Annotated in this window: 48 protein-coding genes and 2 pseudogenes (1 of these 50 running past the window's edge); 23 read left to right on the top strand and 27 right to left on the bottom strand. The window is 68.6% G+C overall.

Translation table 11 applies throughout. The annotated features are described in order from the left end of the window. Window positions 1-135: 135 nt before the first annotated feature. Window positions 136-1560: a PLP-dependent aminotransferase family protein gene (locus J8I33_RS30040; RefSeq protein ID WP_209939654.1), complete on the bottom strand. Its 1425-nt coding sequence runs from the start codon at window positions 1558-1560 to the stop codon at window positions 136-138. A 510-nt stretch (window positions 1561-2070) separates the two neighbouring features. Between J8I33_RS30040 and J8I33_RS30045 the strand changes: the two are divergent. Further along, window positions 2071-2427: pseudogene (locus J8I33_RS30045) on the top strand (ABC transporter substrate-binding protein); the annotation flags it as partial. Window positions 2428-2457: 30 nt separating this feature from the next. On the opposite strand, the gene J8I33_RS30050 reads toward J8I33_RS30045, so the two are convergent. The 9 genes and pseudogenes from J8I33_RS30050 to J8I33_RS30090 all read right to left on the bottom strand — a co-directional run bounded on the left by J8I33_RS30050 (window position 2458) and on the right by J8I33_RS30090 (window position 14258). Next, on the bottom strand, window positions 2458-3378 hold the full coding sequence (locus tag J8I33_RS30050; RefSeq protein WP_209939655.1) for a hypothetical protein: 921 nt from the start codon (window positions 3376-3378) through the stop codon (window positions 2458-2460). Window positions 3379-3455: 77 nt separating this feature from the next. Continuing rightward, window positions 3456-3548 (bottom strand): annotated as a pseudogene (locus J8I33_RS34895) (competence protein TfoX); the annotation flags it as partial. A 56-nt stretch (window positions 3549-3604) separates the two neighbouring features. After that, window positions 3605-5341: a site-specific integrase gene (locus J8I33_RS30060; protein ID WP_209939656.1), complete on the bottom strand. Its 1737-nt coding sequence runs from the start codon at window positions 5339-5341 to the stop codon at window positions 3605-3607. Between the two features lie 129 nt (window positions 5342-5470). Beyond that, complete coding sequence (locus J8I33_RS30065) at window positions 5471-6739, bottom strand: nitrate/nitrite transporter (protein ID WP_050014166.1); 1269 nt, start codon at window positions 6737-6739, stop codon at window positions 5471-5473. A 15-nt stretch (window positions 6740-6754) separates the two neighbouring features. Continuing rightward, window positions 6755-7543, bottom strand: a complete 789-nt coding sequence (locus J8I33_RS30070; protein WP_050014165.1) for a peptidylprolyl isomerase — start codon at window positions 7541-7543, stop codon at window positions 6755-6757. Window positions 7544-7555: 12 nt separating this feature from the next. Beyond that, window positions 7556-8239: a respiratory nitrate reductase subunit gamma gene (gene narI, locus J8I33_RS30075; RefSeq protein WP_050014164.1), complete on the bottom strand. Its 684-nt coding sequence runs from the start codon at window positions 8237-8239 to the stop codon at window positions 7556-7558. A gap of 24 nt (window positions 8240-8263) precedes the next feature. Continuing rightward, entirely contained in the window at window positions 8264-8965 is a 702-nt protein-coding gene (gene narJ, locus J8I33_RS30080) for a nitrate reductase molybdenum cofactor assembly chaperone (RefSeq protein ID WP_209928381.1), read from the bottom strand. After that, the gene (narH, locus tag J8I33_RS30085; RefSeq protein WP_089490303.1) at window positions 8962-10497 is read right to left on the bottom strand and encodes a nitrate reductase subunit beta; all 1536 of its coding nucleotides are present in this window, start codon (window positions 10495-10497) and stop codon (window positions 8962-8964) included. The genes narJ and narH overlap by 4 nt, the downstream gene beginning before the upstream one ends. Further along, the gene (locus J8I33_RS30090; protein ID WP_209939657.1) at window positions 10494-14258 is read right to left on the bottom strand and encodes a nitrate reductase subunit alpha; all 3765 of its coding nucleotides are present in this window, start codon (window positions 14256-14258) and stop codon (window positions 10494-10496) included. Before J8I33_RS30090 ends, narH begins: the two co-directional genes overlap by 4 nt. Window positions 14259-14820: 562 nt before the next feature. Between J8I33_RS30090 and J8I33_RS30095 the strand changes: the two genes are divergently transcribed. Further along, window positions 14821-15876: a tetratricopeptide repeat protein gene (locus tag J8I33_RS30095; RefSeq protein WP_348636034.1), complete on the top strand. Its 1056-nt coding sequence runs from the start codon at window positions 14821-14823 to the stop codon at window positions 15874-15876. A gap of 82 nt (window positions 15877-15958) precedes the next feature. Here J8I33_RS30095 and J8I33_RS30100 read toward each other — a convergent pair whose 3' ends face one another. After that, on the bottom strand, window positions 15959-16150 hold the full coding sequence (locus tag J8I33_RS30100) for a DUF2964 family protein (protein ID WP_027786097.1): 192 nt from the start codon (window positions 16148-16150) through the stop codon (window positions 15959-15961). Window positions 16151-16163: 13 nt separating this feature from the next. After that, a complete protein-coding gene (locus J8I33_RS30105; RefSeq protein WP_209928371.1) occupies window positions 16164-16643 on the bottom strand; it encodes a universal stress protein in 480 nt (159 codons plus the stop codon). 298 nt (window positions 16644-16941) lie between these two features. Between J8I33_RS30105 and J8I33_RS30110 the strand changes: the two genes are divergently transcribed. Continuing rightward, window positions 16942-17703, top strand: a complete 762-nt coding sequence (locus J8I33_RS30110; RefSeq protein WP_209928367.1) for a fumarylacetoacetate hydrolase family protein — start codon at window positions 16942-16944, stop codon at window positions 17701-17703. A gap of 31 nt (window positions 17704-17734) precedes the next feature. Next, window positions 17735-19147 carry a 3-deoxy-D-arabino-heptulosonate 7-phosphate synthase gene (locus tag J8I33_RS30115; protein WP_209928365.1) on the top strand — a complete coding sequence of 471 codons (1413 nt, stop codon included), beginning with the start codon at window positions 17735-17737 and terminating at the stop codon, window positions 19145-19147. 46 nt (window positions 19148-19193) lie between these two features. Here the strand turns inward: J8I33_RS30115 and J8I33_RS30120 are convergent, their stop codons facing one another. The 3 genes from J8I33_RS30120 to J8I33_RS30130 all read right to left on the bottom strand — a co-directional run bounded on the left by J8I33_RS30120 (window position 19194) and on the right by J8I33_RS30130 (window position 22259). Beyond that, window positions 19194-20246 carry an AraC family transcriptional regulator gene (locus J8I33_RS30120; protein ID WP_209939659.1) on the bottom strand — a complete coding sequence of 351 codons (1053 nt, stop codon included), beginning with the start codon at window positions 20244-20246 and terminating at the stop codon, window positions 19194-19196. A gap of 148 nt (window positions 20247-20394) precedes the next feature. After that, window positions 20395-20721 (bottom strand): hypothetical protein, encoded by a 327-nt coding sequence (locus J8I33_RS30125; protein WP_124557104.1) that lies wholly within the window; start codon window positions 20719-20721, stop codon window positions 20395-20397. Window positions 20722-20753: 32 nt separating this feature from the next. Continuing rightward, on the bottom strand, window positions 20754-22259 hold the full coding sequence (locus J8I33_RS30130) for a hypothetical protein (RefSeq protein WP_204384602.1): 1506 nt from the start codon (window positions 22257-22259) through the stop codon (window positions 20754-20756). Window positions 22260-22710: 451 nt separating this feature from the next. Between J8I33_RS30130 and J8I33_RS30135 the strand changes: the two genes are divergently transcribed. Both J8I33_RS30135 and J8I33_RS30140 read left to right on the top strand, forming a co-directional pair. Further along, window positions 22711-24879 (top strand): hypothetical protein, encoded by a 2169-nt coding sequence (locus tag J8I33_RS30135; RefSeq protein WP_209939660.1) that lies wholly within the window; start codon window positions 22711-22713, stop codon window positions 24877-24879. A 7-nt stretch (window positions 24880-24886) separates the two neighbouring features. Next, complete coding sequence (locus J8I33_RS30140) at window positions 24887-25594, top strand: DUF3142 domain-containing protein (RefSeq protein WP_050014153.1); 708 nt, start codon at window positions 24887-24889, stop codon at window positions 25592-25594. Between the two features lie 95 nt (window positions 25595-25689). On the opposite strand, the gene J8I33_RS30145 is transcribed toward J8I33_RS30140, so the two are convergent. Beyond that, window positions 25690-26526, bottom strand: coding sequence for an alpha/beta hydrolase (locus J8I33_RS30145; protein ID WP_050014152.1), 837 nt, complete (start codon window positions 26524-26526; stop codon window positions 25690-25692). A 133-nt stretch (window positions 26527-26659) separates the two neighbouring features. Next, window positions 26660-27493, bottom strand: coding sequence for an oxidoreductase (locus J8I33_RS30150; protein ID WP_124595365.1), 834 nt, complete (start codon window positions 27491-27493; stop codon window positions 26660-26662). A gap of 94 nt (window positions 27494-27587) precedes the next feature. On the opposite strand from J8I33_RS30150, the gene J8I33_RS30155 reads away from it, so the two are divergent. After that, window positions 27588-28559 (top strand): AraC family transcriptional regulator, encoded by a 972-nt coding sequence (locus J8I33_RS30155; protein WP_050014150.1) that lies wholly within the window; start codon window positions 27588-27590, stop codon window positions 28557-28559. 41 nt (window positions 28560-28600) lie between these two features. On the opposite strand, the gene J8I33_RS30160 is transcribed toward J8I33_RS30155, so the two are convergent. After that, complete coding sequence (locus tag J8I33_RS30160; protein ID WP_245170479.1) at window positions 28601-29251, bottom strand: CoA pyrophosphatase; 651 nt, start codon at window positions 29249-29251, stop codon at window positions 28601-28603. Window positions 29252-29491: 240 nt separating this feature from the next. On the opposite strand from J8I33_RS30160, the gene J8I33_RS30165 reads away from it, so the two are divergent. Next, complete coding sequence (locus tag J8I33_RS30165; RefSeq protein ID WP_209928349.1) at window positions 29492-30352, top strand: PhzF family phenazine biosynthesis protein; 861 nt, start codon at window positions 29492-29494, stop codon at window positions 30350-30352. A gap of 33 nt (window positions 30353-30385) precedes the next feature. Here the strand turns inward: J8I33_RS30165 and J8I33_RS30170 are convergent, their stop codons facing one another. Together J8I33_RS30170 and J8I33_RS30175 are read right to left on the bottom strand one after the other, a co-directional pair. Then, window positions 30386-31549, bottom strand: coding sequence for an aldose epimerase family protein (locus J8I33_RS30170; protein WP_209928344.1), 1164 nt, complete (start codon window positions 31547-31549; stop codon window positions 30386-30388). 104 nt (window positions 31550-31653) lie between these two features. After that, window positions 31654-32559, bottom strand: coding sequence for an AraC family transcriptional regulator (locus J8I33_RS30175; RefSeq protein ID WP_050014147.1), 906 nt, complete (start codon window positions 32557-32559; stop codon window positions 31654-31656). Between the two features lie 118 nt (window positions 32560-32677). Between J8I33_RS30175 and J8I33_RS30180 the strand changes: the two genes are divergently transcribed. Beyond that, window positions 32678-33586: a LysR family transcriptional regulator gene (locus tag J8I33_RS30180; RefSeq protein ID WP_089471125.1), complete on the top strand. Its 909-nt coding sequence runs from the start codon at window positions 32678-32680 to the stop codon at window positions 33584-33586. 172 nt (window positions 33587-33758) lie between these two features. On the opposite strand, the gene J8I33_RS30185 is transcribed toward J8I33_RS30180, so the two are convergent. The 5 genes from J8I33_RS30185 to J8I33_RS30205 form a co-directional block, all read right to left on the bottom strand. Beyond that, window positions 33759-35246, bottom strand: a complete 1488-nt coding sequence (locus tag J8I33_RS30185; protein WP_209939661.1) for a mechanosensitive ion channel family protein — start codon at window positions 35244-35246, stop codon at window positions 33759-33761. Between the two features lie 111 nt (window positions 35247-35357). Then, window positions 35358-35777 (bottom strand): DoxX family protein, encoded by a 420-nt coding sequence (locus J8I33_RS30190; RefSeq protein WP_050014144.1) that lies wholly within the window; start codon window positions 35775-35777, stop codon window positions 35358-35360. Between the two features lie 232 nt (window positions 35778-36009). Next, window positions 36010-37815, bottom strand: a complete 1806-nt coding sequence (locus J8I33_RS30195) for a winged helix-turn-helix domain-containing protein (protein WP_209939662.1) — start codon at window positions 37813-37815, stop codon at window positions 36010-36012. A 407-nt stretch (window positions 37816-38222) separates the two neighbouring features. Then, window positions 38223-39044 (bottom strand): alpha/beta hydrolase, encoded by an 822-nt coding sequence (locus J8I33_RS30200; RefSeq protein ID WP_050014142.1) that lies wholly within the window; start codon window positions 39042-39044, stop codon window positions 38223-38225. 58 nt (window positions 39045-39102) lie between these two features. Beyond that, window positions 39103-39534 carry a DUF3331 domain-containing protein gene (locus J8I33_RS30205; RefSeq protein WP_050014141.1) on the bottom strand — a complete coding sequence of 144 codons (432 nt, stop codon included), beginning with the start codon at window positions 39532-39534 and terminating at the stop codon, window positions 39103-39105. A 526-nt stretch (window positions 39535-40060) separates the two neighbouring features. On the opposite strand from J8I33_RS30205, the gene J8I33_RS30210 reads away from it, so the two are divergent. Next, window positions 40061-40882 carry an alpha/beta hydrolase gene (locus J8I33_RS30210; protein ID WP_175978571.1) on the top strand — a complete coding sequence of 274 codons (822 nt, stop codon included), beginning with the start codon at window positions 40061-40063 and terminating at the stop codon, window positions 40880-40882. A gap of 100 nt (window positions 40883-40982) precedes the next feature. On the opposite strand, the gene J8I33_RS30215 is transcribed toward J8I33_RS30210, so the two are convergent. Beyond that, entirely contained in the window at window positions 40983-42563 is a 1581-nt protein-coding gene (locus J8I33_RS30215; protein ID WP_050014139.1) for an MFS transporter, read from the bottom strand. A gap of 83 nt (window positions 42564-42646) precedes the next feature. Between J8I33_RS30215 and J8I33_RS30220 the strand changes: the two genes are divergently transcribed. Further along, window positions 42647-43675, top strand: coding sequence for an HlyD family secretion protein (locus J8I33_RS30220; RefSeq protein ID WP_209939663.1), 1029 nt, complete (start codon window positions 42647-42649; stop codon window positions 43673-43675). Continuing rightward, window positions 43672-45108: an efflux transporter outer membrane subunit gene (locus J8I33_RS30225; RefSeq protein ID WP_209939664.1), complete on the top strand. Its 1437-nt coding sequence runs from the start codon at window positions 43672-43674 to the stop codon at window positions 45106-45108. The genes J8I33_RS30220 and J8I33_RS30225 overlap by 4 nt, the downstream gene beginning before the upstream one ends. Before the next feature lie 25 nt (window positions 45109-45133). Here the strand turns inward: J8I33_RS30225 and J8I33_RS30230 are convergent, their stop codons facing one another. Further along, the gene (locus J8I33_RS30230; RefSeq protein ID WP_050014136.1) at window positions 45134-46405 is read right to left on the bottom strand and encodes an NAD(P)/FAD-dependent oxidoreductase; all 1272 of its coding nucleotides are present in this window, start codon (window positions 46403-46405) and stop codon (window positions 45134-45136) included. A 221-nt stretch (window positions 46406-46626) separates the two neighbouring features. Between J8I33_RS30230 and J8I33_RS30235 the strand changes: the two genes are divergently transcribed. The 11 genes from J8I33_RS30235 to J8I33_RS30285 all read left to right on the top strand — a co-directional run. Beyond that, window positions 46627-46899 (top strand): UBP-type zinc finger domain-containing protein, encoded by a 273-nt coding sequence (locus J8I33_RS30235; protein WP_089490291.1) that lies wholly within the window; start codon window positions 46627-46629, stop codon window positions 46897-46899. Window positions 46900-47055: 156 nt separating this feature from the next. Next, the gene (locus J8I33_RS30240) at window positions 47056-47535 is read left to right on the top strand and encodes a VOC family protein (RefSeq protein WP_050014134.1); all 480 of its coding nucleotides are present in this window, start codon (window positions 47056-47058) and stop codon (window positions 47533-47535) included. A gap of 1 nt (window position 47536) precedes the next feature. Continuing rightward, complete coding sequence (locus J8I33_RS30245; RefSeq protein WP_209939665.1) at window positions 47537-48760, top strand: FAD binding domain-containing protein; 1224 nt, start codon at window positions 47537-47539, stop codon at window positions 48758-48760. Between the two features lie 73 nt (window positions 48761-48833). Then, complete coding sequence (locus J8I33_RS30250; RefSeq protein WP_204384610.1) at window positions 48834-49193, top strand: DUF485 domain-containing protein; 360 nt, start codon at window positions 48834-48836, stop codon at window positions 49191-49193. Then, on the top strand, window positions 49190-50875 hold the full coding sequence (actP, locus tag J8I33_RS30255; protein WP_209928329.1) for a cation/acetate symporter ActP: 1686 nt from the start codon (window positions 49190-49192) through the stop codon (window positions 50873-50875). Before J8I33_RS30250 ends, actP begins: the two co-directional genes overlap by 4 nt. Continuing rightward, window positions 50872-52002, top strand: a complete 1131-nt coding sequence (locus J8I33_RS30260; RefSeq protein ID WP_209928326.1) for an amidohydrolase family protein — start codon at window positions 50872-50874, stop codon at window positions 52000-52002. Before actP ends, J8I33_RS30260 begins: the two co-directional genes overlap by 4 nt. Before the next feature lie 272 nt (window positions 52003-52274). After that, window positions 52275-53561 (top strand): cytochrome c, encoded by a 1287-nt coding sequence (locus J8I33_RS30265; protein WP_209939666.1) that lies wholly within the window; start codon window positions 52275-52277, stop codon window positions 53559-53561. Beyond that, entirely contained in the window at window positions 53558-54058 is a 501-nt protein-coding gene (locus J8I33_RS30270) for a (2Fe-2S)-binding protein (protein WP_050014128.1), read from the top strand. The genes J8I33_RS30265 and J8I33_RS30270 overlap by 4 nt, the downstream gene beginning before the upstream one ends. After that, window positions 54058-56319, top strand: a complete 2262-nt coding sequence (locus J8I33_RS30275; protein WP_209939667.1) for a molybdopterin cofactor-binding domain-containing protein — start codon at window positions 54058-54060, stop codon at window positions 56317-56319. The genes J8I33_RS30270 and J8I33_RS30275 overlap by 1 nt, the downstream gene beginning before the upstream one ends. A 103-nt stretch (window positions 56320-56422) precedes the next feature. Next, window positions 56423-57340: a LysR family transcriptional regulator gene (locus tag J8I33_RS30280; protein ID WP_050014126.1), complete on the top strand. Its 918-nt coding sequence runs from the start codon at window positions 56423-56425 to the stop codon at window positions 57338-57340. 181 nt (window positions 57341-57521) lie between these two features. Continuing rightward, window positions 57522-57671: the beginning of an MFS transporter gene (locus J8I33_RS30285; RefSeq protein WP_209939668.1), read on the top strand. It continues 1068 nt past the right edge of the window; 150 of the gene's 1218 nt are visible here — the first part of the coding sequence; its start codon is at window positions 57522-57524; the stop codon falls past the right edge of the window.

Below are 57671 nucleotides of genomic sequence, written 5' to 3' on the forward strand. Positions count from 1 at the left end.
TGGCTAACACTTCCCCTTGCCGGGCGTGTAGAGGACTTTCACCTCCAAGTGAGTGCGCCCTGCCGGGCGCACCAAAAACAAAGCCGGCACGAGGCCGGCTTCTTGATCGAAACACAACGTACCACAAACGCCCCTTCACCGCATGCACGCCACGGCCAGCTTCCCGACCGTGATCACCGCCTGCTCGATCTCCGGCGACCACGGGCTGCTGTAGTTCAAGCGGATGAAGTTTCGATAGGTGTCCGCGATCGAAAACATGTAGCCGGGGCCGATCGTGATCCCCTGCTCCAGTGCAAGCTGGTACAACCGCATCGCATCGACCTGCGCGGGCAGCTCGACCCACAGCACGTACCCGCCCGCCGGGCTCGACATGCGCGTGCCTTCCGGAAAGAACCGCGACACCATCGCGCGCATCAGGTTCGCCTGCTGCGCATACGCCTTGCGAATCCGCCGCAGGTGATGTTCGTAGCCGTCGCGTTCGAGAAACTCCGCGATCGCCAGCTGCGGCAACGACGGCGTCGCGAGCGTATTCAGGAACTTCAGCTTCTCGACCTGATCGCGGTAGCGGCCCGGCAGCGCCCAGCCGATCCGGTACGCGGCCGTCAGGCTCTTCGAGAACGACGAGCAATGCAGCACGATCCCGGTCCGGTCGTAGGATTTCAATGAACTCGGATGCGTATCGCCGAAATACAGTTCGTTGTACACGCCGTTCTCGATGATCGGCATCCCGGCTTTCGTTGCGAACTCAACCAGTTCGCGTTTGCGCTCGTCCGGCATCTGGAAACCCAGCGGATTCTGGAAGTTCGGCATCACCATGCACGCGGCGATCGGCTGCGACTTCGCGATCGCGGCCAGCGCCGCGATGTCGATTCCGTATTCCGGATGCGTGGCCACCTCGATCGCCTTCATCCCCATCCGCTCGATCGCGTGCAGCATTGCGTAGAACGTCGGCGATTCCACCGCGATCGTGTCGCCCGGCTTCGCGACCGCCTGCAGGCACAGGTTGATCGCCTCCGTCGCGCCGACCGTCACGATGATCTCGTTCGGGTCCACCGACATCCCGTTCTCCAGGTAGCGGCGCGCAATCTGCCGGATCAGCCGCGGATGGCCGGGCGGCAGCCCGTCGGTCACGCCCCACAGCGACTTGTCGCGGCCGGCCGCATACGCGTAGCGGTTCAGTTTCTCGAACGGGAACAGGCTCGGGTCCGGATACGGCGAGCCGAGCGGCACCGCGTCGTCCGTGCCGATCGAGCGCAGCGTCGACAGCACGAGCCGGCTCACGTCGACCGACGACGAGATCGCGATCGGCTTCGACGGCCGCAGTTCGCGCACCGGCGCGTGCCCGTCGTCGCGCCGCAGGTTCACGAAATAGCCCGACTGCGGCCGGCTTTCGAGCAGCCCGCGGCTTTCCAGCAGCAGATACGCATGCAGCACCGTCGTGATGCTGATCCGGTGCTGCTGGCTCGCCTGCCGCACCGACGGAATCCGGTCGCCATGCCGGTACACGCCCTGGCGGATCAGGCGCTCGATATCGTCCGCGAGTTTTTCATAGAGTTTCATCGTGCGCCTCCCGCCGACGCGCCCGGCCGCGCCGTCAGGCCGTGTGAACCCGACACGCACATGTTTCGCCCGCCGAGCGGGCCATCGTGATTCCTGATCTTCCCCTCCGGTTTTGCCTTTTCCATCGCGCTGGCTCTCTCTTGAAGATGCGCCGGCAGGATTCCGGAACAGCTGGATCTGCGGCACTGTGCACTTGATGATTGGATCTTAAGAGAAGAACAGTTGGCGGCAAGTACACACCTCGGACGCGCGAACAAGAGTACAGTTCGGCGCGCATTACGCATGATGGGAAAACTGTACGTCTTAAGAAATGGCCGGACGGTCGGTTAGCCTGCACGAGGCCGCCGGATCGGCCTGGACGCCGCCGTACCGGCGAGGCAATTGGGAGGCACTACTGCAGGGTTTTCGTTGGGAGAGCCACACGATGCGGTCCACGATCGAACACGTAGCCGCGCGTAGCCGCACGTGCCAGATTGATGCGCACGCCGAGCCCGAGTTCCGCGCGGTCGACACGCGGGCGAAGGCACGCAGGATCTGGAGCCCGGCCCCGCGCTCGACAAGCTGCCGTCGGCCGTCGCGTTCGCGCAGCGCTACAAGCACTACAAGGCGCGCTTCAACCAGGACGTCGAGCTGTATGCGCCGTTCGCGTACGACGCGGCGCTCGCGATGATCGCGGCGGTTCGCAAGGCCGACTCGCCCGATCGCCGCAAGATCGTCGCGAGCCTGCCCGGCGTGTCGGTCACCGGCGTGACCGGCAAGATCTCGTTCGACGAGCGCGGCGACCTGATCAAGCCGCCGTACACGCTGTTCCGCGTCGAACAGGGGCAGTGGCACAGCATTCGCACGGTCGGCGGCGCGTCGAACTGATCGACGCCGAGCACCAGGCGGCAGGCGGCGTCATCGCGCCGCCTGCTGCCGCTGCACCTCCTGCGCTTTCATCTGCAGATACGCGCCCCGCTCCACTTCGTGCAGTTGCTGCGGATACTGCTCGGTCGCGTCGAACCAGCGCGCGAGGCGCTGGTCGATCGGCTTGTCGAGCGTCGCGAGATACGTGTCGATCGCGAGGTAGTAGCGCATCGTGTTGCGCTCCAGCAGCCCGCGCACGCCGCCGACGTACTGCGGCTGCCCGGCCGATGCGGCGCCGACGGTCGTGAACCCGACCTTGTCGCTGCCGACCGTCGCGAGATAGGTCTTCATCGCCATCCGGCCGACCGTACCGAAACCATACGAATACGTGAGATGCAGGAACGTGCGCGACGCGCCGACCGGCACGGCCTCGAGCGCGATCCGGTAATCCTTCGTGCCCATCGGGCCGCTGTCGGCGGTCAGGTCGACCTGGAAATAATCGGGCGTCGCGGCCGCCACGCGATAGCGGAACTGCACGCGATAGGTGTCCGACAGCTTTTGCTCGATCTTGCGGCCGAGGTTCACGTCGAGCACCGGGCCGTTGCCGCCGCTCGACGCATGACAGTACTTGGTGTTCAGGTGCAGGATCAGCACCGCGCACCAGTTCGCGGGGCCTTGCGCGGGATCGTTGAGCTGGCCGTTCACGGCCGCGAACGGATAATCGACGACCGCGTAGATGTCGCCCTTCAGCGACGACGACGCCTCCGACGATTCGAGCACCACGGGCCGGTGAAACGCGTTGTCCTTCAGTTGGGGCCCGAGGCTGCGGTAGCGGTCGAGCAGCGCGGCCGCGCCGCTCGCGCCTTCCGCGCCGAACGACAGCGCGCTCCAGCCGACACACAGGGTCACGACGAGCACATGCCATGCGCGGCGCGCCGGGCGCGTGCCGCGCGTCAATGCGGATGTCTCCATGTTGGTACTCCCTGGCGCACGATGGTCGCGTGCATGTGTCACAGAATACGCCTGGCCGCCGCGCGGCGTGGCGCGGCGCCGTATTCGCCGAACATCTTGCGGGCCGATACCGTACCGGCCGCCGCGATCTGCTCGACGATGAAATCGACCGTGCGCTGGCTCGACGCCATACGAACCCCCGGGATCGAAACATCGTCTGACCGGCGCCGATGCCGCGCCGTTCCACTCATTTGTCGATGCCGAACGCGCTCGACATCTGCCGCGCCCGCTTCACGTCGTCGCCATGCAGATAGATCGACGTCGTCGAGATCGACGCATGCCGCAGGTTGTCGCGCACCGTCGTCAGCTCCGCGCCGCGCGCCAGCGCGTGCGTCGCATGCGTATGGCGCATCCAGTGCGGGCTCGCCTGGCGCAGCTTGTGCGCGAGCGCCGGGTGGTCGGCTTCGACGGCGTCGGCCGTCTGCGCGAAGAAACGCTGCATCACCTTCCACAGCCGCACGCTGGTGATCGCGGCTGCGTCGTCTTCCGCCAGGCTCGGAATCAGCGGCGTATCGGGCCGCCAGCGCGCCGGCGTAACCGGCAACCGGCGCGCGACCAGATAGCGGTCGAGCGCGGTGCGCGCGAGCGGCGGCAGCGCGACGCGCGCGGCCTTGCTGCCCTTGCCGATCACCTTCAGCCACGCGTCGCCGTGCGCGTCCGTCTCGATGTCGCCGAGCGTCGCGCCGACCAGTTCGCTCGCGCGCAGCCCGGTCGCATAGCCGAAATCGAGAATGAAACGCAGCCGTTGCGCGGCGGCCGGCGTCCAGCCCGACTGCGGCGCACCGTCGCCCGCGCGCTGGCCGAACTCGAGCCCGTCGGCGATCGTGCGGACCAGCAGCCACTCGCCTTCGGTGAACGCGTGCGACGTATCGAGCGCGGTCGCGCCGCGCGTGTCGCGCACCTTCACGCCCGCGAACGGATTCGCGAGCAGGTAGCGCTGCTCGATCAGCCAGCGGAACAGCGCACTGAGCACCGACAGCGTGTACGCCGCCGAGCGCGCGGACAGCGCGCCCGAGAACGGCCGCCAGTCGGGCGCGCCGCGCGGCCGCACGGGCCCGACCCAGCGCTCGTGCGGCGTCGGCCGCCGGATGAACGCGCGATACGCGAGCGCGTCCTCGGTCGTCAGCGACGACAGCGCGCGGCCGCGCTCGACGATCGCCCACAGGATCAGCCGCTCGGCCTCCTTCCGGTACGCGCGCCGCGTCGCGGCCGATTCGTGCAGCGACAGCCACGCGTGCACGGCCGCGTAATCGTTGTCCGCGTCGAGCGTGCTGGTCGCGCGCGGCGCGCGGAACGTGCCGGCCGAGCCGTCGACTTCGTGCGGCAGCTTCAGGTGTTCCCACGGCACGATGCTGCCGCGCGGCGTCGCGGCGATCAGCGCGCGCGCCCGTTCGGTCAGGTCCGGATGCGCGGCGAAGAACGCGTCGATGCGCCGCGCGCTGGCCATGCCGAGGCCCGCGATCGCCCGCCACCACTGGCGCCGGCGCGGAATCCGCACCGTCAGGTCGGCGAGCGTCGCGATCCCGTGCGCACGCAGTGCCACGACCGCGCGCGCCGGCAGCCACAGGCCGACGTCGTCGCTGATCTGCGGTGCCGGCGCGCGTGCATGGCGCAGTTGGGCGATCGCGTCGGTGGCCGCTTTCGCCTCCCGCAAACGCTCACCGTCCGCATGGCCGAGCCGTTCCGCGAGATCGGGGCGGCCAACCTGCCGCGCGACGCGCACGAGGCGACGGCGGATCGCGCCGATCACGCCGCGCGCCGAGCGCCCCGCGCCGAGCCGGTCGGGCAGGTAGCGTTCGACGGCCTGACGCACGGTCATGCCCGCGTACCACGCGCGCAGCGCGGCCAGTTCGTCGGCGTCGGGAAAGCCTGCGGGCGCAGGCGCGGAATCGGCGGAATGCGATGAAGCGAGGCGCGGTTTCATGGGCGCCAGTTTGACAGAAGCGCGCGCGGCCGGATACGTCGCGCGCGCCCTTCCGAACGGGACGATGCGCTGGCGCGACCCGGGCTCCCTCGGGCATCGCACCGGCGCATCGGATCGATCGAAAGGAGGTCAGCCCGTGACGACGGGTGTGCGCCGCACTTCCGACAGGTAAATGAGGATCAGCGACACCCACACGATTCCGTACAGGAACATGAAGCACGTCGTGCGCACGCGCAGCAGGTCGAGCAGCATGCCGAACAGGATCGGCAGCAGGAAGCCGCCGAGCCCGCCCGCGAGCCCGACGATGCCAGTCACGACGCCCATGTTGTCCGCGAAATCGTCGGCGACGTACTTGAAGGTCGACGCCATCCCGAGCGCGAACACCGCGCCGAGCACGAAGGTCAGCGCGACGAAGCCGGCCACCGGCATCGCGACGTTCAGCGTCGCGGTTCCGTCGATCGTGTGAATCACGAAATCGGTCGCCGGGTACGACAGCAGGAACAGCGCGATCCACGCGACCCACAGCCCCCACCACGTGACCGCGTGCGCGCCGAAGCGGTCGGACAGCGCGCCGCCGAGCGCGCGCAGCACGGAGCCCGGCAGCGAGAAGCCGGCCGCGAACGCGGACGCCATCACCAGCGACATCCCGTATTCGCTCTTCAGGTACTGCGGAATCCACAGCGACAGCGCGGTGAAGCCGCCGAACGTGATCGAATAGTACTGGCAGAGCCGCCACACGCGCGGGTCGCGCAGCACCTTGAACGAATCGAGCATCGATCCGCCGCGCTTGCCCGCCCCTGGATCGGGCGCCGACGCGAACCAGAAGATCAGCGCGGTGACGAGCAGCGCGACCGCATAGATGCGCGGCACGAAACGCCAGCCATACGCGTCGAGCAGCAGCGGCGTGACGAACAGGTTGACGGCCGCGCCGCACGTGCCCGCGCCGAACACGCCCATCGCGAGCCCGCGTCGCTGCGGCGGGAAAAACCGCGCGACATACGGCGTGCCGACCGCGAACGACGCGCCGACGCAGCCGAGGAACAGCCCGATCAGCAGGAACTGCCACAGCTGCGTCGCGTAGCTGACGACGTAGACGGGCACCGCGCACACGACGAGCAGCACCGTCATCACGATGCGACCGCCGAAGCGGTCGGTCCACGTGCCGAGCGGCAAGCGCATCAGCGCGCCGGTCAGCACCGGCGTCGACGTGAGCAGCCCGAACTCCGTGCTGTTCAGCCCGAGATCGGTGCGCAACTGCACGCCGAGCACGCCGAACATCATCCACACGACGAAACACACCATGAACGCGAGCGTGCTCGCGGCCAGCACCGACCACGCACGCAGCGGAACGGCCGGTGCGTTCACCACCCGCCCGGCATTACCTTGTTGAGTTGCCATACGCCAAACCCCGTTTCATTGAACCAGCGGCCCGTTCGCACCGTCGAATTCGACGCCTTCGACGCGTGCGCCGCCCGCGAGAATCGCCACGTACTGCCGGATCGCCTGCCGCCGCACGCGCGCCGCGAGGTACGCGGCGATCTGGTCGGCGGCTTCGTCGAACGGCACCGTGTCGCCCGGCACGCGGCGCTCGATGCGCACGATGTGGAAGCCGAAGCGCGTGTTGACGAGTTTGGGCAGCACGCCGGTGCCGTCGGTATCGAACAGCGCGGCCTCGAATTCCGGCACCGTGTCGCCGCGCAGCAGTTGCCCGAGGCTGCCGCCGACTTCCGCCGACGGGCAGTTCGACGACGCGCGCGCGACCGCTTCGAACGTATCGGGCGCGGCCACCACGTCGGCGAGCACCTGTTCCGCGCGCTGCCGCAGCGGCGCGAGCGGCACGCGGTCCGTCATCGCGAACAGCACGTGGCTCGCATGGACGATGTCGTCGCGGCGAAAGCGCGCCGGGTGCTGCGCGTAATAACGCTCGCAAGCCGCGCGATCGGGTTCGGGCACATGCGTGAGTTCGCGTTCGAGCAGCGCGTCGACGGCCGCGTCGTCGAGCGGCGCGCCTTCGTCGAGCAGCGCCAGCGACACCGCGCGCTGCCGCAGCAGCTCGCGCACCGCGAGCGTGCGCCGCGCCGCGTCGAGCGGATCGGCTGCATCGTGGTAGTGCTCGGCTTCCGCCGAGATCGACGCAGCGTCGATCTCGATGCCGTTGACGATCAGCGGCATCGTCGCGACTTCGGAAAGAACCTCGTTCATGCTTTTTCCTCCTCAGCGCTTGCGTACGAGCTGGTACGGACGGATCAGGTACGCGATCGACGCGATCCCGCTCCAGATGTGCACCATCCGCGTGAACGGCGACACGAGGAAGATCGTGAAGCCGAGCAGGATGTGCAGCCGGTACGTGAGCGGCACGCCGACGAGCAGGCTCGCGATGTCCGGCCGGAACGTGACGACGCCCTTCACGTAGTCGGTGAGTTGCTCGAACATCACGCCGTCCATGTGGCGCGTCGACAGTACGACCGTGCCGAGCCCGAGCGCGAGCTGCGCCCACAGCATCAGCACGATCACGATGTCGGACGTGCGGCTGTTCTTGCGGATGCGCGCATCGCCCAGGCGGCGCCAGATCAGGATCGTCAGCCCGACGATCGACGCGACGCCGGCCGCGCCGCCCGCCACCATCGCGACCAACTGGTGCCCGGACGCCGACAGGAACGGCGACACGAGCCAGTGCGGCGCCAGGAAGCCCGCGAAGTGCCCGAGCACGACGACCAGCACGCCCCAGTGAAACAGGTTGCTGCCGAGCCGCAGCATCCCGTGGCGCAGCAGCTGCGACGAATCGCTTTTCCACGTGTACTGCTCGCGGTCGAAGCGGATCAGACTGCCGACCAGTAGCACCGCGAGACAGATGTACGGGTAGATCCCGAACAGGAACTGATGCAGGTAAGCGTTCATGTGTTTCCCCAGTTGGGCCCGCGCTTACGCGCCGCGGGCCGGCCGCTTGTCGTGGAACCGCACCGTCTGCTCCGCGGTCGCCGGTGTTGCAGCGCCGACGAAGCGCACGGCTTCGTCCGCATACGACGCGTCGAGCGCGCGGTAGTCGTCGGCGCTCGGCCGCTCGGCGGCGACGTCGTCGTCCGCGGCGGCCGGTGCGTCGACCGGTGCGAGGCCCGCCATCGGCAACAGCGCGCCGACGACGAAGCTGTAATGACTGCCGCGCTGCGCGAGCTGGCCGGCCACCGCGCGCAGTATCTCGCCGGTTTCAGCGAGCAGGCTGCGCGCATCGGGCGCCGGCAGCCGCGACAGGTATTCGAGGAACACGGGCAGATAGTCGGGCAGTTCGCCCGGGTTCAGGAACAGCCCGTGCCGCTCGTACATCTGCAGCAGGTCGACCATCGCCTGTCCGCGGTCGCGCGATTCGCCGTGCACGTGCTCGAACAGGTGCAGCGACGTCGCGCGGCCGCGATCGAACAGCGCGACGTAGTTCTCCTGCAGCGTCAGCAGGTCGCGCTCGCGCATGTACGCAAAGAACCGTTCGAACCCGGCGCGTACCGTCCTCGGCAAACGCGCCGCTTCGCGCAGGTGCGTTTCGACCGAATCGAGCACGTCGACGAGCGCGTCGTCCGGATAGTCGAGCAGCGCGGCGAACGCCGCATAGGTCGGATCGGGTGCGGTGCTCATCGGGAGACCTCGCGGATCGGAATGGTCCGTGTGCCCTTCTCCTTCTTCGCGCTGAACAGGCTCGCCGACGACCGGCCGTCCGAACAGCCGTTGCCGAACGAGAAGCCGCACGACGCGCGCAGGTCGTACGCGTTCTCCGCATACTCGCGATGTGTGGTCGGGATCACGAAGCGATCCTCGTAGTTCGCGATCGCGAGATAGCGGTACATCTCCTCGACCTGCGCGAGCGACAGCCCGACCTGGTCGAGCACGGCGCGCGCGTCGATGCCGTCGACGTGGCGCGCGCGCATGAACGCGCGCATCGCGAGCAGCCGTTCGAGCGCGAGCTTCACGGGCGCTTCGTCGCCGGCCGTCAGCAGGTTCGCCAGATAGCGCAGCGGAATGCGCAGCGATTCGACGTCCGGCAGGTAGCCGTTCATGCCGAGATCGCCACTGTTGGCGGCCGCGTTGATCGGCGACAGCGGCGGCACGTACCAGACCATCGGCAGCGTCCGGTATTCCGGATGAAGCGGGAACGCGATCTTCCAGTCGATTGCCATCTTGTAGGTCGGCGAACGCCGCGCGGCGTCGATCCACGCGGCCGGCACGCCGTCGCGCTCCGCCTGCGCGATCACGGCCGGGTCTTCCGGATCGAGGAACAGCGACAGCTGCGCTTCGTACAGATCCTTCTCGTTCTCCGCGCTGGCCGCCTCGCTGATCCGGTCCGCGTCGTACAGCAGCACGCCAAGATAGCGAATGCGGCCCACGCAGGTTTCCGAACACACGGTCGGCTGGCCGGCCTCGATACGCGGATAGCAGAAGATGCACTTCTCGGCCTTGCCGCTCTGCCAGTTGTAGTAGATCTTCTTGTACGGGCAGCCGGACACGCACATGCGCCAGCCGCGGCACTTGTCCTGGTCGATCAGCACGATGCCGTCTTCCTCGCGCTTGTAGATCGAGCCCGACGGGCACGCCGCGACGCACGCGGGGTTCAGGCAGTGCTCGCACAGGCGCGGCAGGTACATCATGAAGGTGTTCTCGAACTGCCCGTAGATGTCCTTCTGCACGTTCTCGAAGTTGGTGTCCTTCGCGCGCTTCTCGAATTCGCCGCCGAGAATTTCCTCCCAGTTCGGCCCCCACTCGATCTTCTCGAGCCGCTGGCCGCTGATCAGCGAGCGCGGCCGCGCGACCGGCATCGCACGCGTGTTGCCGGCTTCCTGAAGATGCGCGTAGTCGAACGTGAACGGCTCGTAGTAGTCGTCGATCTCGGGCAAATGCGGGTTCGCGAAGATCTGCGCGAGCAACCGCCACTTGCCGCCGAGTCGCGGCTCGATCCTGCCGTCCGCGCGTCGCTGCCACCCGCCACGCCAGCGGTCCTGGTTCTCCCAGTCCTTCGGATAGCCGATGCCCGGTTTCGTCTCGACGTTGTTGAACCACGCGTATTCCATCCCTTCGCGGCTCGTCCACACGTTCTTGCAGGTCACCGAGCACGTATGGCACCCGATGCACTTGTCGAGGTTCAGCACCATCGCGATCTGTGCGCGTATCTTCATGACGTTTCTCCGGTGCGGACGTTCGACGTATCGGTCGCGGCTTCTTCGCCGTCGAGCCAGTCGACCCTGTTCATCCTGCGCACGATCAGGAATTCGTCGCGATTCGAGCCGACCGTGCCGTAGTAGTTGAACCCGTACGCGAGCTGCGCGTAGCCGCCGATCATATGAGTCGGCTTCAGCGCAATGCGCGTGACCGAGTTGTGGATGCCGCCGCGCGTGCCGGTGATCTCGGAGCCCGGCGTATTCACGATCTTCTCCTGCGCGTGATACATCATCACCATCCCGGACGGAATCCGCTGGCTCACCACCGCCCGCGCGCACAATGCGCCGTTCGCGTTGTAGCACTCGATCCAGTCGTTATCGACCGCGCCGATCGCCTTCGCGTCGTCCTCCGACATCCACACGATCGGCCCGCCGCGCGACAGCGTCAGCATCAGCAGGTTGTCCGTGTACGTGCTGTGGATGCCCCACTTCTGATGCGGCGTCAGGAAGTTCAGCACACGTTCGGGGTTGCCGTTCGAGCGCGTGCCGACCATGTGTTCGTAGCTGCCCGTATCGACCGGCGGCTTGTACGCGCACAGCGATTCGCCGAATGCACGCATCCACGCGTGATCCTGATAGAGCTGCTGGCGGCCGCTCATCGTGCGCCACGGCACGAGTTCATGCACGTTCACGTAGCCGGCGTTGTACGACACGTGCTCGGATTCGATCCCGCTCCACGTCGGCGATGAAATGATCTTGCGCGGTTGCGCCTGGATGTCGCGGAAACGAATCTTCTCGTCCGCGCGCGCGGCGGCCAGGTGCGTGTGATCGATGCCGGTGATGCCGGACAGCGCGCACCATGCCTTCACCGCCACTTCGCCGTTGGTTTCAGGTGCGAGCGCGAGGATCACCTCGGCCGCATCGAGTGCGGTGTCGATCCGCGGGCGCCCTTGCGCGGCGCCGTGAGCGACCTTGTAGTTCAGTTCGCCGAGCAGCTTCACTTCGTCTTTCGTATCCCAGCCGATGCCCTTTCCGGCGTTGCCGAGCTTGTCCATCAGCGGGCCGAGCGACGTGAAGCGCGCATACGTGTTCGGATAATCGCGTTCGACCGCGACCACCGCCGGCATCGTGCGGCCCGGCACCGGTTCGCATTCGTCGCGCTTCCAGTCCTGCACGTCGAACGGTTGCGCGAGTTCGCCCGGCGTATCGTGCGCGATCGGCGCGAGCACGACGTCGCGCTCGACGCCGAGATGCCCGTCGCACAGCTCGGAGAAGCGCTTCGCGATCCCCTTGAAGATCTCCCAGTCGCTCTTCGATTCCCACGCGGGATCGACCGCCGCCGACAACGGATGGATGAACGGGTGCATGTCGGACGTGTTCATGTCGTCCTTCTCGTACCACGTCGCGGTCGGCAGCACGACATCCGAGTACATGCAGGTCGTCGACATGCGGAAGTCGAGCGTCACGAGCAGATCGAGCTTGCCGCGCGGCGCTTCGTCGTGCCACGTCACCTCCTCGGGACGCCGGCCGCCGGTCGCGCCGAGGTCCTCGCCCTGCACGCCGTGAGTGGTGCCGAGCAGGTGCTTCAGGAAGTACTCGTGGCCTTTGCCCGACGAGCCGAGCAGGTTCGAGCGCCATACGAACAGGTTGCGCGGGAAGTTGTCCGGTGCGTCCGGGTCCTCGCACGCCATCCGCAGCGCGCCGGCCTGTAACTGCCGCGCGACGTCCGCACCCGCCTGCGACGGGTCGCCCAGGCTCGCGCCGACCTTCAGTGGATTCACCGACAACTGCGGCGCGGACGGCAGCCAGCCCATCCGCTCCGCGCGCACGTTGTAGTCGATCGGCGCGCCGTGGAACCGCGACTTGTCCGCAAGCGGCGACAGCAGCGCGGCCGGATCCATCGGGTCGTAGCGCCACTGGTCGGTATGTGCGTAGAAGAACGACGTCGCATTCATCTGGCGCGGCGGGCGGTTCCAGTCGAGCGCAAATGCGAGCGCGGTCCACCCCGTCTGCGGCCGCAGCTTCTCCTGGCCCACGTAGTGCGACCAGCCGCCGCCGGGCTTGCCGATGCAGCCGCACATGATCAACATGTTGATGATCGCGCGGTACGACATGTCCATGTGGAACCAGTGGTTGATCCCCGCGCCGATGATCACCATCGACTTGCCCTGCGTCTTGTGCGCGTTCTCCGCGAACTGCCGCGCGACCGAGATCACGTCCGCGCGCTTCACGCCGGTGATCGCTTCCTGCCACGCCGGCGTGTACGGCAGATCGTCGTCGTAGCTCGCGGCCACGTCGCGCCCGCCGAGCCCCTGGTCGAGCCCGTAGTTCGCGACGAACAGGTCATAGACGGTCGCGACCAGCATGTCGCCGTTGCGCGTCGCGATGCGCCGCACGCCGATCCGGCGCGACAGCACGGACGCATGCTGCGTCGAGTTGAAGTGCGCGTGCGGCTGGTTGCCGAAATACGGGAACAGCACGTCGACCACGTCGTCGTGCGCGGCCGTGCACGACAACCGCGGCGACAGCGCCGCGCCCTTCGACGTCTCGCCGCGCAGGTTCCACTTGCCCTTGTCGGCGTCCGCCTGTTGACCCCAGCGGAAGCCGATCGAGCCGACCGGCACGACGAACTCGCCGTTCGCGTCGTCGATCATCACGGTCTTCCACTGCGGATGCGCGGCTTCGTCGAGCGCGTCGTCGAAGTCGGATGCGCGCACGAGGCGCTCGGGCACGTAGCCGTCGCCGTGCGGCACGAGCCGCACGAGGCACGGCATGTCGGTGTAGCGCTTGCAGTAGTCGGCGAAATAATCGCTCTTCCCTGCAAGATGAAATTCCTTCAGGATCACGTGGCCCATCGCGAGCGCGAGCGCCGCGTCGGTGCCCTGCTTCGGGTGCAGCCACAGGTCGCCGAACTTCGCGCCTTCCGAGTAGTCGGGAAACACCGACACGACCTTGGTGCCGCGATACCGCGCCTCGACGAGGAAGTGCGCGTCGGGCGTGCGCGTCTGCGGGACATTGGAGCCCCACATCATGATGAACGTGGAGTTGTACCAGTCGGCCGATTCCGGCACGTCGGTCTGCTCGCCCCAGGTCTGCGGCGACGCGGGCGGCAGGTCGCAATACCAGTCGTAGAAGCTCAGGCACACGCCGCCGATCAGCGACAGGTAGCGCGAGCCCGCTGCGTACGACACCATCGACATCGCCGGAATCGGCGAGAAGCCGACCACGCGATCGGGACCGTAGCGCGCCACCGTGTAGACGTTTGCGGCCGCAACGATCTCGTTGACCTCGTCCCAGCTCGCGCGCACGAAGCCGCCGAGCCCGCGCCGGCTCTGGTACGAGCGCCGTGCTTCATCGTCGTCGACGATCGAGCGCCATGCGTCGACGGGCGCGAGCGTGCGGCGGCGTTCGCGCCACAGCTTCACGAGCGCGCTGCGCACCATCGGATGCTTCAGGCGGTTCGCGCTGTACAGGTACCACGAGTACGACGCGCCGCGCGAGCAGCCGCGCGGCTCGTGGTTCGGCATGTCGGGACGCGTGCGCGGATAGTCGGTCTGCTGGGTTTCCCAGGTGACGATCCCGCCTTTCACATAGACCTTCCACGAGCAGGAACCCGTGCAATTCACGCCGTGGGTCGAGCGCACGATCTTGTCGTGCTGCCAGCGCATCCGGTAACCGTCTTCCCACTTGCGGTCTTCGTCGGTGACGGCGCCGTGCCCGTCTGAAAAGCGTGGCCTCGTGGTGGAGAAATAACGCAATCTATCCAGGAAATGGCTCATGGGGATCTCGTTTTTCCGGTCTTTGGCAGACCCTGATTATTTAAGGAGGGGAAATACTGGTTGTAAAGGACGGTCGGATTGGAATCAGTCCGCCTTCTGCATCCTTTTCGTCCGGCTCGGATGAATTGTCTTTCGGATCGACGTATCACAACTTGATACAAATCACGGCATCGTTCATCGAGCTGCAACGTCCAGAAATAGGGACTGATAGTGTCGCCTGCTATGCTTCGCACGGCAGTGCCGCGTCCTGCCGGTTCGTTTTCCGTTGAATCGGGACATCGGACTCAACCGCATCGAATGGCATTGAACGAACGACGGTGTCATGCGGAATCGCCGGCCGGCAGCGGGCCGTTCATGGAAGACCGCGCAATGCGTTCGACCGTTTTACCGGCCGTCGGCCAATGACATCGCCACCAATAAGAACCGCATTTTCATGACATCACGCCTTTCCACTGCCTGTGTCGCAGCAGCGATCGGGTGCGCCGCCCTGCCCGCCGCCCACGCCCGCACCTACGTCCCGCCGACGGCGTCGTTCGGCAACGGGGCTTACGTTCATCGATTCGTGTTGCGCGACCCGGTCACGCAACGACCGCTGCCGAATGCGCGCTATCGGCTGTTCCGGCCGGACCAGGCCATCGCGGGGCCGCCCGGCAAATCGGCCGAGCACGACAACGTGATCTTCGGCACGACGGACGCGGCCGGCCGCACGGCCAGGATCCGGCTGCCGAAGTTCCATCCGGAGCAGCAGTGGGTGTTCAACCCGATCATCGGCGAAGGCGAGATGGGTCAATCGTTCCGCCTGGTCGATTCGTCCAGCGACGCGCCGCTCGGCGGCGTGCCGTACGTGCTGGACGTCCAGGACGAATATCTCGCGTGCGGCTATTCGGATGCCCGTGGCAATACCTACTACGCGCAATCGCGTACGCGTCGGAACATCAATCTCTCCACCAGCGTGCTGATCGCCCCCGACGACACCGACTGGTGCGCGGGCCCGGGCGCGGCCATCGCGAACGGCACGAACGCGCCCGGCACGCCGGACCTGTACACGCAATATCTCGGCAGCCTGATCGCCAACGGCAACCGGGTCGGCGGCGAATTACGGCAGCAGATCGTCGCCAAGCTGCTGTCGCTGGCCATCTCGGAACGCGACACGGCGCGTATCGCCGCCGTGCTCGACCTCGGCGACATTTCCGACGATCACCTGAACGACGTCGGCTATCGGCTCGTCGACGCAGGCGTGGAAGTCGAGCGCGGGCTCGCGATGATCGACGCGTATCTCGCGAAGCAACCGGCGGATGCGTATGCGCTCGACAGCAAGGGTTGGGCGCTGTATCGCGTCGGCCGCCACGACGAAGCGCTCATGTGGTTCGACCGCTCGATAGCGACCTTCGCGGCGGACGGCGACGAAGCAAGCGCTGCACGCGAAGCGCATGCGACCGCGCTGGCGCACAAGGGCGAAGTGCTGTGGAAGCTGGGGCGCCAGGATGAGGCGCGCGACGCGTTCGCGCAGGCAGGGAAGATTCAGCCGGAGAGCACCGAGCTGGCGCAAACGTTGAAGCGGCTGATGATTGGGAACGGGCAGGACGACACGAACGCGCCGTCGATGACAAGCGACTAGGCGACATCGCGGCGGCGTAACGGCTGTCGCCAGTCGTCGCGGAACCGTCGACGAACGTGCGCCGCCGCCCCGCCCGTGCGGGTCACTCCTCGCCTTTCGGCCCCGGGTTCAGCATCACGACGAAGCCGGCGACGCCGACGATCAACGCGAGCGCGCCGCCGCGCAGCGCCGTCGCGGCATCGAACAGCAGGCCCGTCACGACGGCCATCATGCCGGCGAGCGACACGAACACTGCGATCGCCGCGACGACGATCCGGTACTGGCGGCGTATCATCGCGCGCGCCGCGTCATGCCGCGGCCGCGGCGGCCGCCGCGTCGGCGTCGTCGCCGCGAATCAGCAGCACCGGGCACTTCGAGCCGCGCACGAAACGCTCGGCGACGCTGCCGAGCAGCACGCGCCGGATGCCGCGCCGCCCGTGCGTACCGACCACCGCGAGATCGATCCCGTGCTCGTTCACGTAGCGTTGCAGGCGTTCCGCGACGTCCTCGCCGATGCTCTCGGTCTCGACGAGTTCGGCTTCGCCCTTCGCGCCGGCCAGCGCGATGATCTGTTCGGCTTCGCGCAGCACCTTGCGCCCGTCGTCGCGGATTTCCTCGACGAGCGCGTGCGGATCGAGACGGCCCGCATACGTAAACAGCACCGACTTGTCGACCACATACACCGCGTTGACGTGCGTGTCGCCCGCCAGCGCCACCTTCACGGCTTCGGCGAGCGCCTGTTTCGACGAAGCGCTGCCGTCGACGGCCACCATGATTTTCTCGTACATGCGAACCTCGCTGGGGTGAGTTGCCGCACGCGCTGTCGCGTGCGGCCATGCCACCATCATCGGCCGGCGGCGGGTCCGGATGTTGACGGCGGTCAAGCGCCGGCGCTACCGCCGCATGCGGCAAAGCGACGCGACGGGAAGCGGCCGGCTTGCGTTGTCGCTCAGCCCCCGAACCGGGCAGGCGATGCGGACGCCGCTGCCCTTTCGAGCGCCCATCGCGCCGAAGGCGCTATCATCGACTATGCGACTTTCGTCCGGCCCTTTTTTGCCGGCCCCACTTTCAACTCGCTCAACCGACATGACAACGACTACCGAACGCGTGGACGGCGCCGCCCAGCATCTCGTCGCCGCCCGCCATGCCGGCTCGCCCGGCCCGCTGTTGCCCGATGCACTGCGCCCCGACGACATCGACACCGCGCTCGCGATCCAGCAGCGCGTGGCCGATCTGCTCGGCGAACCCGTCGGCGGATGGAAATGCGCGCTGCCGCCGCCCGATCGCGTGATCCTCGCGCCGATCTTCGCGTCGACGATCCGCGAGGCCGATGCGCCGTACCGCGTCGTCGGCGGCCCGATCGTGCGGATCGAGCCGGAAATCGCGTTCGTGCTCGATCGCGACCTGCCCGCGCGCGAGCAGCCGTATGACGAAGGCGACGTGCGCGCGGCGATCCGGGAAGTGCGCATCGTGCTCGAGGTACTCGGCTGCCGCTATGCGGAACCGGCGCGCGCATCGAAGTTCGAGCTGCTGGCCGACGGGCAATTCAACCAGGGGCTGTGCGTCGGCCCGGTCGTGCCCGACGGGCTGAACGTGCCGCTCGCGACGCTCGCGCTATCGTTCGAAGGCGCGCTGAACCGCACGATCGACGGCCGCCATCCGGACGGCGATCCGCTGAAGCCGCTGGTATGGCTCCTCAATTTCCTCGCGTCGCGCGGCGATGCGGTGCGCGCCGGCCAGATCGTGACGACGGGCTCGTACGCGGGCGCGATCGACGTGCCGCTCGGCGATGCGCTGACGGTGCGCTTCGGCGAGCTCGGCAGCCTGTCGGTGACGCTGACCGCGTGACGGGTCAGGTCTCTTTCTCGCCCAGACCGCCATGTCGCTGACACCGCTTCCCGCCCTGCTCGACGCCATCCTGCGCGCCGTCGCGCGCCGTTACCGGCTGCCGCCGCTCGAGCGCGCGTCGTCGCTGACCGACGCGACGAATCCGGCCACCGCGCTGGCGATCGTGATCGAGGAAGCGCGCAGGTTGCGGGCGGACGGCCACGCGCCCGGCGCCGACTTGCGGCAGCGCTTCATCGATGCGCTCGCGCGGATGATCCGCGACGCGATGGATCCGTCATCCGGCGATCCGTCGTTTCAGGCGTCGGTGCTGCGTCACGATGCGCCGAACGTGCGCGAATACGCGTCGTTGTCCGCGCACGCCGAGCAGGACCGGCGCGCGCTCCACTCGGCCGTCAATGCGATCGCGCACCCGGCCAAGCTCGAACGAAGCGCCCAGGCCTGGCAACGCGACGGCCTCGCGCGCCTGCATGCGGCGGCCACTTCGGCGTCGTGGGCCGAGCTGCACGCGGCACTCGCGCATCTGCTCGCACTGCCCGAGATGGCGACCGACGCGGCGTTCGAGCAGGACATCGTCAAACTGAAGGACAGCCCCGCGCTCGAACGCATGCTGCGGCTCGATGCGCTGGCCGCGGACGAGGACGTCCGTCGCTACCGCGCGCTGTGGGTCCGGCAGGGGCCGCTCGTCGGCAGCACGGTCGCCGTCGCGCAGGGCGTCGCGTCGCAGCAGCGCGGCGCGGCCGTCGAAGCGCTGGCGGCGCAGGCGCTCGACGCACTGGCGCGCAGGCTCGACGCGGTGGACGAGCAGCGCACCTACCGCGTCGTCACGTCGATGCGCGTGCCGTCGTCGATCCCGGGCCGGCACGACCGCGCGAAAACCGAATGGGATGCGATCCTGCTCGAACGCGCGCGCGGCAACGACCCGGCACCCGCGTGGAACGTGCGCTTCCTCGTCGAGGCGAAGGCGTCCGCGGATGCCGCAACGACCGATCTGCCGCGGCTGCTGCGCGGCCTGACCCTGCTCGCGCAGGCGGCCCCCGACGCGGTCTATGCGTTCGAGACGCACCAGGGCACGGTACGCGTGCATGGCGCATCGCTGCATGCGCTGACGACCGACGAAGCGGCGCTGGCCCGCGAAGTGCTGTATTGCTGCGACGCGTCGGCGGATGCGACGCCGCGGCTGCTGAGCGCCGCGAGCCGGATGCAGCTGCTGTCCGCGCAGGCGAGCCTCGAATACGCGAGCGTGTTCGCGCAACGGCCGGATGCCGATCCGGACGGCCTCGGCGTCATCTGGCACGCGCTGCTGACCCTGCCGCAATGGCAGGCCGTGCTGCATCAGTACCCGTCGTTACGGCAGGTGCGTGAGCTGATGGTGGCCATCGACGACTTGCGCGCCGCGCTGGACGAGATGGACGACGGAGGCATCGCCAGCAGCGTGTGCGCGTGATGCGCGAATACAGCCGGCCGCCGCACGGCGCTCGCGCATGGACCGCTCAGTTGGTGAGCACCCCGAACGGCAGCGTCCACCCCGCCAGCCGGCTGCCGTCGCCCCAGCGCCCATCGGTCGCACCGCACGGCAGCAGGATCGGCGCGGCCGCGCACTCGAGCGTCTCCTTCGGCGTGTGGCCGAATTCCGCCTTGAACAGCCGGTGGAAATACTTCTCGTCGGGAAAGCCGTGCGCCCACGCGATTTCCGCGATGCGCTGATGCCGGCGCTGCGGATCGCCGAGCACGTGATACGCGTGACGCAAGCGCCGCCGCGTGATCTGCCGCATGACGCCGCCCTCTTCCTTGAACAACTGATAGAGACGCGCCCGCGACACGCCGATGTCGCGGCAGATCCGTTCGGGCGTCAGGTCCGGCTCCAGCAAATGCACGTCGATGTAGCGACGCACGCGGTCGACCAGCGCATGCTCGATCGGGCCGCGCGCGTCGTTCAACACCTGCGCGGTCGGCGACACCGCCGCGGCCAGCAGCAACAGCATCGCTTGCACGATGCTCGGCACGTCCTGCATGCGAAGATTCGGCAGGTTCCGGAACAGCGACAGCATCTGATCGGCGACCAGCCGGCCCACGCCGCTCGTCAGCGTCTGGCCGTGCATCCGCGCCGCATGGCTCGGCAGCAGGTAGCGGGGCACGACGAGGCTGATCACGTCGCCGGCCTCGACCTTGCAGTCGTTGATCTGCGCGACGTCGTAGACGAACAGGTCGCCGGCGCCCTTGATCAATTCGGGGCCGCCGGTATGGCTCGCGAGCCGACCGCCGAGCAGCAACGTGAAGCGGATCGAATCCTGCCCGTCGAGCCGGATCCGCCGGGGGGTGCGGCGAACCGTATAGGTCGGCGCGCGCGAGTGCCAGTGCCGGCCCGACAAGATCAGCGGGCCGAGCGCCGCGCCGCTGGCTTCCGCGTCGCACGGGCCGTGGCCGCCGTCGTCGTCGAGGCGATAGTCGCACAGCATGTCCTTGACCCAGACGTGGAACCGGTCCGGCTCGGGGTAGTCGATCGTGCGGAACTTGAAAACAGGGACAAATGCAGCTTGATCCATGACAGTTTTTTTATCGAACCGGCGGGCAGGAAAGAATCGGTTCGTCGATTATCGGACCAAATTGCGCGGGCGCAAGGCCCACGCGATGCATCGTCCCCCTAAGCGATCGACCGACGCCCGATGGCGGGCGCGGTCCTCATCGCGGCCATCAGCGTTGCGGATGGCATTCCCAGTTGTTGTACGTCGGCCGATCGATCGGCGTGAGCCCCGGAATCATGAACACCGTACAGCCGAAACGCCGCCCCTTGCCGGTCGTCGCGTCGTAACTCACCTTCTGGCCGCCGAGCCCGTCCTTCTTCCCGTACTGGACGTTGGCGATCGTGATCTCGTCCGACGACGCGAGCCCGAGCGTCTTCGCGGTCGACGTCTGCACGTCGACCATGTTCATCTGCGTCGAGCCGCACGCGGCGAGCACGAGGCCGGCGACCGTGACGCCCAGCGCGGTCCGTACGGTGCAATGCAAGGTTTGCTTCATGGTTTCTCCTTCGATTTCCCAATGCGAGGCGCTTACGTGCCCGGCGTATAAAAGCTGGCCTGGATCTGGCTGCCGATCGTCGCGACGTACGATTGCCAGAGCAGCGCCATCGCTCCCGTCGCGTTGACGGCCAGCGCGGGCCACGACGCGCTCTGCGGCGCCACCGTCGACGCGCTCCACGCACCCTTCCGGTAGCTGGCCGCGATCACGGCCGACGCACCCGGCAAACCGGTGTCCTGCCACGCGGCCGTCACGTTGCCGCCCGCATCGACCACGAGCGGCGGGTACTGGAGTGCCGCGCCGTTCAAGTGTTCGGTCAGCCGCTGCAACGGCCCCCAGTTGCCGCTGGCATCGGACACGCTCACCTGCAGCGCCGCGCCGCCTTCCGCCCACATCGCGGCGGCCACGCCGTTCTCGTTGACGGCGAGCATCGGCGTCGCGATGAAACCGGTCGGCTCGACGATGGCGGGCGCGACGGGTTGCGACGGCTGCCACCCGGTGCCGGACACGTAGCGTTGCGACATCGTGGTGGTGGTGAGCTTCCCGCCCGTCACGTCGAGCTGCCCCCAGAGCAGCGTGATGTCGCCCTTCGCGTCCATGCCGGCCACCGGCGAGATGATCGTCGTGAACAGGCTCGTGTTCGATACGGCCTGATTGACGTCGGTCCAGCCGTTGGCCGGGTCGTACGTGGCCGTCCACAGCGCCGAGTGCGTATGGTTGGTCTGCCGCCACGCGAGTACGGCGCGGCCGGACGACAGCACCGAGATCATCGGCCCCACGTTGTCGGTGTCGCCGGTCACCGCGCCCGGCCCGGTCTGCACCGGCATCTGGATCAGCGCCGTCGGCGACCACTGTCCGGACTGCGTGTAGCGCGTCCATGCGATACGCGTATCGAGCAGGCTGATCGACTGCGTCCACGCGACGAGCGCGTTGCCCTGGCCGTCGATGCCGGCCGAATAGGTCGACCCCGTCACGTCCGGCGCGACTTCGAACGCCGCGCCCCAGCCGCCGGCCGGGCTGTACGGGCGTGCCCACAGCGCATACGTGTTCGGGCCCGGCATCCATTCGGTCCAGAACGCGACGGCCTGCCCGCTCGCGTTGCCGACCACGCGCGACGGGCTCGAGCTCGTCGTGTTCATCGAATGCGAGCCGTCGCCCGTGTCGAGCCGCGTCGCGGTTCCCCAGCCCGAGCCAGCGGCATAGCGCGCGCCCCACATCTCGTTGCCGTTCGCGCCGGTCGGGCCGTTGGTCATCCACGTGGCGAGCGCATTGCCGCTCGCGTCGATCGTCACGCTCGGGGCGCCCTCCGGCCCCTTGCCGTCCACCGCGGCGGCCGTCGACCAGCCGGCCTGCGGCTGCGTGGCGCCGCCGCCGGTCGGGCCGCCTGTCGACCCGCCGCCGGGCGACGTCGAGCCGGACGGCGAACCGGGATTCGTCGGCGTCGACGACGACGCGCCGCCGTTCGTCGCGACATCGTCGCCGCCGCATGCGGTCAGTGCGAGCGCGGCCGCCATGACCATCCATGTAATGGGTTTCATCGGAATCCTCTTGTTTTCATTTGTCGGCGTACTCTCGTCTGCCGTTGGGCGGATACGACGCATCGTTTCGCCCGCACAATCGTTAAGCAATGCTATTGAACAGGCATGGAAACCGGCATCTTCCCGTGTCCATTTCATGATCGCTTCCGTCGTGCGGATCGACGCGAATGCCGCTTTCGGCAGCCCTCCCCGTCGTGCAGCGCGGCCCCCGTCAGGTCGTCCATCGTCGGACGTCCGCCACTGCCGGCTGCATCTTAATTCAAGCGATCCGGATTCAAGGTGGCGTTGCGTCCACACTGAGTGGATTTCCGTTTCGCGGGCGTCGGCCCCCGGCGCGGCTGGCAGGCCGGCACACTGCCGGACATGACGGCCCGTGAGGTACGATACGCGCCGGGGCAACGCGCCCCCTGAGAGAACCGGCCGTCGCGGCCCCCTACCCGACACAAGAAAAATGCCAAGAAACCCGACGCTGAACCGAAACCTGTTCGCCGCGCTGGCGGCCAGCCTGCTGTGGATGCCGGCCGCCCATGCGAGCGGAGACGACGGCTGCTACGTGCCGAACACGCTCCGGCAGACGTCCTACTCGTGCGGCAACGTACCGATGCTGACGCCCGCCAACGACACGCGCATCAACGCGATGCTGATGATGGTCGACAGCGCCAAGGTCGCGCAGGTGTTTCCCGACCCGAAGACCATCCCCGCGAAAGAGCGGATCGACCGGATCGTCGTGCCGTTCCCGATGGACTTCTCCGGATGGATCGACATCGGCCAGAAGGCGCCCGACAAGACCGGCGGCGGGGCGGATGCCGATGCGTCGTCGAACCGGTACGCGGACGGCGAAGGCAGCATCTGCCGCAGCATGAGCGCGGGCGCGGACGCGTTCAACGATGCACTGGGCGGCGCCGGCGGCCTGCCCGCCGACGAAGCCGCGCGCCTGCGCGCGGCGCGCGCCGACATCGCGCAGAAGACCTGTGCCGCGGGCGGCGCGAGTGCCGCGTGGACGAAGCCGCCGGTCAAGTCGCCGCTCGGCCAGCAGTTCGCCGCGTACCTCGACGGCACGAACGCGTTCTACCGCGCCGACTTCCTCACCGCGACCCGCGCGTTCGCGAACGCCTCGCACAGCGCGGACCCGTGGCTGAAGGAAACCGGCCTGTACATGGCCGGGCGCGCGCAGTTGAACGCCGCGCAAGCCAACGCATTCGACAACGACAGCCCGACGCCGACGCGCGCGCGCGTGACGAAGGTATCGCTCGACGCGGCGAACACGGTGTTCCAGACCTACCTGAAGATATATCCGAAGGGGCGCTATGCGGTGTCCGCGAGCGGGCTGTTGCGACGGGTCGCGTGGCTCGGCGGCAATGTCACGCAGCAGGCGGACCTGTACGGCCATGCGCTCGCGCGCTGGTCGCCGGCGACGTCGAACGTGCCGCTGATGCAACTGGCGAACGAACTCGACAGCAAGCTGCTGTTCGGCCCGGAATTCGACGCGCGCCAGATCCAGTCGCCGACCGTGCTCGCCACCGTCGACCTGCAGCGCATGCGCACGTCGGACAGCACCGATGCGAGCCGCAAGCCGATGACGCTGGACGAGCTGCAGGCGCAGAAGCCGCGCTTCGCGAACGCGCCCGCGCTGTACGACTACCTGCTCGCGACCTGGTACGTGCAGCTCGGGCACAAGCCGGACGCCGCCCTCGACCTGTTGCCGCAGACGCCCGCCGCGCCGCTCGACTACTTCGGGCTGAGCCAGCAGGCGCTGCGCGGGTTCGCGCTGGAGGACAGCGGCCAGAACGACAAGGCCCGCCAGCTGTGGCGCGACCTGATCCCGCTCGCGACGTTCCGCTTCCAGCGCGAAATGCTCGAACTCGCGCTCGCGATCAACCTGGAGCAGGCCGGGCTCGTCAACGACGCGTTCGCCGACGATTCGCCCGTGCAGAACGCCGCGATCCGCGGGGTGCTGCTGCAGCGCACGGCCAATGCCGACCTGCTGCGCGCGCAGGCGCAGAATCAGGCGACCACCGGCGCGCTGCGCAGCACCGCGCTGTACACGTTGCTGTACAAGGAGCTCACGCGTTCGCACTACGCGGACTTCCTCGCCGATACCGCGCTGGTGCCCGGCACGCCCACCGATCCGGTGAAGCCGTTCGTCGCGGCCGGCGCGAAAAACGAAGACGGCTACACGTGCCTGTCGGCGCGCGACATCGCCGCGACGCTGCAGCAGAATCCCGCCGATCCGAAAGGGCTGAACTGCCTCGCCGATTTCGTGCGGCTGCATCCGCCCATGTCCGGCCTCGAAAGCGATCCGGTGCCGCTGTGGATCCGCAACGCGTCGAATACGGCCGCCACGCGCGTGCCGCCGACGCTCGGCGCGACGCCGTCGCAGTTCGCGGGCAAGCCGTACGAGCGGATGTCGAGCTACGTGACGGTGATGGCCGATACGCAGGCGAACCCGAACGACCGCGCGTACGCGTTCTATCGCGCGATCAAGTGCTATGCACCGGGCGGCTCCAACGAATGCGGCGGCAAGGACGTGCCGAAGAGCACGCGCAAGCGCTGGTTCGACACGCTGAAGACCGCCTATCCGGGCAGCCCGTGGGCGCAGAAGCTCCGCTACTACTGGTAAGCGCCGCATGAAGCGCATCGCGTGCGTCGCGCTGCTGCTGGCCGCGCGCGTCGCGCTCGGCGGCACCGTCGACGCCGCGCGGTACGACGCGTTCTGGCTGTGGGCGGGCGTGAAGCCGCAGGCGGTCGTGCGCGGTGCGCGCATCGTCTACGTGCTGCAAGGACAGATCGAAGCGTCGCCGCAAGACGAGTCGCAGGTGCGCGTGATCGCGCAGGGCGTCGCGCTGCCGCCCGCGCCCGATGCGCGCGTGTGGCTCGTCTATCGGGCGCATACGCTGCGCTGGACGCCGCGCGTCACGCAGATCATGCTCGCGCAGCTCGCACGCTGGCGTGCGTCGGGTCGCACGATCGCCGGCATCCAGATCGACTTCGATGCCGGCACGCGTCATCTTCAGGATTACCTTGCGTTCCTGCGCACGTTGCGCGATACGTTGCCCGCCGATTGCCGGCTCAGCATCACGGGGCTGCTCGACTGGAGCAGCCGCATCGATACCGACCAGGTCAACCAGCTCAAGGGGATCGTCGACGAGGTGGTCGTGCAGACCTACCAGGGCCGCCGCACGATTCCCGACTATGCGGCGTACCTGCCGCGCGTCGCGCGGCTGCAACTGCCGTTTCGGATCGGCGTGATCCAGGGCGGCGAATGGGATGCGCCGCCGTATCTCGCGTCGAATCCGTGGTTTCGCGGTTATGTCGTATTCCTGCGCAACGGTTAGCGGGTGAAAACACGGCGCGGGCGATCGCAGCCGCGGCCGGATCGCCCGCCTTCAATCACGGCGCCGCCCGCCGCAGCGGGCCGGCGCCGCCATCCTTACGCCCGCACGAACGCGAGCAGATCGGCGTTGAGCACGTCGGCGTTGACCGTCAGCATCCCGTGCGAATAGCCCGGGTACGTCTTCAGCGTGCCGTTCTTCAGCAGCTTGATCGACTTCAGCGCGGCATCCGCGATCGGCACGATCTGGTCGTCCTCGCCATGCAGCACGAGCGTCGGAACGGAGATCGACTTCAGGTCGTCGGTCTGATCCGTTTCCGAAAACGCCTTGATGCCGTCGTAATGCGCCTTCGCGCTGCCTTCCATCCCCTGCCGCCACCAGTTGCGGATCACGCCCTGATGCACGGTTGCACCTTCGCGGTTGAACCCGTAGAACGGACCGCTCGGCACGTCGAGGAAGAACTGCGCGCGATTGTCGGCGAGCGCTTTGCGGAAGCCGTCGAACACCTCGAGCGGCAGGCCTTCGGGGTTCGATTCGGTTTTCAGCATCAGAGGCGGCACCGCGCTGACCAGTACGGCCTTCGCGACGCGGCCGGCCGGCTCGCCGTGCTTCGCGACGTAGCGCGCCACTTCGCCGCCGCCGGTCGAGTGACCGATATGCACCGCATTGCGCAGGTCGAGCGCTTCGACGACCGCGAATGCATCCGCCGCGTAATGATCCATGTCGTGACCGTCCGACACCTGCGCCGAGCGGCCATGGCCGCGCCGGTCGTGCGCGATCACGCGATAGCCGTTCTGGACGAAGAACAGCAGTTGCGCGTCCCAGTCGTCGCTGGACAGCGGCCAGCCGTGGTGGAACACGATGGGCTGCGCATCTTTCGGGCCCCAGTCCTTGTAGAAAATCTCGACATTGTCCTTCGTGGTGACGTACGGCATCGCGGTGCTCCTGTGAGGTGGATGAACGTGGCGAACGGGCCGCCGTCATTATCGGCTTTATTGTGAAATCGCGACGCCATCGTGCAATGCGATGGCCGATCATTCACCGGCAGGAAACGAACGACGCAGCGCGTCAGCCGTCCGTCGACACCGTCACGGCTTCCCACGCGCGGATTTCGTCGTCCAGCGCCGCCAGCTTGTCGCGCACGAGCCGCAGCGCATCGCTGCCGAGCAGCAGATGCGCGGGCGGATGGTCCGCTGCCATCACGGCGAGCATCGCCCGCGCGGCCTTCGCGGGATCGCCCGGCTGCTTGCCGCTTTTTTCCTCGCGCGCGCGGCGGATCGGGTCGAACAGCGCATCGTAGTCGGCGATCGAGCGCGGCGTGCGCGCCATCGAGCGGCCGGCCCAGTCGGTGCGGAACGAACCCGGCGCGACGGCCGTCACCGCGATGCCGAACGGCGCGAGCTCCTTGCCGACGGTCTCGGAAATACCCTCCAGCGCGAACTTGCTGCCGCAGTAGTACGCGATGCCCGGCATCGTGATGTGCCCGCCCATCGACGTGATGTTCAGGATGCGGCCGCGCCGGCGCTCGCGCATGAACGGCACGACGGCCTTCATCATCGCGACCGCGCCGAACACGTTCACGTCGAACTGCCGCCGCATCGCGTCGAGCGGCGACTCCTCCATGATCCCTTCGTGCCCGTAACCGGCGTTGTTCACCAGCACGTCGACGGGCCCGACGTTCGCCTCGATGTCCGCGACGACGCCGTCGATGCGCTCGAAATCGGTCACGTCGAGCACGCGCGCGACGGCCGCCTGCGCGGACAGCGCTTCGAACGCGCGCGCCGCCTGCTCGCTGCGTACCGTGCCGACCACCGTGTGACCGGCGGCCAGCGCTTCCTGGGCCAGCGCGCGGCCGAAACCGCTGCTGACGCCGGTAATGAGCATGAGGTTGCCGGATGCCATGCGAGCTTCTCCCGAATGTGGATTGAAGCGTGCATACTAGTCTGACGAACGACGCCGAATAAGCCCGATTCCGCTGATTTTCTTGCACAAAACTATGAGCACAGTGCCCGCCTCCGCCCGACCTCCATTGCTGTCGCCGCGTGACCGAAAGCGCCTGGTGACGCTGCTGCGCGCGCTGGCGCCCGACGAGGGCTACAACCTGACCGCGCTGCCGAGCGTGCGCGTCCTGCGCTCGAACCGCGCGCTGTCGCGCACGCCGGTGCTGTACGACCCGGGCATCGTGATCGTGTGCCAGGGATCGAAGCGCGGCTACTTCGGCGGCGAGCGCTATCTGTACGACGAACACCATTACCTGGCCGTGTCCGTGCCCGTCCCGTTCAGCATGGAGACCGACGCGACGCCCGAGCGCCCGCTGCTCGCGCTGTACCTGCACCTCGATTTCACGCTGGCCGCCGAACTCGCCGCGCAGATCGACCGCGCCGGCGTCGCGGAAACCGTGCAGGCGCCGAAGAGCATGATGTCGACGCCGATGGACGAAGCGATGCACGCATCGGTGCTGCGTTTCGTCGACGCGATGCAGCGGCCGCTCGACGCCGCGGTGCTCGGCCCGGCGCTGCTTCGCGAGTTGTATTTCCGCGTGCTGACCGGCGCGCAGGGCAACGCGATGCGCAGCGCGCTGGCGATGCGCGGGCAATTCGGCCGGATCGGCCGATCGTTGCGGATGATCCACGCCGATTACGCGCGGCCGCTCGACGTGTCGCAACTGGCCGACGCAGCCGGCATGAGCGTGCCGAGCTTTCACAGTCACTTCAAGGCGATCACGCAGGTGTCGCCGATGCAGTACCTGAAGTCGACGCGCCTGCATCAGGCGCGATTATTGATGGTGCGCCAGGACCTGACGGCGGAGGCGGCCGGCTACGCGGTCGGCTACACGAGCCCGTCGCAGTTCAGCCGGGAGTTCAAGCGCCTGTTCGGTTCGACGCCGGCGAAGGAAGCGCAGCGCATGCGCGCGAGCTTCGCGATCCCGGAAGCGTTCGACGATGCGGTGTTCGTGTCGTCGCATTGATGCCATTCACGTGCGCTGAACGCCGACCGCGACGCACGCGTTCATCGCGCGGCATCGAGCGCGAGGCCGGCCAGCGACTTCAGGATGAACGCGGTCACTCCCCAGATGTCCTGCGGCTGATCCGCCCAATACCAGCCGCCGGCACGTTCGCCGTCCGCGTATTGCCGCGGCAGATCCGGATTCAGCAGCGCGGCGAACGGGAACTCGAAAATTTCCTCGACTTCGGCCGGCGCGGCCGCCCACGCGGCGGCTTCCGGCACGATGCCGACCACCGGAAAGATCGCGTGATTCCGCTTTCGGGTCTTGTGAATCGGCAGGCTGCCGATCACGCGCACCGCAGCGGGATCGAGGCCGATTTCCTCGAATGACTCGCGCAATGCGGTCGCGCCGATGCTCGCGTCGGACTCGGTCGGGCGGCCGCCCGGGAAGCTCACGTGCGACGAATATTCGCTGAGCCCCGACGATCGTTTGGTGAGCAGGATCGTCGGCTCGCGCCGCGCGACGATCGGGACCAGCACGGCGGAGAATTTCCACTGGCGGTCGTTGTCCGTGAGGTAAAGCCGCGCCGTGGGCCACTCCGTATCGGCGGGAATCCGGAGCGCTTCCACGCCGCGCACGATCGTTTCCAGCGCGGTGTACGGTGAACCGGTAGGCGCGTCGCGGGGATGCAGGACGCCTTCGTCGGATGTCATGTCTTCCTCCTGCATGCGTGAAAGCCGGGGTCGCACGCGATTGCTCATCGCACCCCTTCGAACGTGATCGTCTGTTCCGGCGCAAAAACCGACTGCCGCTGCCGGCTCGCCGTCAGCGAATCGGTGCACACCGATCATGCATGAAAACCGGACGGCACGTGTGCCGCCACCTTCGTCGAATCATGCAGGCACAATGGCGTACGGCATGCCCTTCCCGGCTGCGATCCATACGAAATGCCCATGACCCCCTACACCTTCCGCCTGCTGAACGTCTTCGCCGAATCGACGTTCGGCGGCAATCCGCTTTGCGTGTTCGACGATGCGCGCGGCATGGACGACGCGACCATGCAGGCGCTCGCCGTGCAGTTCAACCTGTCGGAGACGACCTTCGTGCTGCCGTCCGAGCGGGCGCATGCACGCGTGCGCATCTTCACGCCCGGCTACGAGATGGCGTTCGCGGGCCATCCGACGCTCGGCACCGCGCACGTCGTGCGCGAGCGGCTCAACGCAGGCGATGCGCTGACGCTGGAATTCAAGGCCGGCGTCGTCGACGTCACCGCGCACGACGACGTGTGGACCTTCATCGCGCCGCACGCCGGCATGCCGAACACGGCGCCGTGCACGTTGTCCGATGCGCGGATCGCGGCGCTGCTCGGGCTCGCCGAGGACGACCTGCTCGCGCCGCCGCTGTGGGTCGACACCGGCGCCGACCAGTTGCTGGTCGCGCTCAAGGACCCGGCCGCCGTGCGACGCGCGCAGCCCGACAGCGCGCACCTCGACATCTGGCCGCGAAGCAGCCTCGGCCGGAAGACCGCCTATGTATTCGCGTTCGACGACGCACGCCCGGGAACGGTCGTGTCCCGCTACTTCTTCGTGAAGCAGGGCGGCGGCGTGTCGGAAGATCCGGGCACCGGTTCGGCCTGTGCGAACCTGGGCGGTTGGCTGCTTGCCGCCAGTCACGATCTGCCGGCCGCGTTTCGGGTCGAGCAAGGCGAAGCCGTTGGCCGGCCTTGCCTGCTGCACTTGTCGGTCGATGCCGCGGGCGAAATCGGCGTCGGCGGCCGCGTGATCGAAATCGGGCGCGGCACGATCAACGTGTGATCGACGCGCGCCCGCCGATGCCGACGCCGACGCTCATCGCGCGCCCACCCGCCACACCGTCACTTCGTGCAGCGTGTCGCCCGGCTTGAGCACCGTCGACGGGAAAGCCGGGCGATTCGGCGAATCGGGAAAATGCTCGGCTTCCAGCGCGAACGCATCGGTTTGCCGGTAGGCGGTCCCGCCCTTGCCCGCGACGCTGCCGTTCAACCCGTTGGCCGTATAGAACTGCAGCCCCGGCTGCGTCGTGTACAGCTCGAGGAAACGCCCGGACGCCGGGTCGTAGGCGCGCGCGGCAAACGCGGGCGCCGGCTGGCCGCCCTGGTCGAGCACCCAGTTCTGGTCGTAGCCATGCGCGATCGCCAACTGCGGATACGCATCGCGCAAATGCGCGCCGATCGGCGTCAACTGGCGCAGATCCATCGGCGTGCCCGCGACGCTCGTCAGTTGCCCGGTCGGAATCGACGTATCGTCGGTCGGCGTGAAACGCGAGGCGGCGATCTCGATCAGTTGCCGCTCGACGCTGCCGCCGGCGTGCCCCGCCAGATTGAAGTAGCTGTGGTTGGTCAGGTTGACGACCGTGTCCTTGTCGGTCGTCGCGCGGTAGTCGATGCGGATCTGGTCGTCGCGGGTCAGCGTGTAGGTCACGTCCGTCGTCAACGTGCCGGGGAAGCCGTTCTCGCCGTCGGGGCTCACGTAGCGCAGCGTGACGCTCGAACCGGCCGCGTCGCTGTGCGTGCCGGTGACCTTCCACACCTTCGCGTCGAAACTGTCGGGGCCGCCGTGCAGCGTGTTCGGCCCGTCGTTGACCGGCAGCGTCCACGTCCTGCCGTCGAGCGCGAAACGCCCGCCCGCGATGCGGTTCGCATACCGGCCGATCAGCGCGCCGAAATGGATGTTGCCGTTGTGCGCTTCGTAGTCGCGCAGCGAATCGAAGCCGAGCACGATGTCGGCAACGTGGCCGGTGCGGTCCGGCACGTCGAGCGCCGTCACGATGCCGCCGTACGTGATCACTTTCAGCGTCACGCCGTGCCGGTTCGCGAGCGTGTACTGGCTCACCGCCTGCCCGCTCGCGGTCGTCCCGTAATCGGCCCGGCTGATCGACACGTCGGCTGCCGCCGATGCGATGGCGGCATGCAAGCCGAACGTTGCGAACACACCTATCGCGAGCATCGATTGTCGCGGCCAGTGTCGTTTCATGAAAACCTCCGATGTGATGCGGCCCGTGCTCGCACGCAAGTCGCATGCCTGCACGTCGCCGCGTGTGTCATGCCGTGCGCCCCGCCTCCGTCGTATCGCGACGCTCACGTATGGTCCGCGCGCCACCGGCGTGGCGTGACACCGGTCAATCGCGCAAAGGTTCGCGAGAAATGGCTCTGATCGGCGAAGCCGCACGCAACGGCGATCATGCTCAACGGCACGTTCGGGTTGCGCATCCATTCCTTCGCCCGTTCGACGCGCTGCACGACGAGCCAGCGATGCGGCGGCAGCCCGGTCGTTCGATGAAACGCCTTGACGAAATGGCTGCGGGACAGCCCGCACGCGCTCGCGACGTCGGCCAGCCCGATGTTGCCGTCGAGGTGCGCGAGCAACAGCTCCTGCGCGCGCCGCGCCTGCGACGGCGTGAGCTTGCCGTCCGACCTTTCCCGCCGTTCGCCGACGCCGCCGTAACGGTGCGCGACGTGTGCCTGAAACGCCAGCCCCACGTGATCGATGAAGATCTGCGATGCTTCGCCCGGCCGGGCCAGCGCCGGCAGTAGCGACTGGCCGAGCGCGTGGATGATCGAGTCGTGGGTGCTCAGATGCGGCGGCAGGTAAAGCTGCGGCCGCTGCCGGCCGCCGAGGTCGTCGACCGTTTCCTCGAGCGTGTGGCGCGGCAGGTGGAAATGCAGGCAATCGAACGCGCCCTTGAGGTCGGCCACCCAGCGGCGGTCGAGATCGTAGATCGACACGGTTCCCGCGTCATACGGGACGAACGGTGCGGGGCGGCCATCGAGCCACAGATCCTGTTCGCCGAACGGACGCAACTGCAATACGATGAGATCCGTATTCTCGAGTTCGTACGGTGCGGTCAGCCCCATGTTCCGGCGCAAGCTCTGGAGTCGGACGATACCGATTTGCCCGTGCGGCAACGCTTGCGTGACGACGGTCTGCCTGACGTCGGCCGGGAGGAAATCGGACGGTGCGGTATCCGGCTGAGGGGCGCTCATGGGGCGATGCGGGTCGCGAATGACGATACCCGCCACTCTAGCAAATCGCGGCGACGCACGCTGCTCATGCCGCCCCGGCGCTGGTATGATGCGCCAGCCACCTCTACCGGAATCCGCGATGAAGCTGTCATTCGAAGCGCTCGAAGCCCTGGACGCGATCGACCGCACCGGAACCTTTGCCGAAGCCGCGGAACTGCTGCATCGCGTGCCGTCCGCGCTGACCTATCTGGTGCAGAAACTCGAAAGCGATCTCGGCGTGGCGCTGTTCGACCGCAGCGGACGCCGCGCGAAGCTCACGCATGCGGGACGCATCGTCGTCGAGGAGGGCCGGCGCCTGCTGCGCGCGGCCGAGCAACTCGAAATGAAGGCGCTGCGTGCGCAACAGGGCTGGGAAACGGAAGTGCGTGTCTGTATCGACGAAATTCTGCCGTTCGATGCGCTGTGGCCGTACGTGCACCGGTTCTACGCGCTCGGGATGGACACGCGGCTGCGTTTGTCGACCGAAGTGCTCGGCGGCGCGTGGGATGCGCTGATTTCGCGCCGGGCCGATCTCGTCGTCGGCGCGGCGGGCGAACCGCCGGAATTGCCGGGCATCGTCGCGCGGCCGATCGGCTCGCTGAAGCACGTGTTCGCGGTCGCGCCGACCCATCCGCTCGCATCGATGCCCGAACCGCTGGCGATGGCGTCGGTCGTCCGGTATCGCGGCGCGGTGATCAGCGATACGTCGCGCGAATTGCAGCCGCAGTCGGTCGCGATCGATGCGGGCCAGCCGACCCTCGCGGTCCCGACGCTGGCCGCGAAACTCGAAGCGCAATGCGAAGGGCTCGCGGTCGGCACGCTGCCGGAATGCATCGCGGCGCGCGCGATCGCCGACGGCAAGCTCGTCGCGCGGCAGGTGACGGGCATGCGCGACACCACGCACTGCTATCTCGCGTGGCGCGGCGACGAGGCCGGCCGCGCGCTGCACTGGTGGGTCGAGCAACTCGACCAGCCCGATCTCGTCGAACGTTTCACGACGCCGGACTGACGCGCGCGTTCACGGCCCGGCGGCACGGCGGGGTCGCACGCGCGGCCGCCTCGTCGATGGCTGACGGCCCGGCAGCGCGCGTCATCCAGCGCCCCCGGCACGGCGCCACGCACCGTGAAAAAAAGCGCATGCCGATCCCCCCGCTGCCGGCCCCTCGCGGCCCACCCCGGCGTCAGCCGAGCGAATCGTGCAGCCGCTTCATTTCCTTCTCGAGCCAGCCGATCAGGCTGAACCCCGCGTGCGCCTTCTCGACCGGCGGAATCATCATTCGTTCCTCGGTCGCGATATGGTCGGTGAGCGACTCGCACATCAGCCTGCCGAGCGCCGGCTTCCGGCCGATCAGCGCCGACAGATCCTCGCTGCGAAGCTGATGCACGGTCATCGCGGTCACCGCGTGGACGGTCGCGTGAAGCCGCGTGCCGGCGAGCACCACCGACTGCCCGATCGCATCGCCCGGCGCCATCCGCCGGACTTCGACGTCGCCGGACGCGCCCGGCACGAACACCGCCGCGACACCCGATTCGACGATCGTCAGCACGCGCGACTCCGAATTCGACGCATAGATCACGTCGCCCTTGCCGAACGAACGCGAGACCAGCGCATCGGCCAGCACGGCCAGATCGTCGTCGTCGACGCGCGCGAACAGTTCGACCGCGCGCAACAGCAGCAGCCGACGCGATACCGGATCCGCTTGCGACGTCGACGACGATGCGGACACCGGCGCCGGCCCCACGAGCGGCCGCCACGCGACGCCCGCCGCGGCCAGGTGCCGATGCGCGAGATCGTAGAGCGCGTTGCGCACGGTCGTTTTCTTCTGCAGCGCGTCGACGTAGCAGACGAGTTCGTACTGGATCGCGTTCGCGCGGAACGCCTTCACGACGGCAATCGGCGCGGGGCGCGCGAGCACGTCGAGCGAACTCGCCGCGGCCCGCTCCAGTGCGCCGACGGCGACGGCCGGCCGCACCGCGGGATCGAGGTCGAGCACGAGCGTGACGCCGTGCAGGCCGGCCGGCTCGCTCAGGTTCACGATGGTGGCGCGCGCCGCCGAGCTGTTCGGCACGACGACCAGGTTGCCGAGGTTGTCGATCAGCTTCGTCGAACGCCAGTTGCTCTCGACGATCCGCCCTTCGAGCTCGCCGATCGACACCGTATCGTCGAGTCTGAACGGTTGCGTGGTGTTCAGCACGAGCCCGGAGAACACGTCGTTCAGCGTGTTCTGGAGCGCGAGACCGAGGATCACCGCGACCGCGCCGGAGGTCGCGACCAGACCGCTCAACGGCAGGCCGAGCACGTAGCCCAGCGCGGCCACCGCGGCCGCGCCGAACACGATGCCCGCGGCGATGTCGTGAAAGAGCCGCTGGCTGTGCCACGCACGCGGCAGCAGCAGATGATTGAGCAGCAGGCTGAACACGATCGCGCACTGGAGCCACCACGCGATGCACACGGCCTGGACCACGATCCGGTCGAGCCCGCCGAGCGACGCGGGAACGGCAAGCGGGCTGACGCCGGTCGCGAACAGCACCGCGCTCAGCGCGGCGAACGCCGCACAGCGCCGGATGGCGCGAGCCACGGGGCGATCGTGCCCGAACAGCCGCCACGCGGCGAGATCGGCGAGCACGATCGGCGCGCCGTAGATCGCCGTATCGGAGAAATTCAACATGTCGGATCGCCAGCGCGGCGCGCGAAAAGGGCGAAGCGGCAGCACGCAGCTCGCCGCGGGAACGGCATCGTCGGGCACATCGCGTGCTGCCCGCCGACGCGCGGGCTGCGGCTAGTCACGCCGACGCACGATGCCCGGCAACGGCAACACATAGCGGCCGGCGCCCGCGATCGCGATCGTGCCGAACAGGATCAGCAGCATCCACGCGAACTGCGCATCGCGCAGCGGCCAGTCCGGATGGACGAACACCAGCGCGACGAGCGTGACGACCATCACCGGCAGCGCCGCCAGCCGCGGGTACAGACCGACGATCATGAAGATCGGGCACACGACCTCCGCGAAGATCGCGAACAGGATCGACAGCGTGCGGCCGAGATGGAACGGATCTTCGATGGCCGCGGCTTCGGCCGTGTAATGGACGATCTTCGGCAAGCCGTGCACCACGAGCAGCAGCACGCTGGCGGCGACACGCAGGAACAGCAGGCCGAGGTCGGTCGCGTGACGGGAAAGGTCGGAAGGATCAGGTTTCATGCGCCGGTTCGTCGATTGAGCGGGATGCGCGGCGACGTGCACCCCGGGGCGTTTCGCCGCGCCGGCGTTCAGTGGTGTCGCGCGATGCCGGCGAGCGCACGGGGTCGGCGCGCACGCGTGCCGACGGAGTGCGGGCGCCCTCCGTCCACGCAATCTACGCGTGCCGCCTGCGGCCGTCCTGTAACCGGGCTGAATCGTTCTGAAGCATCGGAGACGCGCGACGGACCCGGCGTCACGACTCGCGCGTCGGCCGCTCGGCCTCGGCCGCATCGAGTCCGAGCGCATGCACCTCCGACCACGCATCGTGCACGACCTGTGTCGACCCTGCGGTATGCGCGAGCGCGGCCGCATACGCGGCCAGCAACCGCACGCGCGCATCGTCGGACACGGGGGTCGCGTCCGCGTCGCGCATCGCATCGAGCGCGACGCGTGCCCGCTCGCGGCATTCGTCGACGAGCGACAGATCAAACAGGCAAGGCACCGCGACGGCCGCGAGCGCGGTGCCGAGCGCCGCGTCGCCCTGCGCCGAAAACGCCCAGTCGAGCGCGGCCCGCAGATTGCCGAGCTCGCGCCGCACCGCATCGAGCCGGGTCGTGCTGCCGGCCTCGCCGCGCGGCTCGTCGCCACCGTGGGCCATGCGCCGGAACAACGCGAGGAAGTAGGTCGCATGCGCGCGCGCGGCAGCCGTCCCTTCGCCGTGACTGTCGAGCTGCTGTTGCGCGTAGGCCCGCGTGGTCGTCAGCAGCCGGTAGCGCGGTGCGCCGTGTGCGGTTTCGAGGATCAGCAGCGACTTCGACACGAGGCCGGCGATCGTATCGAGCAGGTCGGCGCCGGCCAGCCCGTTGGCGCCGACGACCTCGCGCACGGCCTCGATCGAGAAGCCGTCGCGAAACACGCCGAGCCATCGCAGCAGCAGGCGCTCGGCGTCGCCGAGCAACCGGTAGCTCCAGTCGACCATCGCCTGCAGCGTCTGATGGCGCGGCAACGCGGTGCGAAAACCGCCGGTCAGCAGCCGAAAGTGATCGTCGAGATGGGCGGCCAGCACGTCAATGCCCAGCACGGCGGCGCGGGCCGCGGCCAGCTCGATCGCGAGCGGCAGGCCGTCGAGGCGGCGGCAGACCGACGCCATCAACGACAGGCTGCGCGCATCGAGCGGAAAACGCGGATCGGCCGCGCGCGCACGCGCCGCGAACAACTGCACCGCGCTCGCGCTCATCGCCTCGCGATCGCCGGCCCCTTCGTCGGGCACGTCGAGCGGCGGCACCGGGCACACGCGCTCGCCGTGGATGCGCAGCGATTCCCGGCTCGTCGCGAGCACGCACAGCCCGTCGTCCGCATCGGTGAGCGCGCTCGCGATCTGCGCGGCGGCGTCGAGCAGATGCTCGCAATTGTCGAGCACGAGCAGCATCCGCCGACGCGCGACGCTGGCGAGCACCGCTTCGAGCGTCAGCGAGCCGATCGGCTGCGTGATGCCGAACGCGCCGGCGAGCGCGTCGGGCACGAAGCGCGGACACGCGACGGTGGCGAGCGAAACGAATACGGTGCCTTCCGGAAAACGTGCGGCGGCGCGCGCCGCCGCTTCGATCGCGACCCGCGTCTTGCCGATGCCGCCCGCGCCGACCAGCGTCACGACGCGCGCGCCCTGCAGCGCGGCCAGCACGTCGGCGACCGTCTGTTCGCGGCCGAACAACGCGCTCGGCGCGGCGGACGGCCGCCCCATCGCGGGACGCACGGGCGCGTCGCCGTCGTCCTGCCCGACGACCAGACGATAGCCGCGGCCGGGCACCGTCACGATCAGGTTCCGGTCGCCGGCCAGCGCCTTGCGCAGCGAAGCGATGTGCACCTGCAGGTTGTTTTCCTCGACGACGGTGTGCGGCCATACGCGCTGCATGATGTCGTCTTTCGATACCAGCGCACCGTCCGCCCGAATCAACAGCTCGAGAATTTCGAATGCGCGGCTGCCGATGCGCAGCAGCTTGCCGTTCGAACGAATTTCACGTCTGTCGAGAAAAACGTGAAGTGTTCCAATCCGGATCATGAGAATTTCTTGAGGGTGACATTCAACGGCGCCCCACTGAAATCGGGGGCCGGTTCGGCATCAATGCTACGGTATTTGCATGGTCGAATGATTCAAATTATCAGAATGAACGACACGAATTTTTTGAAATGACGAACAATGCCGTCGGGAAACGCTGCTTTTCGCCCCGCACCGACATGCGGCAGGGCCGCGCACGTTTCATGTGCAAATCGTGGATGCGCCGATGAATGCGATTTCGTTATATCAGACGAAACGATTTTCGATCGGCGCAATGCGGCACATTTTCGTTTTGATTGACCGGCCGGTTTATTTCAGACGCCTCTATTGTGGCCGCCGAATATCCGTCGGCTCGTTTGCCCGCGTTTGCGCGCGATTCGCCGCAGGCCGGGCCGGCCTGCGGCGCGGGCTCAGGCCTGCGCGAACGCCAGCAGTTCGTCGTTCAGCCTGGCCGCGTGCGTCAGGTAGAGCGCGTGCGGGCCGCCTTCGTAGACGCTCAGCGTCGCATGCGGGACGCGCTTCGCGGTGGCGGCGCCGGTCAGCGCGAGCGGCGCCGTCTGGTCGTCGTCGCCGTGAATCACGAGCGTCGGCACGTCGAACCGTTGCAGGTCGGCGCGGAAATCGGTTTCGGAAAACGCGCGGACGCAATCGAGCGTGCCCTTCAGCCCGCCCTGCAGCGCCATGACCGACGTCCACCCCAGCGCCGCCCGCGACACCGTCGAGCCGCCGCGGTTCGAGCCGGTAAAGAGCGGCCAGAAGCCGTCGAAAAACGCCGCGCGATCGGCCACGATGCCCGCGCGGATGCCGTCGAATACCGCGACGTCCACGCCTTCCGGATGATCGTCGCGGCGCGCGACGAGCGGCGTCACCGAGCCGATCAGCACCGCCTTCGCGATGCGGCGCGTGCCGTGCCGGCCGATGTAGCGCGCGACCTCCCCACCGCCCATCGAAAAGCCGACGAGCGTCACGTCATGCAGGTCGAGCGTGTCGAGCAGCGTCGCGAGATCGTCGGCCAGCGTGTCGTAGTCGTATCCGCTCCACGGTTGACCGGACCGCCCGAAGCCGCGCCGGTCGTACGCGATGCAGCGCAGGCCGTGCGACGCGAGATGATGCATCTGCACGTCCCACATGTCGGCGTTCAGCGGCCAGCCGTGAATGAACACGACCGGGCGGCCGCTGCCCCAGTCCTTGTAGTGAATCGACACGCCGTCGCGGGTGGTGAACGTGCTCATGAGGGTTCCTTGCGGGTAGGGAAGCCGCGGACGCGGCCGAAGCGTGCGGCGCGGCGCGTCATGCCCGGGACTGCCGGGCGACGAACTGCTCGAGCGCCGTCGCGAGAACCATCTCACGGCAGTTCGCGGGGCGTTTCTCGCCGCGCCACTGGGGTTTGTAGATCGCGTCGCCGATCCGGATCGGCTGCCCGGTGAGCGCGCAGCGTGCCAGCCTGCGCGCCTTCGCGCAGATCCAGCGTTGTTCGTCGTAGCGGCAGCGGGTCGGATCGCTCCACGACACCAGCATCGACGAATCGGTCTGCCGCTCGACGGCGACGATCGCGCTGCGGCGGCGCACGTCGCCGCTCGACGGCACCGGCGCATCGTCCCGATGCGGGCGACGCGCGCCGTCCGTGTCCCGCGTGCGCGGCATCGGCAGCATCCGGACGCCCGCGACGGGCATCGGTCCGAGCGACGTGATCATGTGCTCCCAGCGATTGAAGGCGTCCATGGCGGCATATCCAGGCAGGTGACGGGCGGCGCGGGCCCTGCCGGCCCGTTCGCGTGGCGCGCAACGTGTGGCGGTGACCCGATGTTGACGATAGCCGCCGCGCGCTGAAGAGTCCCGGTCCCGCGCTTAATTTTTCTGCAATGCGGCAAATTCGCGCGCGGCGCCGCGGCGTTCAAGAAAATTCAGCCGGATTTCAGTACGGCGCGCACCGCGTCGGGATACGCTCCCGACGGCATTCGTTCGTCCGCGCGCGCCAGTCGCCGCGCGGCGGCGCACGCCGGACGGCTGCCGGGCGGGATGGCCGCGGCCGGCCGCCACCGATCCACCATCCCGTGCGGCCTCGCCGCCGCATACCCCAGGAGTCCAGATGCATACCGAACCGACCGATGCCGTTGCGTCGGCCCGCCGCCGCGACATGCTGCTCGCCGGCGCGACGGCCGTTGCCGCAGCCGCGCTGCCCGCGATGGCGGCCGCCGCCGGCACGCCGTCCCACAGCCCCTCTTCAGCCCATGCAGGCGCGCAGACGATGAACACCATCACCACCAAGGACGGCACGCAGATCTACTTCAAGGACTGGGGTAGCGGCCGCCCGGTCGTGTTCTCGCACGGCTGGCCGCTGTGCGCGGACGCATGGGATGCGCAGATGCTGTTCCTCGTGCAGCGCGGCTATCGCGTGATCGCGCACGACCGCCGCGGTCACGGCCGCTCCAGCCAGCCGTCGCGCGGCAACGACATGAACACGTACGCGGACGATCTCGCCGCGCTGCTCGATGCGCTCGACGTGCGCGAAGCCACGCTCGTCGGCCACTCCACCGGCGGCGGCGAAGTCGCGCGCTATATCGGCCGTCACGGCACGAAGCGCGTGGCGAAGGCCGTGCTGATCGGCGCGGTGCCACCGCAGATGGTGAAGTCGCCGACCAATCCGGGCGGCCTGCCGATGGACGTGTTCGACGGCATCCGCAAGAACGTCGCGGAGAACCGTTCGCAGTTCTACAAGGATCTCGCGGTACCGTTCTTCGGCTTCAATCGCCCGAACGCGAAGGTGTCGCAGGGCACGATCGACGCGTTCTGGTCGCAGGGGATGATGGGCGGCATTCACGGCCAGTATCTGTGCGTGAAGGAGTTCTCCGAAGTCGACTACACCGAGGACCTGAAGAAGTTCGACGTGCCGACGCTCGTGCTGCACGGCGACGACGACCAGATCGTGCCGATCGACGATTCGGCGCGGCTGTCGTCGAAAATCGTCAAGCACGCGGTGCTGAAGGTGATCGAGGGCGGCGCGCACGGGATGTGCGTCGTGAACGCCGATCGCATCAACGCCGAGCTGCTCGCGTTCCTGCAGGCGTAAGCGCGCCGTCCGCCGCGGCGGCGCGCATGCCGCCGCGACGGACGCCGCACACGTGCCGTTCAGGACTTTTCAGGAAATTTCAGATCGCGCGGCGCCGCGCTCACGGCGCCCGCACCGGGCGCAGCAGGATGCCGAGCAGCGCGCCGGCGAGCGCGAACGCCATCGCCACGCGGAAGTTGTCGGCCAGCGCGAGCGTCGTGGCTTGCACGCGCACCGCGCGATCGACGAGCGCGTAGGTCGCCTGGTTGCCCGTCGCGAACGTGGCGCCATGCGCGACCAGCGACGCCGCGCCGGCCCGCAGCCGTTCGAGCGTTTCCGGATCCGACAGCGACACATGCAGACCGACGAGATTCGAATGGGTAGCCTCCCTGATCCGCTGAATCACCGCGATCGACGTCGTGCCGAGCTGCCCGCTCAGCAGGCGCGTCGTCTGCACGACCGCGCCGAACGTCAGCGCATGCTCGGCCGTCACGTGCCGGCCGAAGAACACGATGACCGATGTGAGCGCCATCGTCTGGCCGAGCGCCTGCAGCAATTGCGACGGAATGAAATCGGGCTCGGCCCATACCGGCGTGAGCCGCGAGCCGAGCGCGAACGCAATCGCCACCATCGCGAAGCCGGCGACGATCAGCCGGCGCGGGTCGACACGCTGCAGCAACAGCGCGACGCACGGCGCGAACAGCAGTTGCGGAATCGCGATCCAGCGCAGCGTATCGCCGATCTGCAGCGGGCGCAGCCCGTAGGTGCTGGCAAGGAACAGCGACGGGATGAAGCTCGTGTTGAGCACGGTGAAGCGCACGAGGCCGACGAGCACGATCAGCAGCGCGATGTTGGGCCGCGCCAGGTAGCCGAGATCGATGCCCGCGCGCGGCGACGCGAGTTCGTGGATCAGGAACGCGGCGATCATCAGGATGCCGGCGGCCAGCAGCGCGACGATCAGCGGCGACTGCAGCCAGAACAGCCGCTCGCCCTGGTCGAGCGCGATGCACAGGCACGCGAACCCGCCCGCGCCGAGCAGCATCCCGCGCGCGTCGATGCCGGACGCGAAGCGCTTGATCGGCTCGTCGGGGAGCGACAGCATCAGGCACGCGATGAACGGCACGGTCAGCGCCGCGTTCTGCCAGAACAGCCAGCGCCAGCTCAGGTGTTCGCTGTACCAGCCTTCGAGCGTGGCCGACAGGTTCAGCGACATCTCCAGATTCATCGCATAGGCGGCGATGCCGAACGGAATCAGCCGCGGCGGCAGCGTGCGCACGACGAAGCCGATCGTCAGCGGCACGAACACGCCGGACGCGAGCCCCGCGATCGCCTGGCACACGATGAACGCGCCGAATTGCGTGCAGAGCGGCAGCACGGTTTCCGCGCCGAGAAACACCACGGCGCCCGCGACCAGCACGCGGCGCGTGCCGAACATGAAGGCCGCCGCGATCGCGAGCGGCCCGACGAACATCTGCGATGCGGTGAATGCGGTGTTGATCCACGCGCCTTCGTCGAAGCCGACGCCCAGCGCGCCACGAACGTCGGCCAGCCCGAGCGACGTGATGCGCGACGTCAGCGTCGCGATGATCGCGCCGAGCAGCACGGCCGCGATCGCGGCGATCGACCGAAACGTCGGAATGTCGGAGGCCGGCCCTGCGGCCGGCGCCGGCATGGCACTGCCGGTGGCGAACGTCGTGTTCATCGTCGAGCGGCTCCCGCCTGTCAAGCTGGCGCAAGCATAACGCGGTGCGTCGAATCCTGCCCGTACAACGGAGTTTGCCGATCATGACCCCACCCTCACCCGCGCCGTCGCCCGCCGTGCCCGCGCGTTCCCGCAAGCCGGCCATCGTCGCGATCGCCGCGATCGCGCTGCTGCTCGTCACGTTGCTCGCGTACGAGTTCGACGCACGCGATCGCGGCACCGATGATGCATACGTGACCGGCCACCTGCACGTGATCTCGCCGCGCGTGTCCGGCACGGTCGAGCGCGTGCTCGTCGACGACAACCAGTTCGTGCACGCGGGCGACGCGCTCGTGCAGATCGACCGGCGCGACTTCGACGTGCGCGTCGCCGCGCAGCGCGCACGCGTCGCGCAGGCGCATGCCGATGCGAGCCGCGCCCACGCGCTGATCGAGCAGGCGGACGCGGCGCTCGTGTCGGCGCACGCCGATGCCGAAAAAGCCGAACTCGATTACGCGCGGGCACGCGAACTGACCCGCGAGACGCCGCGCGGCTTGTCGAAGCAGGAGTTCGATGCGGCCGATGCCGCGCGCAAGTCCGCCCGCGCGCGCGTCGCGGCGGCCGATGCGCAACGGCGCAGCGCCCTCGCCGCCGCCCAGGCCGCCGACGCCGCGTCGAGCCAGAACGATGCCGAATTGCGCGACGCACTGCTGCAGCTCGGCTACACGGCGGTCGTCGCGCCGTCGGACGGCTACGTCGGCAAGAAGACCGTCGAGACCGGCGAGCATGTCGCGCCCGGCCAGGCGCTGCTCACGCTGGTCGAGCCGCATCCGTGGATCGTCGCCAATTTCCGCGAGACGCAGTTGCGGCACGTACGCGCCGGCGACGCCGTGCAACTGCGCTTCGATGCGCTGCCGGAACGCGCGTTCAGCGGCCGCATCGACAGCCTGTCGCCCGCGACCGGCGCGCAATTCGCGCTGCTGCCGCCCGACAACGCGACCGGCAACTTCACGAAAGTCACGCAGCGCGTCCCCGTGAAGATCCTGCTGGACGGCCCGGCCGCGACGGAGCCGCGCATCCGGCCCGGGCTGTCGGTCGTCGTCACGCTGCAACCCGGCGGCGCAGCGCGATGAAGCGCGCCTTCGCCGTACTCGCCGCGAGCCTGCTGGCCGCCTGCTCGATCGCGCCGCAGCCGCTCGCGCCCGTCCCGGTCGGGCGCGACGGGTTCCGCCATGCCGATCCGTCGACCGATGCGCGCGCGCCGTCGCTCGCGGCGTGGCCTGCGTGGTTCGGCGACCCGCAACTCGGCCGCCTCGTCGACGCCGCGCTCGCGCACAACCTCGACATCCGCGCGGCGGCCGCGCGCGTCGACCAGGCGCAGGCGCTGCTCGGCGTGCGCGAGGCCGCGCTGGCACCGGCCGTGCGCGTCGACCCGTCGTTCAGCCGCACGCGCGTATCCGGCACGGTCGACAACGCGCTGCCGAAGCGCACGATGCACAACTGGTCGGTTCCGGTCGCCGCGAGCTACGAAGTCGATCTATGGGGACGCTTGCGCGGCGACGCCGACGTCGGCCAACAGAACGTGCTGCAGGCGGCGGCCGATCGCGATGCGGTGCGTTTGCGGGTGGCGACCGAAGTGGCCGTCGACTACCTGACGCTGCGCTACGTCGACGACGATCTCGTGACGCTCACGCGCGCGATCGGGCTGCGGCGCACCGCGCTCGACGTGATCGCCGCGCGCGTGCGGGCCGGCGCGGCGAGCGATCTCGACGGACTGCGCGCGTCCGCCGATCTCGATACCGCGCATGCCGATCTCGCGGAGAGCCGCCGGCTGCGCGAGAACCTCGTCGACGCCATCGCGGTGCTGACCGGCGTGTCGCCGACCGCGTTCGACGTCGACGCGGGCGCCGTGCCCGTGCAGGTGCCGGATGTGCCGGCCGGGCTGCCGTCCGCGTTGCTCGCCCAACGCCCGGACGTATTCGCGGCGGCCCGGCGCGCCGACGCGGCGTCGCTCGAGCTGGGCATCGCGCGCACCGCGTGGCTGCCGACGCTGACGCTGACCGCCGACGGCGGTTTCGCCACCCGCGACCTGCGCTCGTTTCTCGACCGCAACAGCTCGCTGTGGAGTCTCGGCGCGAACGTCGCGCTGACGCTGTTCGACGGCGGCAAGCGTGACGCGGCGGTGGCCGCCGCGCGGGCCGGCACGGACGTCGCCGATGCCAACTATCGCGCGACCGCGATCGCTGCGTTGCGCGACGTGCAGGACGCGCTCAACGACATCGCCGCGCAAAAGGAGCGGATCGTGCGCTACGACCATGCGGCACACGCGACGGACGCCGCGGCGCGGCTGTCGCTGAGCCGTTACGCGCACGGTTACGTCAGCTACCTGGAAGTGATCGACGCCGATCGCGATGCGCTGAATGCGCGGCGCCAGCTGATTCACAGCCGGCAGGCGCTGGCCGTCGCGACGGTGAGCCTCGTGCGCGCGTTGGGCGGCGGATGGGCGCCGCCGGCGCGCGCCGGCCGGGACGGGTTACGCGACGCGACGCAGGCCGACGCGCGATGAATGGATCGAATGGCCGGCGAGCGCGTCACACGAGCGCGAGCCGATGCGCATCCTCGCCGAGAAACCGGTGCACGAAGGTCACGGCCATCGCGCCTTCGCCGACCGCCGACGCGACGCGCTTGACCGATCCCGATCGCACGTCGCCGGCCGCGAACGATCCCGGCACGCTGGTTTCCAGATGGTACGGCCGCCGCTCGAGCGGCCATACGCGCTCGAACGCGGGACAGTCGTACAGGTCGCCGCCGGTCACGAGATAACCGTCCGGATTGCGAATGATGTCGGTGTCCTTCGCCCAGTCGGTATTCGGCGCGCCGCCGATGCACACGAACAGGCGCGTGGCCGGCAGCCGTTCGCGCGTGCCGTCGGCCGAGCGAAGCTCGATCGCGTCGAGCCAGCCGTCGCCATGCAGCGCGGCGACGCTCGACCGGTAGCGAACCTCGATGTTCGGCGTCCGCTCGATCCGGTCGATCAGGTAGCGCGACAGCGTGTCGGCGAGCGACGCCCCGCGCACGAGCATCGTCACCTGGCGCGCATGCCGCGCGAAATTCATCGCGGCCTGGCCGGCCGAATTGCCGCCGCCGACGATGAACACCTGCTCGCCCGCGCACATCGGCGCTTCGCTCGACCCCGCGCCGTAGAACAGCCCCGCATTCAGAAACGCCGGCTCCTCCGGCAGCCCGAGGCTGCGATATTCGATGCCGGTCGCGCAGATGTTCGCGCGCGCGACCAGGATCGATCCGTCGGCGAGCTCGACGCGGATCTTGCCGTCGACGAACGTCGCATGCACGCCTTCACGCATCGTCAGCAGTTCGACGCCGAACTTCACCGCCTGCTCGCGCGCGCGTTCGGCGAGCTCCGCGCCCGGGATGCCGTCCGGGAAGCCCATGTAGTTCTCGATCAGCGAACTCGTGCCGGCCTGCCCGCCGATCGCGCCGCGCTCGATCACGACCGCGCGCAGCCCTTCGGACGCCGCGTAGACCGCCGCCGACAGCCCGGCGGGCCCCGCGCCGTAGATCGACACGTCGTATTCGACGAAACGCGGGCGCGCGACCCAGCCGAGCCGCGCCGCGATTTCGGCCAGGGTCGGCTGGTACAGGCGCGAGCCGTCCGGAAAGATCACGACCGGCAGCCGGATGTCGTGCAGCGGCGCGATGCCGAGCACTTGCGCGCAGTCGGCGTCGGATGTCAGCTCGCACCAGTCGTACGCAATCATGCGCCGCTGCAGGAAATCGCGGATCGCATACGCGTCCCTGCTGCGCGGCAGGCCGACGATCCGCACGTGTTGCGGTTGATCCATGAGCGCCTCCCGAGGATGTCGATGTCGAATGCGGCCCGGCCGGTGCCCGCGCCGGACGCATTCGCGACTGTACGCCGTCGCCGCGCGCCGCGCGGGCCGCTTCATGACAATTAAGGTGCGGCCGCGACGCGACGCTGCACAATGCCGCGTACCCCTCCCGCTTGCGGCTTCGCGCCGGCCGTGCCGCAAGCGTCGCTCCCGCGCCGGCACCGGAGCGCAAGATGACCAACGCCTGTACGCATCTCGACGAAGCACGCGTGTTCGACACCGACAAGGACTACTGTGAGGAATGCGTCAAATCGGGCAGCCGCTGGGTACATTTGCGGATGTGCCTGATCTGCGGGCACGTCGGCTGCTGCGACTCGTCGCCGAATCGCCACGCGAGCCGGCATTTCCGCGAAACCGGCCACCGGCTCGTCCGCTCGATCGAGCCCGGCGAGCGCTGGATCTGGTGCTACGCGGACGAAGTCGTCGCCGGCGAAGTTCCGTCGTAACGCGACACGCGGCGCCATCGGTGCCCGTTCATCCCCGATTCGCCCCCGATTCCGGGCCAAGGGTTAACACGACTCGATCACGGCTTTGCGCTGCGCCGTTTTCGACCTACAATTTATCGAACGATAACTTATCCTTCGATAAACAAGAGGTTCGTCATGCCCGTATCTCGACTCGCGCATTACTCGATCCGCACGCCCGATCTCGAAGCATCGTGCCGCTTCTACGAACGCGTGCTCGGCTTCAGACGCGGCTACCGCCCGCCGTTCGACTTTCCGGGCGCGTGGCTCTACCTCGGTGACGACGAAGCCGATTACGGCACGGTCCACCTGATCGGCATCGATCCGGCCAACCCGAACGGGCTCGCCGCGTATCTCGGCGACAAGCCCGTGCCGGCCGCGGGCACCGGCACCGTCGACCACATCGCATTCGTCGCGACCGGCGTCGAGGCGATGTGGCGCACGCTGCGTGCCGAACACATCGCGTGGCGCGACCGCACCGTGCCGAGCCTCGGATTGCATCAGGTCTTCATCGAGGATCCGTCGGGCGTGACGATCGAACTGAACTACCCGGCCGCCGAAGTCGCCGGCCTCGACATGCGCGGCGCCGCAGCGCCCGCCGCTACCCGTGGAGACTGACATGAGCATCCATTCGACGCATCGCAAGGCCGCCATCGTCGGCGGCTCGCTGGGCGGGCTGTTCGCCGCGAACCTGTTGCTGCGCAACGGCTGGGACGTGGACGTGTTCGAACGCGTGCCCGACGCGCTGTCCGGCCGTGGCGCCGGCATCGTCACGCATCCGGAGCTGTTCGACGTGCTGCGCGCGGCCGGCGTGCGCGTCGACGCATCGATCGGCGTGAACGTCGAATCGCGCGTCACGCTCGCGCGGGACGGCTCGCTCGCATCCGAGCGGCAACTGCCGCAGACGCTGACCGCATGGAGCAAGATGTACCACGTCCTGCGCGCCGCGCTGCCCGACCAGCACCATCACGCGGGGGCCGTCGTCGCCGACGTCGCGGACGGGCCCGAGCACGCCACGCTCACGCTGGCCGACGGCTCGGTCGTGCATGCCGACCTCGTCGTCGCGGCCGACGGCTTCCGTTCTGCGATCCGCGAACGATTCCTGCCGCACGCGCGCCTGCAGTACGCGGGCTACGTCGCGTGGCGCGGCCTCGTCGACGAGCGCGAACTGTCGGAGCGCACGCACGCGACGCTGTTCGACAAGTTCGCGTTCGGCCTGCCGCCGCGCGAGCAGATCCTCGGCTACCCGGTCGCCGGCCAGCACAACAGCACGCGTCCCGGCGAGCGCCGCTACAACTTCGTGTGGTATCGCTCGACCCGCGAGGACACCGACCTGCCCAACCTGCTCACCGACGCGACGGGCAAGCTGTGGGCGACCGGCATTCCGCCGACGCTGATCCGCCGCGACGTGCTCGCCGACATGGAAGACGCCGCGCATGCATTGCTCGCGCCGCAGTTCGCGGAAGTCGTGTCGCGCGCCGCACAGCCGCTGTTCCAGCCGATCTACGACCTCGAGGTGCCGCGCATGGCGTTCGGCCGCATCGCGCTGCTCGGCGATGCCGCATTCGTCGCGCGGCCGCACTGCGGGATGGGCGTCACGAAGGCCGCGGGCGATGCGCTTGCGCTGGTCGGCGCGCTGGCCGCGCATGCCGATCCGCTGGATGCACTGCACGCGTACAGCGAAACGCGCACCGCGTTCGGCGCCGCGATCGTGGAACACGCGCGCCATCTCGGCGCATACATGCAGGCGCAACTGAAGAACGACACCGAACGCGAGATGGCCGAACGCTACCGTACCGCGGAAGTCGTGATGCGCGAAACGGCCGTGCCGCCGCGGTTCTGACCGCCGGCGGGCGCATGGACGACGTCTCGCGCCCGCCGCATCGCGCCCCATCCAATACCGACAAGGAGACACCGTGAACCGTTCGATTCCGGCCGCCGCCGGCCCCGCACCCGATCAGGACGTGCCCGCCGCGGCCACGCATCCGCTGCTGCGCGATGCCCGCTTCCGCCATCTCGTCACGCGAAGGCGGCGATTCGCGTGGTCGCTGACCGCCGTCATGCTCGCGCTTTACTTCGCGTTCATCCTGTCGCTGGCGTTCTCGCCGGCATGGCTCGGCCGGCCGATCGTGCCGGGCCGCCCGACCACGTGGGGCATCCCGGCCGGCTTCGGCATGTTCGTCGCGACGTTCGCGCTCGTCGCGCTGTACGTGCGGCGTGCGAATGCGGTGCATGACGCGCTCGTCGCGTCGATCCGCGACGGAGGCGGCCAATGAAACGCACCTTCGCCATCCTCCTCGCTGCAACCGCGAGCGCAGCCGCGGCGCCGGCGTTCGCGGCGGGCTCCGCGCCGCTCGCGCACCCGCACAATCCGGTCGCCATCGGCATGTTCGTGCTGTTCGTCGCGTCGACGCTCGTCATCACGCGCTGGGCCGCCCGCCAGAACCGCAGCGTCGCCGATCATTACGCGGCCGGCGGCCGCATCACCGCGCTGCAGAACGGCTGGGCGATCGCCGGCGACTACATGTCGGCCGCATCGCTGCTCGGCATCTCCGCGCTCGTGTTCACGAGCGGTTACGACGGGCTGATCTATTCGGTCGGCTTTCTCGCGAGCTGGCCGATCATCCTGTTCCTGATCGCGGAGCCGTTGCGCAACCTCGGCAAGTACACGCTCGCCGACGTCGTGTCGTACCGGCTGCAGCCACGGCCGATCCGCGCGTTCGCCGCGTCGAGCTCGATCGTCATCGTCCTGCTGTATCTCGTGTCGCAGATGGTCGGCGCCGGCAAGCTCGTCGAGCTGCTGTTCGGGCTCGACTACACGGCCGCGGTGGTGATCGTCGGCGTGCTGATGGTCGTCTACGTGTTCTTCGGCGGCATGCTCGCCACCACGTGGATCCAGATCGTCAAGGCCGTGCTGCTGCTCGCCGGCGCGGCATTCATGGCGTTCATGGTGCTGAGCCGCTTCGGCTTCAGCCTCGACGCACTGTTCGCGCAGGCGCTGCGCGTCCATCCGAAGCACGCGGCCATCATGCGGCCGGGCGGCCTCGTGTCCGACCCGGTGTCCGCGGTGTCGCTCGGGCTCGCGCTGATCTTCGGCACGGCCGGCCTGCCGCACATCCTGATGCGCTTCTTCACGGTCGGCGACGTCGGCGCGGCGCGCAAGAGCATCCTCCATGCAACCGGCATCGTCGGCGCCGGCTATGCATTGATCATCGTGATCGGCTTCGGCACGATCGCGCTCGTCGCGGCGGACCCGCGGTATCACGATGCGTCCGGCGCGGTGGCCGGCGGCGCGAACATGGTGGCGATCCATCTCGCGCATGCGATCGGCGGCAACTTTTTCCTCGGCTTCATCTGCGCGGTCGCGTTCTCGACGATTCTCGCCGTGGTCGCGGGGCTGACGCTCGCCGGCTCGTCGGCGATCTCGCACGACCTCTATGCGAACGTGCTGCGCCGCGGCCAGGCGACCGACCGCGAAGAAATGCGCGTCGCACGCGCGACGACGCTGGTGCTCGGCGTGCTCGCGATCGTGCTGGGCATCGCATTCGAGAAGCAGAACATCGCGTTCATCGTCAGCCTCACGTTCTCGATCGCCGCCAGCTCGAATTTCCCGGTGTTGCTGCTCTCGATCTACTGGCGCGGCCTGACGACGCGCGGCGCGGTGGTCGGCGGCACGATCGGGCTCGTCACGGCGGTCACGCTCACCGTGCTGAGCCCGACCGTCTGGGTACAGGTGCTCGGCCACGCGCACGCGCTCTACCCGTACGAATATCCGGCGCTGTTCTCGATGGCCGCCGCGTTCGTCGCGATCGTCGCGGTGTCGGCCACCGACGGCTCGGCCCGCGCGCGACGCGAACGCGCGCGGTTCGACGCGCAGCTCGTCGCATGCGAACTCGGCGCCCTCCCGCGCCAGGGCACGCCACAACACGACAATCACGACCTGGAGACGATCCGATGACCTGCCCCTGCTGCCTGCCCACCGGCCGGCGCCGCATGCTCGGCACATTCGCCGCGCTTGCCGTCGCGGCCCTTGCCGGACGTCCGGCCGCGGCGGCGCAACCGGCGCCCGCCTCGGCCGCTGCAGCCATGCTGCCGGCCCGGCGTCCACGCGCGATCGACATCCACGCGCACTATTACCCGGAAAGCTTCTGCGACCTCGTCGGCGGCGAAGGCAAGCGGTTCGGCGGCGCATTCGCGTGCGACGACACGACGTTCACGTTCCGCACGCCGGCCGGCGGCCTCGGGCCGCTGCCGATGAAATTCATCGACGTCGACGCGCGGCTCGAGGACATGGACGCGTCGGGCGTCGACGTGCAGGCGCTGTCGCTGAGCGTGCCGATGGCGTACTGGGGCGACCGGCCGTTCAACGCGAAACTGGCGCGCACGTGGAATACGGCCGCGTCGCGCGTGCACCAGCGGCATCCGGCGCGCTTCGTCGTCCTCGCGACGCTGCCGATGCTCGACGCGACCGATGCGATCGACGAGCTCGAGCGCGCGTCGGCGCTGCCTGGCGTGCGCGGCGTGTACATGGGCACGAACATCGACAACCGCGACCTCGACGATCCGCAGTTCGCGCCGGTGTTCGCGCGCATCGAGCAACTCGGGCTGCCGGTGTTCCTGCACCCGCAGCAAACCGTCGGCGGCGCGCGCCTCGGCGATTTCTACCTGAGCAACCTGCTCGGCAATCCGTTCGATACGGCAATCGCCGCTTCGCACCTGATACTCGGCGGCGTGCTCGACCGCCATCCGGCGCTGCACGTCACGCTGCCGCATGCGGGCGGCGCGCTGCCGGTCCTCGCCGGCCGGCTCGACGCCGGGTGGACCGTCCGGCCGGAAACGCGCCGGCTCGCGCAACAGCCGAGCAGCTATCTGCGGCGCTTCAGCTACGACACGGTGTCCCACTCGGGGCCGGTGCTGAACTTTCTGATCGAGAACGTCGGCATCGACCGGCTGGTGCTCGGCAGCGACTATTGCTTCGACATGGGCTACGCGCAACCGGTGCGTTTTCTCGACCGGCTGGACCTGCCCGACGACCAGCGCGCGCTGGTGCTCGGCGGCAATGCGGGCCGGCTGCTGCGGATCTAGCGCGTGCGTGCCGGGTGCCGCCGAACCGGGCCGGAACCCGTTCAGAACGTTTCAGCCGGGTTTCAGGAAATGACGCGGGCGTCTGCGTAGACTGGCTGCAAGAGCAACCGCGCTGGCCAGCCTGCGCGCCTTTTCGATTGATGGAGTGACAACGTGGATCCAGTTGCCAATCACCGCCGCGCAGCCACGCGTTCGCGGCCCGGCCAGCCGACGCACGACGCCCCGGGCGCGCCGCGCACGACGTGCGGCGCACCGCTTCGCGCGGAGCGCACATGAAGCACAAACGACTCTGGTTCGGCGCGGCCGGCATCGCGATCGCGGGCATCGCGGTCGCGATCGGCATCATGGTGCGGCCGTCGATCGCGCCGATCGATCCGCCCGCCCCTGCTTCGTTCGATCCGCAACTGGTGCGCGCCGGCGCGCGGGTCGTCGCGCTCGGCGACTGCATCGTGTGCCACACCGCGAAGAACGGCAAGCCGTTCGCGGGCGGCTTGCCGCTCGCGACGCCGTTCGGCACGATCTACGCGACCAACATCACGCCGGACGCCGAAACGGGGATCGGGCGCTGGTCGCGCGACGCCTTCGCCCGTGCGTTGCGCACCGGCATCGGCCGCAACGGCCAGCCGCTCTACCCGGCGTTTCCGTACATTCATTTCACGCGGATGTCGGACGACGACATCGCCGCCGCATACGCGTACCTGATGACGCGCGAACCGGTACATGCGACGGCGCCCGCCAACGACCTGATCTTTCCGCTGAACTTCCGGCCGCTGGTCGCGTTCTGGAACGTGCTGTTCCTGCGCGAAGGCGCGTATCAACCCGACCCCGCGCAGTCCGCGCAATGGAACCGCGGCAGGATGCTCGTCGACGGGCTCGGTCACTGCGCATCGTGCCATTCGCCGCTGAACGCGATCGGCGGCGAGCAGCGCGGCCGTGCATTCGACGGCGGCATCGTCGACGGCTGGGAAGCGCCGCCGCTCAATGCGCTCGGCCAGGCCACGCGCCCCTGGACACAGGCGCAGCTCGTGACCTACCTGCGCACCGGCCGCGCGAGCGAGCACGGCGCGGCGGCCGGGCCGATGCTGCCGGTCACGCGCGATCTCGCGACGGTGCCGGTGGAGGATGTCGAGGCGATCGCCGCATACATCCTGTCGATCCAGAAGCCGGCGACCGCGCGTGCGGCCGCGGCAACGGCCGCGGGCGAACACACCGCGACGACGCCGGCCGCGCAGCGCGGCGCGACGCTGTTCCAGGCATCGTGCGCGCAGTGCCACGGGCCGGCCGCGCCGATGCAGTCGATCGGCGAGCGGCCGACGCTCGCGTTCAGCACGGCAGTCAACGCCGATACGCCGCGCAACGCGATCCAGATGATGTTCAACGGCATCGGCTGGCACGGCGAGGACACGCTCAACTACATGCCGTCGTTCATCGACCAGTACGACGACGCGCAGATCGCCGATCTCGCCGCGTACGTGCGCGAGACCTATACCGATCGTCCCGCGTGGGCGGGCGTCGACGCGATGGCCGCGAAGCTCAGAAAAGAGGACACCGCACGATGATTACCCTCACCGTCAACGGCGTGCGGCACACGCTGGACATCGATCCGTCCACGCCGCTGCTGTACGCGCTGCGCAACGACCTGCACCTGCACGGCGCGAAGTTCGGCTGCGGCCTCGGCCAATGCGGCGCCTGCACCGTGATCGTCGACGGCAAGCCGACCTTCTCGTGCCTGATGCCGGTGGCCGCGGTCGGTTCGCGCAGCGTGCGCACCATCGAGAGCCTCGGCACCGCCGAGCATCCGGGCCCGCTGCAACGCGCGTTCATCGAGCACCAGGCCGCGCAGTGCGGCTACTGCATCGCCGGGATGATCATGCGCGCGCAGGCGCTGCTCGAACGCAATCCGAAGCCGACCGAACAGGAACTGCGCACGCACATGGAACCGAACCTGTGCCGCTGCGGCACGCACATGCGGATTCTCGCGGCGGTGCGCTCGGTCGCGGGGCTGCCGGCCCCCGAACCGGCTTCCGCTCCCGTCACGATCAGCAAGGGGCTGTAATGAATTCCCACGACGACATCGACGAAGGCCGCCGGCACTTCATCGTCTCCGGCGCGCTGTTCGTCGCGTTCAGTCTCGCGCCCGCGTCGCGCGCGGCCGCGCAGCTGGTGATCGCCGACGAAGGCGCGGCCGTGCACGTGGCGAAGGCCACGCAGGCGCTCGCCGGCAGCCTGAAGACCAATCCGCTGCTCGATGCATGGGTCAAGATCGCGCCCGACGGCAAGGTCACCGTGTACACCGGCAAGGTCGAGCTCGGCACCGGCGTGCGCACCGCGCTGCTGCAGGTGGCCGCCGAGGAACTCGACATGAAGCCGTCGCTGATCACGTTCCTGACCGCCGACACCGGCGCGTCGCCGGACGAAGGCTTGACCGCCGGCAGCCATACGATGGCCGACAGCGGCTCCGCGCTGCTGAACGCGACCGCGCAGGTGCGCGCGCTGCTGGTCGAAGGCGCGGCGAAACGCTTCGGCGTCGATCCGCGCGTGCTGACGACCGCCGACGCGGTGATCACGGCGCCCGACGGCCGCACGATGACCTACGGCGACGCGATCCGCACGGTCGACCTGCACCGCAACGCGACGCCCACGTCGCCGCTGAAGAGCCCGGCGACGTTCGCGGTGATCGGCACGTCGCTGCCGCGCGTCGACATCCCGAACAAGGTCACGGGCGGCGTCAGCTACGTGCAGGACATGCAGCTGCCCGGCATGCTGCACGCGCGCGTCGTGATGCCGCCGGTGTACGACGCGAAACTGCTGTCGTTCGACGAAGCCGCGATCCTGAAGCTGCCGGGCGTCGTGCGGATCGTGCGCAACGGCAGCATGCTCGCGGTGGTCGCGCAGGGCGAGTGGCAGGCGGTGGTCGCGCAGCGCGCGCTCGCCGCCGGCTGCCAGTGGTCGCCGGGCCGCAAGCTGCCCGAGCGCAGCACCGTGCACGCGGACCTGAAGCGAATCTCGACGCAGCGCATCGAGATCGCGAACACGCACGCGGCCACCGCGCCGGCCGCAAAGACGCTGAACGCGACGTTCCTGAAGAACTACCTGTTGCACGGGTCGATCGGGCCGTCGTGCTCGGTCGCGCATCTCGAGAACGGGATGATGACGGTGTGGACCCACTCGCAGGGCGTCTATCCGCTGCGCGACGCGCTCGCGGAGATGCTGTCGATGCCGAAGGCGAACATTCGCTGCATTCACACCGAAGGCTCCGGCTGCTACGGCCACAACGCGGCGGACGACGTGGCCGCACATGCGGCGCTGATCGCCGCCGCGATACCGGGCAAGCCGATTCGCGTGCAATGGATGCGCGAACAGGAACACACCTGGGATCACTTCACGCCCGCGATGGTGACCGAGGTCAGCGCATCGCTCGACGCGAGCGGCCGCATCGTCGACTGGAACTATGCGCTGTGGAGCAGCTCGCACAACGAGCGGATCGTCAACGCGGGCCGGCTGCTGCCCGCGCGCATGCTCGAGCCGCCGTTCGTGCCCGCGCCGTCGACGCCGATGCTGCAACCGGAGGGCGGCGGCGACCGCAACGCGATCCCGCTGTACGCGCTGCCGAACCAGCACATCGTCAACCACTTCTCGCCGACGATGCCGCTGCAGACGTCCGCGATGCGTTCGCTCGGCGCGCACACCAACGTCTGGGCGATCGAAAGCTTCATGGACGAGCTCGCGCACGCGGCCGGCGTCGATCCGGTCGAATTCCGGCTGCGCCACATGGAAGACCATCGCGCGCGGCAGGTGATCCAGCTCGCCGCGAAGCACTTCGGCTGGCCGCGGCCGCCGCGCGCGCGCAACCGCGGCGTCGGCTTCGCGTTCGGCAAATACAAGAACCTGATGGCCTACGTCGCGATCGCGGTCGAGGTGTCGGTCGTGCCGGAAACCGGCCAGGTGACGCTCGAACACGCGGAAGCCGCCGTCGACGCGGGCCAGATCGTGTCGCCGGACGGCATCCGCAACCAGATCGAGGGCGGCATCGTGCAGGCCGCGAGCTGGACGCTGTACGAGGCGCTGAAGTACGACACGGAACGGATTCGCAGCTTCGACTGGAGCAGCTACCCGATCCTGCGCTTCTCGGCCGCGCCGCAGAACGTGAAGGTCCATCTGGTCAATCGCCCCGGCGCGCCGTTTCTCGGCGCGGCCGAGGCGTCGATGGGGCCGACCGCCGGCGCGCTGGCCAACGCGATCTTCGACGCGACCGGCCAGCGCCTGCGCGAAATGCCGTTTGCCGGCGACGCGCTGAGAAAGCGCATCGACGCGTAGCGGTCGGTCGCATTCGCTGCGCGACACGCCCTATCCGATACACGACAAGACGGCGCCGGCACGCACCGGCGCCGCATGCCGACAGGCGGGAGAACTTCCGACGATGGATACCTTGCTTTCGATGCGCGTGTTCACGCGCATCGTCGAAACCGGCAGCTTCACGCGCGCGTCGGACACGACCGGCCTCACCACGCCGCGCGTGTCCGCGCTGCTGAGCGCACTCGAGCAGCATCTCGGCTGCCGGCTGCTGAACCGCACCACGCGCCGCATCTCGCTGACCGAGGACGGCCAGGCGTATTACGAACGCGCCGTCGCGGTGCTGCGCGAGATCGACGACATGGAGGCGTCGGTGTCGCAGGCCCGCAACGTGCCGCGCGGCCGGCTGAAGGTGAACCTGCCGCCCGCGATGGCGAAGCAGGTCGTCGTGCCCGCGCTGCCGGCGTTTCTCGACGCCCATCCGGACATCATGATCGAACTCGGCGTGACCGACCGGCAGATCGACCTCGTCGGCGAAGGGGTCGACTGCGTGGTGCGCATCGGCGCGCTCGACGATTCGGGGATGATCGCGCGGCGGATCGGCAGCCTGACCACCTGCACGTGCGGCTCGCCCGCGTATTTCGCGCGGTGCGGCGAGCCGGAGACCGTCGACGATCTCGCGCAGCACGTGGCGGTCAGTCACATCTCGGCCGACACCGGGCGACCGCGCCCGTGGGATTACGTCGTCGACGGCGAGCCGCGCATCGTGCAGATGTGCGGCACGGTGGCCGTCAACGACGCGGACAACTACATCGAGTGCGGCGTCGCCGGCATCGGCCTGATCAAGACATCGCTGTACCTCGTCGAGCCTTACCTGAAATCGGGCCGGCTTCGCGAGGTGCTGACCGATTTCAACGCGCCGGCCAGGCCGATTTCGGTGCTGTATCCGCCCAATCGCCACATTCCGGTCAAGCTGAAAGTGTTCGTCGACTGGCTCGCGGGCCTGTTCGAGCAGATTCCGACGCTGCAGGGCAAACGCGGCTGAACCGCTGCGGCGCGGCACCTTTGCGTGCCGCGCAACACTCGATTGCGCGGCGTCTCGCTTCCGGTTTTATCGATTGATCAATAGTATGGACGGCAATGCGGTGCACCGTATCGCGGCCGGGCGAGCTCGATGCCCGCGCGACGCTTCGGTGTCCGGCCTTTCCCTTTTCCAGGAGTCGATCATGTCAACGGATTCAACACCGCTCGCGCCGCCCGCGCACGGCGTCAAACTCACGCAGGGGCTGATCCTGCTGTTCGCGTTCAGTTGCGGCGCGATCGTCGCGAACCTGTACTACGCACAGCCGATCACCGAGCTCATCGCGCCGAGCCTG

The sequence above is a fragment of the Burkholderia sp. AcTa6-5 genome (assembly GCF_017815075.1).
Classification (GTDB): domain Bacteria; phylum Pseudomonadota; class Gammaproteobacteria; order Burkholderiales; family Burkholderiaceae; genus Burkholderia; species Burkholderia sola.

Bases quoted from the DNA above. Each gene is read 5' to 3' on its own strand.
- J8I33_RS30150 (WP_124595365.1), bottom strand. From the start codon at position 27,493: ATGGCATCCGGCAACCTCATGCTCATTACCGGCGTCAGCAGCGGTTTC.
- J8I33_RS30115 (WP_209928365.1), top strand. From the start codon at position 17,735: ATGTCGCTGACACCGCTTCCCGCCCTGCTCGACGCCATCCTGCGCGCC.
- J8I33_RS30160 (WP_245170479.1), bottom strand. From the start codon at position 29,251: ATGACATCCGACGAAGGCGTCCTGCATCCCCGCGACGCGCCTACCGGT.
- J8I33_RS30100 (WP_027786097.1), bottom strand. From the start codon at position 16,150: ATGATACGCCGCCAGTACCGGATCGTCGTCGCGGCGATCGCAGTGTTC.
- J8I33_RS30215 (WP_050014139.1), bottom strand. From the start codon at position 42,563: ATGAACACGACGTTCGCCACCGGCAGTGCCATGCCGGCGCCGGCCGCA.
- narI (WP_050014164.1), bottom strand. From the start codon at position 8,239: ATGAACGCTTACCTGCATCAGTTCCTGTTCGGGATCTACCCGTACATC.
- J8I33_RS30050 (WP_209939655.1), bottom strand. From the start codon at position 3,378: ATGGAGACATCCGCATTGACGCGCGGCACGCGCCCGGCGCGCCGCGCA.
- J8I33_RS30240 (WP_050014134.1), top strand. From the start codon at position 47,056: ATGCCCGTATCTCGACTCGCGCATTACTCGATCCGCACGCCCGATCTC.
- J8I33_RS30175 (WP_050014147.1), bottom strand. From the start codon at position 32,559: ATGAGCGCCCCTCAGCCGGATACCGCACCGTCCGATTTCCTCCCGGCC.
- J8I33_RS30135 (WP_209939660.1), top strand. From the start codon at position 22,711: ATGCCAAGAAACCCGACGCTGAACCGAAACCTGTTCGCCGCGCTGGCG.
- J8I33_RS30270 (WP_050014128.1), top strand. From the start codon at position 53,558: ATGATTACCCTCACCGTCAACGGCGTGCGGCACACGCTGGACATCGAT.
- J8I33_RS30220 (WP_209939663.1), top strand. From the start codon at position 42,647: ATGACCCCACCCTCACCCGCGCCGTCGCCCGCCGTGCCCGCGCGTTCC.
- J8I33_RS30180 (WP_089471125.1), top strand. From the start codon at position 32,678: ATGAAGCTGTCATTCGAAGCGCTCGAAGCCCTGGACGCGATCGACCGC.
- J8I33_RS30070 (WP_050014165.1), bottom strand. From the start codon at position 7,543: ATGAACGAGGTTCTTTCCGAAGTCGCGACGATGCCGCTGATCGTCAAC.
- J8I33_RS30260 (WP_209928326.1), top strand. From the start codon at position 50,872: ATGACCTGCCCCTGCTGCCTGCCCACCGGCCGGCGCCGCATGCTCGGC.
- narJ (WP_209928381.1), bottom strand. From the start codon at position 8,965: ATGAGCACCGCACCCGATCCGACCTATGCGGCGTTCGCCGCGCTGCTC.
- J8I33_RS30205 (WP_050014141.1), bottom strand. From the start codon at position 39,534: ATGGACGCCTTCAATCGCTGGGAGCACATGATCACGTCGCTCGGACCG.
- J8I33_RS30265 (WP_209939666.1), top strand. From the start codon at position 52,275: ATGAAGCACAAACGACTCTGGTTCGGCGCGGCCGGCATCGCGATCGCG.
- J8I33_RS30120 (WP_209939659.1), bottom strand. From the start codon at position 20,246: ATGGATCAAGCTGCATTTGTCCCTGTTTTCAAGTTCCGCACGATCGAC.
- J8I33_RS30165 (WP_209928349.1), top strand. From the start codon at position 29,492: ATGACCCCCTACACCTTCCGCCTGCTGAACGTCTTCGCCGAATCGACG.
- J8I33_RS30125 (WP_124557104.1), bottom strand. From the start codon at position 20,721: ATGAAGCAAACCTTGCATTGCACCGTACGGACCGCGCTGGGCGTCACG.
- J8I33_RS30235 (WP_089490291.1), top strand. From the start codon at position 46,627: ATGACCAACGCCTGTACGCATCTCGACGAAGCACGCGTGTTCGACACC.
- J8I33_RS30230 (WP_050014136.1), bottom strand. From the start codon at position 46,405: ATGGATCAACCGCAACACGTGCGGATCGTCGGCCTGCCGCGCAGCAGG.
- J8I33_RS30105 (WP_209928371.1), bottom strand. From the start codon at position 16,643: ATGTACGAGAAAATCATGGTGGCCGTCGACGGCAGCGCTTCGTCGAAA.
- J8I33_RS30210 (WP_175978571.1), top strand. From the start codon at position 40,061: ATGAACACCATCACCACCAAGGACGGCACGCAGATCTACTTCAAGGAC.
- J8I33_RS30195 (WP_209939662.1), bottom strand. From the start codon at position 37,815: ATGATCCGGATTGGAACACTTCACGTTTTTCTCGACAGACGTGAAATT.
- J8I33_RS30225 (WP_209939664.1), top strand. From the start codon at position 43,672: ATGAAGCGCGCCTTCGCCGTACTCGCCGCGAGCCTGCTGGCCGCCTGC.
- J8I33_RS30275 (WP_209939667.1), top strand. From the start codon at position 54,058: ATGAATTCCCACGACGACATCGACGAAGGCCGCCGGCACTTCATCGTC.
- J8I33_RS30065 (WP_050014166.1), bottom strand. From the start codon at position 6,739: ATGGCAACTCAACAAGGTAATGCCGGGCGGGTGGTGAACGCACCGGCC.
- J8I33_RS30060 (WP_209939656.1), bottom strand. From the start codon at position 5,341: ATGAAACCGCGCCTCGCTTCATCGCATTCCGCCGATTCCGCGCCTGCG.
- J8I33_RS30280 (WP_050014126.1), top strand. From the start codon at position 56,423: ATGGATACCTTGCTTTCGATGCGCGTGTTCACGCGCATCGTCGAAACC.
- J8I33_RS30145 (WP_050014152.1), bottom strand. From the start codon at position 26,526: ATGCCGTACGTCACCACGAAGGACAATGTCGAGATTTTCTACAAGGAC.
- J8I33_RS30185 (WP_209939661.1), bottom strand. From the start codon at position 35,246: ATGTTGAATTTCTCCGATACGGCGATCTACGGCGCGCCGATCGTGCTC.
- J8I33_RS30090 (WP_209939657.1), bottom strand. From the start codon at position 14,258: ATGAGCCATTTCCTGGATAGATTGCGTTATTTCTCCACCACGAGGCCA.
- J8I33_RS30170 (WP_209928344.1), bottom strand. From the start codon at position 31,549: ATGAAACGACACTGGCCGCGACAATCGATGCTCGCGATAGGTGTGTTC.
- J8I33_RS30140 (WP_050014153.1), top strand. From the start codon at position 24,887: ATGAAGCGCATCGCGTGCGTCGCGCTGCTGCTGGCCGCGCGCGTCGCG.
- actP (WP_209928329.1), top strand. From the start codon at position 49,190: ATGAAACGCACCTTCGCCATCCTCCTCGCTGCAACCGCGAGCGCAGCC.
- J8I33_RS30155 (WP_050014150.1), top strand. From the start codon at position 27,588: ATGAGCACAGTGCCCGCCTCCGCCCGACCTCCATTGCTGTCGCCGCGT.
- J8I33_RS30245 (WP_209939665.1), top strand. From the start codon at position 47,537: ATGAGCATCCATTCGACGCATCGCAAGGCCGCCATCGTCGGCGGCTCG.
- J8I33_RS30040 (WP_209939654.1), bottom strand. From the start codon at position 1,560: ATGAAACTCTATGAAAAACTCGCGGACGATATCGAGCGCCTGATCCGC.
- J8I33_RS30110 (WP_209928367.1), top strand. From the start codon at position 16,942: ATGACAACGACTACCGAACGCGTGGACGGCGCCGCCCAGCATCTCGTC.
- J8I33_RS30190 (WP_050014144.1), bottom strand. From the start codon at position 35,777: ATGAAACCTGATCCTTCCGACCTTTCCCGTCACGCGACCGACCTCGGC.
- J8I33_RS30130 (WP_204384602.1), bottom strand. From the start codon at position 22,259: ATGAAACCCATTACATGGATGGTCATGGCGGCCGCGCTCGCACTGACC.
- narH (WP_089490303.1), bottom strand. From the start codon at position 10,497: ATGAAGATACGCGCACAGATCGCGATGGTGCTGAACCTCGACAAGTGC.
- J8I33_RS30200 (WP_050014142.1), bottom strand. From the start codon at position 39,044: ATGAGCACGTTCACCACCCGCGACGGCGTGTCGATTCACTACAAGGAC.